General features: G+C 34.5%; 57 protein-coding genes and 1 pseudogene (1 of these 58 running past the window's edge). 22 read left to right on the forward strand and 36 right to left on the reverse strand.

What is annotated here, in order from left to right; all coding sequences use genetic code 11:
* Both ACJMLD_RS03630 and ACJMLD_RS03635 read left to right on the forward strand, forming a co-directional pair.
* Positions 1–336, forward strand: a 336-nt coding sequence (locus tag ACJMLD_RS03630) for an oligopeptide/dipeptide ABC transporter ATP-binding protein (RefSeq protein WP_405268066.1), incomplete at its 5' end; no start/stop codon positions are given.
* Positions 326–940 carry an ABC transporter ATP-binding protein gene (locus ACJMLD_RS03635; protein WP_405268068.1) on the forward strand — a complete coding sequence of 205 codons (615 nt, stop codon included), beginning with the start codon at positions 326–328 and terminating at the stop codon, positions 938–940. The genes ACJMLD_RS03630 and ACJMLD_RS03635, both read left to right, overlap by 11 nt.
* On the opposite strand, the gene ACJMLD_RS03640 is transcribed toward ACJMLD_RS03635, so the two are convergent.
* From ACJMLD_RS03640 to ACJMLD_RS03670, 7 genes are all read right to left on the reverse strand, one after another.
* The gene (locus ACJMLD_RS03640) at positions 937–2,307 is read right to left on the reverse strand and encodes an MATE family efflux transporter (RefSeq protein ID WP_405268070.1); all 1,371 of its coding nucleotides are present in this window, start codon (positions 2,305–2,307) and stop codon (positions 937–939) included. The two genes, ACJMLD_RS03635 and ACJMLD_RS03640, sit on opposite strands and share 4 nt — an antisense overlap.
* Before the next feature lie 135 nt (positions 2,308–2,442).
* Positions 2,443–4,839, reverse strand: coding sequence for a heavy metal translocating P-type ATPase (locus ACJMLD_RS03645; RefSeq protein ID WP_405268072.1), 2,397 nt, complete (start codon positions 4,837–4,839; stop codon positions 2,443–2,445).
* Between the two features lie 18 nt (positions 4,840–4,857).
* Positions 4,858–5,238 (reverse strand): ArsR/SmtB family transcription factor, encoded by a 381-nt coding sequence (locus ACJMLD_RS03650; RefSeq protein WP_405268074.1) that lies wholly within the window; start codon positions 5,236–5,238, stop codon positions 4,858–4,860.
* A gap of 96 nt (positions 5,239–5,334) precedes the next feature.
* Positions 5,335–5,781 carry a hypothetical protein gene (locus tag ACJMLD_RS03655; protein WP_405268076.1) on the reverse strand — a complete coding sequence of 149 codons (447 nt, stop codon included), beginning with the start codon at positions 5,779–5,781 and terminating at the stop codon, positions 5,335–5,337.
* A gap of 20 nt (positions 5,782–5,801) precedes the next feature.
* Positions 5,802–6,266 (reverse strand): DUF2124 family protein, encoded by a 465-nt coding sequence (locus tag ACJMLD_RS03660; protein WP_405268078.1) that lies wholly within the window; start codon positions 6,264–6,266, stop codon positions 5,802–5,804.
* 9 nt (positions 6,267–6,275) lie between these two features.
* The gene (locus ACJMLD_RS03665) at positions 6,276–6,725 is read right to left on the reverse strand and encodes a hypothetical protein (protein WP_405268079.1); all 450 of its coding nucleotides are present in this window, start codon (positions 6,723–6,725) and stop codon (positions 6,276–6,278) included.
* Positions 6,726–6,735: 10 nt separating this feature from the next.
* On the reverse strand, positions 6,736–7,221 hold the full coding sequence (locus tag ACJMLD_RS03670; RefSeq protein ID WP_405268081.1) for a methyltransferase family protein: 486 nt from the start codon (positions 7,219–7,221) through the stop codon (positions 6,736–6,738).
* A 131-nt stretch (positions 7,222–7,352) separates the two neighbouring features.
* On the opposite strand from ACJMLD_RS03670, the gene ACJMLD_RS03675 reads away from it, so the two are divergent.
* Entirely contained in the window at positions 7,353–8,024 is a 672-nt protein-coding gene (locus tag ACJMLD_RS03675) for a methyltransferase family protein (RefSeq protein WP_405268083.1), read from the forward strand.
* 181 nt (positions 8,025–8,205) lie between these two features.
* Positions 8,206–8,508, forward strand: a complete 303-nt coding sequence (locus tag ACJMLD_RS03680; RefSeq protein WP_405268085.1) for a hypothetical protein — start codon at positions 8,206–8,208, stop codon at positions 8,506–8,508.
* A gap of 166 nt (positions 8,509–8,674) precedes the next feature.
* Here ACJMLD_RS03680 and ACJMLD_RS03685 read toward each other — a convergent pair whose 3' ends face one another.
* From ACJMLD_RS03685 to ACJMLD_RS03735, 11 genes are all read right to left on the reverse strand, one after another.
* Positions 8,675–10,933, reverse strand: a complete 2,259-nt coding sequence (locus ACJMLD_RS03685) for an FtsX-like permease family protein (RefSeq protein ID WP_405268087.1) — start codon at positions 10,931–10,933, stop codon at positions 8,675–8,677.
* A 181-nt stretch (positions 10,934–11,114) separates the two neighbouring features.
* A complete protein-coding gene (locus tag ACJMLD_RS03690; RefSeq protein WP_405268089.1) occupies positions 11,115–11,336 on the reverse strand; it encodes a hypothetical protein in 222 nt (73 codons plus the stop codon).
* Between the two features lie 78 nt (positions 11,337–11,414).
* Positions 11,415–13,685, reverse strand: a complete 2,271-nt coding sequence (locus ACJMLD_RS03695) for an ABC transporter permease (RefSeq protein WP_405268091.1) — start codon at positions 13,683–13,685, stop codon at positions 11,415–11,417.
* Positions 13,686–15,956 carry an FtsX-like permease family protein gene (locus tag ACJMLD_RS03700; protein ID WP_405268092.1) on the reverse strand — a complete coding sequence of 757 codons (2,271 nt, stop codon included), beginning with the start codon at positions 15,954–15,956 and terminating at the stop codon, positions 13,686–13,688.
* Between the two features lie 4 nt (positions 15,957–15,960).
* Positions 15,961–16,665: an ABC transporter ATP-binding protein gene (locus ACJMLD_RS03705; protein ID WP_405268094.1), complete on the reverse strand. Its 705-nt coding sequence runs from the start codon at positions 16,663–16,665 to the stop codon at positions 15,961–15,963.
* Positions 16,666–16,755: 90 nt separating this feature from the next.
* Positions 16,756–18,192 (reverse strand): ABC transporter ATP-binding protein, encoded by a 1,437-nt coding sequence (locus tag ACJMLD_RS03710; RefSeq protein WP_405268096.1) that lies wholly within the window; start codon positions 18,190–18,192, stop codon positions 16,756–16,758.
* A gap of 1 nt (position 18,193) precedes the next feature.
* Positions 18,194–18,916, reverse strand: coding sequence for an energy-coupling factor transporter transmembrane component T (locus ACJMLD_RS03715; protein ID WP_405268098.1), 723 nt, complete (start codon positions 18,914–18,916; stop codon positions 18,194–18,196).
* Positions 18,917–18,925: 9 nt separating this feature from the next.
* Complete coding sequence (locus ACJMLD_RS03720; RefSeq protein WP_405268099.1) at positions 18,926–19,507, reverse strand: MptD family putative ECF transporter S component; 582 nt, start codon at positions 19,505–19,507, stop codon at positions 18,926–18,928.
* 48 nt (positions 19,508–19,555) lie between these two features.
* Positions 19,556–21,301, reverse strand: coding sequence for an ABC transporter ATP-binding protein (locus ACJMLD_RS03725; RefSeq protein WP_405268101.1), 1,746 nt, complete (start codon positions 21,299–21,301; stop codon positions 19,556–19,558).
* Entirely contained in the window at positions 21,301–23,091 is a 1,791-nt protein-coding gene (locus ACJMLD_RS03730) for an ABC transporter ATP-binding protein (RefSeq protein ID WP_405268103.1), read from the reverse strand. Before ACJMLD_RS03730 ends, ACJMLD_RS03725 begins: the two co-directional genes overlap by 1 nt.
* A 219-nt stretch (positions 23,092–23,310) precedes the next feature.
* Complete coding sequence (locus ACJMLD_RS03735; RefSeq protein ID WP_405268105.1) at positions 23,311–24,258, reverse strand: helix-turn-helix domain-containing protein; 948 nt, start codon at positions 24,256–24,258, stop codon at positions 23,311–23,313.
* A gap of 83 nt (positions 24,259–24,341) precedes the next feature.
* Here ACJMLD_RS03735 and hisA point away from each other — a divergent pair, with 83 nt between their 5' ends.
* Genes hisA through pyrI form a run of 5 tightly spaced genes read left to right on the forward strand, consistent with a single transcriptional unit; the run spans position 24,342 to position 27,585 of the window.
* The gene (hisA, locus tag ACJMLD_RS03740; protein ID WP_405268107.1) at positions 24,342–25,079 is read left to right on the forward strand and encodes a 1-(5-phosphoribosyl)-5-[(5-phosphoribosylamino)methylideneamino]imidazole-4-carboxamide isomerase; all 738 of its coding nucleotides are present in this window, start codon (positions 24,342–24,344) and stop codon (positions 25,077–25,079) included.
* A gap of 4 nt (positions 25,080–25,083) precedes the next feature.
* Positions 25,084–25,548: an adenylyltransferase/cytidyltransferase family protein gene (locus tag ACJMLD_RS03745; protein ID WP_405268109.1), complete on the forward strand. Its 465-nt coding sequence runs from the start codon at positions 25,084–25,086 to the stop codon at positions 25,546–25,548.
* A gap of 12 nt (positions 25,549–25,560) precedes the next feature.
* Complete coding sequence (gene argC / locus ACJMLD_RS03750; RefSeq protein WP_405268110.1) at positions 25,561–26,583, forward strand: N-acetyl-gamma-glutamyl-phosphate reductase; 1,023 nt, start codon at positions 25,561–25,563, stop codon at positions 26,581–26,583.
* Between the two features lie 21 nt (positions 26,584–26,604).
* Positions 26,605–27,099 carry a flavodoxin family protein gene (locus ACJMLD_RS03755; protein WP_405268112.1) on the forward strand — a complete coding sequence of 165 codons (495 nt, stop codon included), beginning with the start codon at positions 26,605–26,607 and terminating at the stop codon, positions 27,097–27,099.
* Positions 27,100–27,105: 6 nt separating this feature from the next.
* Entirely contained in the window at positions 27,106–27,585 is a 480-nt protein-coding gene (gene pyrI / locus ACJMLD_RS03760; RefSeq protein ID WP_405268114.1) for an aspartate carbamoyltransferase regulatory subunit, read from the forward strand.
* 4 nt (positions 27,586–27,589) lie between these two features.
* Here the strand turns inward: pyrI and ACJMLD_RS03765 are convergent, their stop codons facing one another.
* Positions 27,590–28,798 carry a GMC family oxidoreductase N-terminal domain-containing protein gene (locus tag ACJMLD_RS03765; protein WP_405268115.1) on the reverse strand — a complete coding sequence of 403 codons (1,209 nt, stop codon included), beginning with the start codon at positions 28,796–28,798 and terminating at the stop codon, positions 27,590–27,592.
* Positions 28,799–28,970: 172 nt separating this feature from the next.
* Here ACJMLD_RS03765 and ACJMLD_RS03770 point away from each other — a divergent pair, with 172 nt between their 5' ends.
* The 4 genes from ACJMLD_RS03770 to ACJMLD_RS03785 all read left to right on the forward strand — a co-directional run bounded on the left by ACJMLD_RS03770 (position 28,971) and on the right by ACJMLD_RS03785 (position 34,389).
* Positions 28,971–30,341: a TldD/PmbA family protein gene (locus ACJMLD_RS03770; protein ID WP_405268117.1), complete on the forward strand. Its 1,371-nt coding sequence runs from the start codon at positions 28,971–28,973 to the stop codon at positions 30,339–30,341.
* Positions 30,341–30,898: a TIGR00296 family protein gene (locus ACJMLD_RS03775; RefSeq protein WP_405268119.1), complete on the forward strand. Its 558-nt coding sequence runs from the start codon at positions 30,341–30,343 to the stop codon at positions 30,896–30,898. The genes ACJMLD_RS03770 and ACJMLD_RS03775 overlap by 1 nt, the downstream gene beginning before the upstream one ends.
* 8 nt (positions 30,899–30,906) lie before the next feature.
* Positions 30,907–31,929 carry an NOG1 family protein gene (locus ACJMLD_RS03780; protein WP_405268120.1) on the forward strand — a complete coding sequence of 341 codons (1,023 nt, stop codon included), beginning with the start codon at positions 30,907–30,909 and terminating at the stop codon, positions 31,927–31,929.
* A gap of 432 nt (positions 31,930–32,361) precedes the next feature.
* Complete coding sequence (locus ACJMLD_RS03785; protein ID WP_405268122.1) at positions 32,362–34,389, forward strand: hypothetical protein; 2,028 nt, start codon at positions 32,362–32,364, stop codon at positions 34,387–34,389.
* Between the two features lie 237 nt (positions 34,390–34,626).
* Here the strand turns inward: ACJMLD_RS03785 and ACJMLD_RS03790 are convergent, their stop codons facing one another.
* Positions 34,627–35,430 carry a zinc-ribbon domain-containing protein gene (locus tag ACJMLD_RS03790; protein WP_405268124.1) on the reverse strand — a complete coding sequence of 268 codons (804 nt, stop codon included), beginning with the start codon at positions 35,428–35,430 and terminating at the stop codon, positions 34,627–34,629.
* A gap of 467 nt (positions 35,431–35,897) precedes the next feature.
* Here ACJMLD_RS03790 and ACJMLD_RS03795 point away from each other — a divergent pair, with 467 nt between their 5' ends.
* Entirely contained in the window at positions 35,898–36,491 is a 594-nt protein-coding gene (locus ACJMLD_RS03795) for an Hsp20 family protein (RefSeq protein ID WP_405268126.1), read from the forward strand.
* A gap of 41 nt (positions 36,492–36,532) precedes the next feature.
* Here ACJMLD_RS03795 and ACJMLD_RS03800 read toward each other — a convergent pair whose 3' ends face one another.
* A complete protein-coding gene (locus ACJMLD_RS03800) occupies positions 36,533–37,543 on the reverse strand; it encodes an SIS domain-containing protein (RefSeq protein WP_405268128.1) in 1,011 nt (336 codons plus the stop codon).
* Between the two features lie 91 nt (positions 37,544–37,634).
* On the opposite strand from ACJMLD_RS03800, the gene ACJMLD_RS03805 reads away from it, so the two are divergent.
* On the forward strand, positions 37,635–38,261 hold the full coding sequence (locus ACJMLD_RS03805; protein ID WP_405268130.1) for a DUF447 domain-containing protein: 627 nt from the start codon (positions 37,635–37,637) through the stop codon (positions 38,259–38,261).
* Here ACJMLD_RS03805 and ade read toward each other — a convergent pair.
* The 6 genes from ade to ACJMLD_RS03835 form a co-directional block, all read right to left on the reverse strand.
* Complete coding sequence (gene ade, locus ACJMLD_RS03810; RefSeq protein WP_405268131.1) at positions 38,258–39,973, reverse strand: adenine deaminase; 1,716 nt, start codon at positions 39,971–39,973, stop codon at positions 38,258–38,260. The two genes, ACJMLD_RS03805 and ade, sit on opposite strands and share 4 nt — an antisense overlap.
* A 3-nt stretch (positions 39,974–39,976) precedes the next feature.
* Positions 39,977–41,197, reverse strand: a complete 1,221-nt coding sequence (locus tag ACJMLD_RS03815; RefSeq protein WP_405268133.1) for a TIGR00300 family protein — start codon at positions 41,195–41,197, stop codon at positions 39,977–39,979.
* Between the two features lie 138 nt (positions 41,198–41,335).
* Entirely contained in the window at positions 41,336–42,673 is a 1,338-nt protein-coding gene (locus ACJMLD_RS03820) for an NCS2 family permease (RefSeq protein ID WP_405268135.1), read from the reverse strand.
* A 247-nt stretch (positions 42,674–42,920) separates the two neighbouring features.
* Positions 42,921–43,787 carry an agmatinase gene (gene speB / locus ACJMLD_RS03825; protein ID WP_405268137.1) on the reverse strand — a complete coding sequence of 289 codons (867 nt, stop codon included), beginning with the start codon at positions 43,785–43,787 and terminating at the stop codon, positions 42,921–42,923.
* A gap of 33 nt (positions 43,788–43,820) precedes the next feature.
* Positions 43,821–44,219 (reverse strand): translation initiation factor IF-5A, encoded by a 399-nt coding sequence (locus tag ACJMLD_RS03830; RefSeq protein WP_405268139.1) that lies wholly within the window; start codon positions 44,217–44,219, stop codon positions 43,821–43,823.
* Positions 44,220–44,382: 163 nt separating this feature from the next.
* Positions 44,383–44,736: a hypothetical protein gene (locus ACJMLD_RS03835; RefSeq protein ID WP_405268140.1), complete on the reverse strand. Its 354-nt coding sequence runs from the start codon at positions 44,734–44,736 to the stop codon at positions 44,383–44,385.
* Positions 44,737–44,819: 83 nt separating this feature from the next.
* Here ACJMLD_RS03835 and ACJMLD_RS03840 point away from each other — a divergent pair, with 83 nt between their 5' ends.
* The 6 genes from ACJMLD_RS03840 (at position 44,820) to ACJMLD_RS03865 (ending at position 51,101) form a co-directional block, all read left to right on the forward strand.
* Positions 44,820–45,281: a pyruvoyl-dependent arginine decarboxylase gene (locus ACJMLD_RS03840; protein ID WP_405268142.1), complete on the forward strand. Its 462-nt coding sequence runs from the start codon at positions 44,820–44,822 to the stop codon at positions 45,279–45,281.
* 1 nt (position 45,282) lies between these two features.
* Entirely contained in the window at positions 45,283–47,103 is a 1,821-nt protein-coding gene (locus ACJMLD_RS03845) for a bifunctional NADP phosphatase/NAD kinase (RefSeq protein WP_405268144.1), read from the forward strand.
* An 8-nt stretch (positions 47,104–47,111) separates the two neighbouring features.
* Entirely contained in the window at positions 47,112–48,530 is a 1,419-nt protein-coding gene (gene cfbE / locus ACJMLD_RS03850; protein WP_405268146.1) for a coenzyme F430 synthase, read from the forward strand.
* A 112-nt stretch (positions 48,531–48,642) separates the two neighbouring features.
* Complete coding sequence (gene hemC, locus ACJMLD_RS03855) at positions 48,643–49,512, forward strand: hydroxymethylbilane synthase (RefSeq protein ID WP_405268148.1); 870 nt, start codon at positions 48,643–48,645, stop codon at positions 49,510–49,512.
* Between the two features lie 14 nt (positions 49,513–49,526).
* A complete protein-coding gene (locus ACJMLD_RS03860) occupies positions 49,527–50,480 on the forward strand; it encodes a Gfo/Idh/MocA family oxidoreductase (RefSeq protein ID WP_405268150.1) in 954 nt (317 codons plus the stop codon).
* Positions 50,481–50,492: 12 nt separating this feature from the next.
* Positions 50,493–51,101 carry an orotate phosphoribosyltransferase-like protein gene (locus tag ACJMLD_RS03865; protein ID WP_405268152.1) on the forward strand — a complete coding sequence of 203 codons (609 nt, stop codon included), beginning with the start codon at positions 50,493–50,495 and terminating at the stop codon, positions 51,099–51,101.
* A 27-nt stretch (positions 51,102–51,128) separates the two neighbouring features.
* On the opposite strand, the gene ACJMLD_RS03870 is transcribed toward ACJMLD_RS03865, so the two are convergent.
* From ACJMLD_RS03870 to mtrA, 5 genes and pseudogenes are all read right to left on the reverse strand, one after another.
* On the reverse strand, positions 51,129–52,817 hold the full coding sequence (locus tag ACJMLD_RS03870; RefSeq protein WP_405268153.1) for an N-6 DNA methylase: 1,689 nt from the start codon (positions 52,815–52,817) through the stop codon (positions 51,129–51,131).
* Complete coding sequence (locus tag ACJMLD_RS03875; RefSeq protein ID WP_405268155.1) at positions 52,810–53,379, reverse strand: hypothetical protein; 570 nt, start codon at positions 53,377–53,379, stop codon at positions 52,810–52,812. The genes ACJMLD_RS03870 and ACJMLD_RS03875 overlap by 8 nt, the downstream gene beginning before the upstream one ends.
* A gap of 42 nt (positions 53,380–53,421) precedes the next feature.
* On the reverse strand, positions 53,422–53,817 hold the full coding sequence (locus ACJMLD_RS03880; protein WP_405268157.1) for a hypothetical protein: 396 nt from the start codon (positions 53,815–53,817) through the stop codon (positions 53,422–53,424).
* A gap of 8 nt (positions 53,818–53,825) precedes the next feature.
* Positions 53,826–54,182: a hypothetical protein gene (locus ACJMLD_RS03885; protein WP_405268159.1), complete on the reverse strand. Its 357-nt coding sequence runs from the start codon at positions 54,180–54,182 to the stop codon at positions 53,826–53,828.
* A gap of 333 nt (positions 54,183–54,515) precedes the next feature.
* Positions 54,516–55,085: pseudogene (mtrA, locus tag ACJMLD_RS03890) on the reverse strand (tetrahydromethanopterin S-methyltransferase subunit A); the annotation flags it as partial.
* A 142-nt stretch (positions 55,086–55,227) separates the two neighbouring features.
* Between mtrA and ACJMLD_RS03895 the strand changes: the two are divergent.
* Entirely contained in the window at positions 55,228–55,752 is a 525-nt protein-coding gene (locus ACJMLD_RS03895; protein ID WP_405268160.1) for a phosphatase PAP2 family protein, read from the forward strand.
* On the opposite strand, the gene ACJMLD_RS03900 is transcribed toward ACJMLD_RS03895, so the two are convergent.
* From ACJMLD_RS03900 to ACJMLD_RS03915, 4 genes are all read right to left on the reverse strand, one after another.
* A complete protein-coding gene (locus ACJMLD_RS03900; protein ID WP_405268162.1) occupies positions 55,735–56,025 on the reverse strand; it encodes a hypothetical protein in 291 nt (96 codons plus the stop codon). The two genes, ACJMLD_RS03895 and ACJMLD_RS03900, sit on opposite strands and share 18 nt — an antisense overlap.
* A gap of 81 nt (positions 56,026–56,106) precedes the next feature.
* Positions 56,107–56,499 (reverse strand): hypothetical protein, encoded by a 393-nt coding sequence (locus ACJMLD_RS03905; RefSeq protein WP_405268164.1) that lies wholly within the window; start codon positions 56,497–56,499, stop codon positions 56,107–56,109.
* A gap of 1 nt (position 56,500) precedes the next feature.
* Positions 56,501–57,019, reverse strand: a complete 519-nt coding sequence (locus tag ACJMLD_RS03910; protein ID WP_405268166.1) for a nitroreductase family protein — start codon at positions 57,017–57,019, stop codon at positions 56,501–56,503.
* A gap of 32 nt (positions 57,020–57,051) precedes the next feature.
* On the reverse strand, positions 57,052–57,671 hold the 3' end of the coding sequence (locus ACJMLD_RS03915) for a CDP-glycerol glycerophosphotransferase family protein (RefSeq protein WP_405268168.1). It continues 2,059 nt past the right edge of the window; the window shows 620 of its 2,679 coding nt (coding positions 2,060–2,679); its start codon lies beyond the right edge, outside the window; its stop codon occupies positions 57,052–57,054.

Here is a 57,671-nt window from a genome sequence, read left to right on the forward strand (position 1 = left end):
GACATCCACGCAGCACTCGAAGTGGCAGACAGAATCGGAATCTTCTACTCAGGATACGTAATCGAAATCGCACTCAAAGAAGACTTCTCAGGCGACGGAGAAAACCTCCTACACCCTTACACAAAAGCACTATACAAAGCACTGCCGGCAAACGGATTCGAACTAACCAAAGGACACCAACCACTACACGGAGAAATCCCAACAGGATGCCCATACTATGACAGATGCGACATGCGATTTGACAGATGTAAGGATGAAAGGCCTGAACTTATCGACCTAGGAAAGAAAAAAGTCAGGTGTTTTAAATACGAAGGAGGCATAGAAGATGGAACTTAAAGGAAGCAACATTTCATTTAAATACCCTTCAGCCAAAGAATATATCTTAAAGGATATTGACATACAGCTGGACAACACAAAAATCACTGGTTTAGTCGGAGATAGTGGTAGCGGGAAATCCACATTGTGTAAAATACTTTCAGGATATATACAAAAATTTGAAGGCAACGTCACATTAGATGGAAAAGAATTGCCTTTAAAGGAGTTTTGTCCGGTGCAATTGATTTACCAACACCCCGAAAAGGTAATGAATCCAAAATGGAAGATGTCAACAGTTCTGGAAGAATCCTGGATGCCTGACGATGCCCTTTTAGAAGACTTTGGTATTCAAAAAAGCTGGCTTACCAGATTCCCACAAGAGCTATCCGGAGGGGAACTCCAAAGGTTTTCCGTTCTAAGAGCTCTCAACCCTAAAACACAGTTCATCATTGCTGATGAAATGACCACAATGCTTGACGCAATCACACAAGTGCAAATCCTAACATCAGTCATTGACATCGTGAAAAAAAGGAATATGGGAATGTTAATCGTAAGCCACGACATGCCTCTCGTTGAGACAATCTGTGATGAAGTAATCTATTTAAAAGATATTAATGGTGTCTAACCATTAATATTCATTAATTTTTTTATTTGCCAATCTGCCCAGACCATCGTAATATTGTTTGAAACAACCTCGCCTAAAACGATACCCATCCAAGCACCCCATACGCCATAACCTAAAACAACACTTAAAATAACTGCAAAGAATATTGTAAAGCCAGTTTCCCTCATTATTGTCTGAAACATTGCGGTTATGCCTTTACCTATACCCTGGAAAACATAAGTTGATGATACTCCAACTGCCATTGTCGGATAGTAGATTACAATCCAAGCAAGAAAACTGGTAAGCTCAGGAGCTATTCTTGCACTGCTTCCAGATGATGCAAATATTGAAGCGATATCTCCTGCAAATACATTAGTAAGAACAGCTACAAGGATTGCAATGACTATTGACACTTTCATTGCATACCTATGAGCGATTTGGATGTTCTTATAGCTTTTAGCACCGTAATTAGCTGCAATGACACTGATTAATGCCGTTCCGATAGCCAAAAGAGGAGTTGTTCCAATCACTACAACTCTCCAGCCTGTTGAGTATACTGCAACAGAATCTGTTGACCCGACATAGGCGAGCAATGCTGAGAAAACCGCTGCAAAAAATGCATTGTTCAAAAGCTGAATGCTTGCAGGAATGCCCACTCTAACAATATCCATTGATATATCCCTTTTAAAGTTGAAATTATTCCAAATAGGCCTTAAGTAAGTGTCCTTTTTTATATAAAACCAGTACATCAACATTATAATTACAAATATTGATGATATTATTGTCGCAATTGCCGCCCCTTTGACTCCCAAATTTAAGGTATAGATGAAAATCGGGTCCAGAACCATGTTCAGGATAGATGATGCAACCATGGCATACATTGACCTGGTAGTATCCCCCTCGCCTCTAAAAATGCCAAATAATGCATTGGAGAATATGATAAAAATTGAACCCAAAAGTATTATCACACCATAATCGGTAGCATATCCTATGGTTTGACCGGCACCCATCGCATTTAGAATCGGATTTAGGAATATCAATAGGACAATTGTCAGAATTAATGAAATTATAATATCAAGAATTATGGAATGGACAGATGCGTTTTCCGCCTTTTGTTTGTTGTTTTCGCCAAGATACTTTGACAGCGCAAAAGCGGTGCCTGAACCCAAACCATTTCCAAAACCGACCAGAATCATGAATATGGGCGTGAAAAATCCGACGCCTGCAAGTGCATCAGCACCAAGTCCTGACACCCAAGCAGCATCAATCAGATTGTAAAAGCTAGTTATAAGCAATGAAACAATCAAAGGTATTGACATTTTAATTAATGCTTTTTTGGGATTTTGAAGCATTATGTCTACACTATTTGATGAATCATTTGCTGACATAAGTTAATATTAAAATTTTTTCAAATATAAAAGTAAGTATTTATTAAGTTATTCAGTTGTTCGAATTTTTCAAATAACTCAAAACAAGTATTTTTCAATTTGGAAATAATTCGATTAAAAAAAAAGAAAAAAAGATTAGAATAGTGGATCTTTCACCATTCCAATTCTAAATGCGTTCAATATAACGAATATGGTCAATCCCAAATCACCGAAACCGACAGACATCATCAATGTGATGATTCCCATAATCGCAAGGACTACACACAATAATTTCACTAAAATAGCAATAGTAATGTTCTGTTTGATAATGCTCATTGTCTTATTGCTTAAAGCAAATAGGTATGGTAGTTTGGATATGTCATCCTGCATCAGTGCAACATCTGCTGTTTCAATAGCAACGTCAGAACCCGCAGCACCCATTGCAATACCAATGTTTGAACGTGCCAGAGCCGGCGCATCGTTGATTCCGTCACCGACCATAGCAACATCACCGAATTTGTTTCTGATTGTATCGAGGATGTTAAGCTTGTCTTCAGGCATCAGATTAGAGTATACATAATCGATTCCTATTTTATCAGCAACACTTTTTGCGGCAAGCTTGTTGTCTCCTGTAAGCATAATGGTCTGTACGCCTTGATTTTTCAAATCGGCAATTACTTCAGAAGCGTTGTCTCTGATTTTATCGGATACTGTGATGATACCTAAAACCTTCTCGGCATTTCCGACAAATATAATGGTCTTGCCTTCGCCGGAGTAGCTGTTGATTTCATCTTTTGAAACGTCGAATGCGCTTCCTTCAATTAGAGCCTCATTTGCGGCATAGAACTGCTCGCCGTTAATGTTGGCCACGATTCCTTTACCCGGAACATTCTTAAACTCGTCGATTGTATCGAATATGATGTTATGCTCATCCGCATAGTCAACAATGGCCTTGGCAATCGGGTGAGAGGATTGATTCTCCAAAGATGCTGCAATTTTAACGATATCCTCTTCTGAGTAGCTTTCATCAAAGACTCCGACATCACTCAACACCAGTTTTCCTTCTGTTAAAGTACCAGTCTTGTCAAAGATGACCGCTTTGACATTACGCATTTCCTCAACATAGGTACTTCCCTTGATGATAACACCGTTTCTGGTAGCTGAAGTGATAGCAGACACCATTCCGACAGGTGTTGAAATCAAAAATGCACATGGGCATGAAATTACCAAAAGGGAAAGAGCCTTATAAACCCAATCAACCAGATTCTGACCCCATAACAATGGAGGGATGAATGCAACACATAATGCGCCAATCATCATGACTGGAGTATAATATTTAGCTACCCTTTCAACCAAGGTCTCGGTTTCTGAACGGTTAAGTTGAGACCTTTTAACCAAGGTTACGATTTTTGAGATAACTGAATCCTTAGCGGCTTTAGTTACTTTAATTTCTAAATATCCATCTTCATTAACAGTTCCTGAAAATACATCGTCACCAACTTCTTTTAGGACTGGAACACTTTCACCAGTGATTGAAGCTTGGTTGATTGATGAAGAACCTACAATCACCTCACCATCCAAAGGAACCTTGTCTCCAGGTTTTACAATGACAATGTCGCCAACATCAACTTCATCAACATTCTTAATCTCTTCTTTATCCCCTACCTTAACTCTTGCGGTATCCGGTGCGATTTCAACCAATGATTTGATTGAACGTTTCGCCCTTTCTTCTGCAAGATCCTCTAAGAATTCCGCAATATAGTAAAGGAAGGTTACTGCTGCACCCTCTTCAGGATGCCCAATAATGAAGGAAGCTACACAAGCAATACATACCAACATTGCAGGACCGATGGTATGCCTGTTAACCAATGACTTATAAGCCAAAATAGCTATCTCATAACCTGCAATAATAGCACCTACCATATATGTAACAGTTACAACAGTAGGGCTGAATGACATCCATTCAAAAACATGTCCTAAAACAAATAGTAAACCGCTCGCAAGAATTATTTGCACCGGCCTGTTTGCCCAGAACGGTTTTCCTTCAGCAAATAAATCCCCATCTCCGTGAGCATGGTCATGTCCATGGTCATGTCCATGGTCGTGGTCATCATCCGCACAATCAGGGCAAGCGCAAAGGCTAAATTCGACATCATCATCATGACTATGATTATGTCCATGGTGGTCATGGTCGTGATCATGATGATGCTCATGCTCATGGTCATGATGGTCTTCATGAGAATGCTCATGCTCGTGGCCATGATGATGCTCATGCTCATGATGGTGGTGGTCATGATCATGATCATCTGCACAATCAGGACAAGCACAAAGATTTATATCTACATCTTCATCATAGTCTATTTCTTCTCTATGGTCATATACGCTTAAATCAGTTTTTTCTTGATAATCTCTTAATAATTGTTTATCATAGTGTTCTGGATTTTCACAGTGAGTATCTTCACATTCCGGATCAAAACAGATATAATTGTAATGTTCTGGATTGCGACAGTTATCATCTGCACAATCAGAATCATAACATCTATTTTCAATCATGTTATCACCTGATTAAACTTATTCTAATATATGTTCTAAGCCTACTTTATAAATCATTTCAATATGAAGGTCAGTTAGAGAATATCTAGCCATCTTACCTTCTTTTTGATATTTGACAATATTATTTGCACGTAATATTCTCAATTGATTTGAAACAGTAGTCTGGTTTAAATCAAGAGCCTCACAAATATCGCAAACACATAAATCATCTACAGTAAGTAGAGAGATAATCTTTAATCTTGTTGGATTGCTAAAGATTTTAAAGAATTCTGATAGGTTAAGATATTCTTCCTCTGAAGGCATACGCTCCTTAACACGGTTTACAGCATCTTCATGAGCATCGAATACTTCACACATATCATCATTTTTTCCATCAAGATTACTATCTTTCATTCCCATCACATATATTATTTATAATAAATATTATAATACATTTATGTATTTAAATGTTTTCATATCATGATATTGTGATATGTTATTTTAAAAAAAATAAAATTAACTACCTTGAAGGTCATGAGTTTCTTGGCCAAGGTACTCAACATTTTTAACCAGCAAAACATCTCTAGGATACTTCACATCCCCTATAGAATGATTTTCCAGGACATCACATTCTATAAACTCTTCAATATATGCATCACATACATATACTGAAGGAATTTTTCTTGCATCCCAACTGTTCATCACTACAAACGCATCATCAGCAACGAAGACCTTTTTATTCCCTAAAGATTCCATCCAGGCCAAAGTTTCATTGTCATAGCCTTCATAATAATCTTTGGTTTTAATATCATTTATTAAATCTGATAATGGAAATGGGCCTTCTGAAGATACAGTAATTGGTGTTTTGGTCGAATCATCAGTTCCGGCAAAAGAATAAACCAGAACCAATGATAAAATAGCTAAAAGTAGAATTACCATTGTAATAATACTTTTATTATTCATTTTAAAAACCTCTTTAGATATTATTTTTTAACCACACCAGTTAATGTTCCGTCAATAACACAATCGAAATCTATTTTCTCCAACCAGCCTGCCTTGGCAAACATGTCCATGAAACAAACACCAATTAACTGCCCATCTTCTTTTAGGATATCTGCAACTAAAGCTTTTACTTCTTCAGTATCAACATCATATTTTGGCATTGACAAACCGCCCAACAAGACGACTACATCAGAGCCATTAGGGTTTGAAACTTCATCATTAAGAACCATACCATAAGGTTTGGATTCGAACTGATGACAGTCATCTATATCCAACAATGGGATGAAATGGGTTTCTTTGTCCCTTACTGTATAAGCCAATAACTCAGCAAATGGAGTGCATACTCCTGGAGATCCAACAAAAGTAATCTTTTCTGCATCTCCAACTTCTTTTTTAAATGTTACAAGTTGTCCATTAATTCCTTTCCAATCCAAAACATTTTCCATATAATCACCTTAAACTTGCCAATAATATACGTACTCTCCAATATATTCTACATTATTTACCAGCAGAACATCCTTAGGATGCTCAACATTTCCGAGGGAACGATTTTCCAAAACATTGCATGAAAAAATCTCATAAAAAGAGGCATCACAAACATAAGCGGATGGGATTTTATTTGAATCAGATACATCGTCCATGATTACAATTTCGCCATTGGAAAGCCATACCTGCTTATTTCCTAAAGACTCCATCCACTGCAATGTTTCATTATCATAACCTTTGTAATATTCATGAGTTCTAATCTCATCAGTTAACACAGAAAGGTTTACAGGTCCTTCAGAGGACACATTTAAGGTTACGTTATTTACATTCACTGAAGAATCTTCGCTGGCGTATACTAAAAAAATTCCTAAAATGGCAACAATCGCGATTGCAATTGCAAGTATTATTTTTCTGTCCATTCCAATCACCTTAAACATTTGGCATGAATCTGTTGACTCTTTTCATATAATCTTCATATTGTTTTCCAAAATCCATTTTCAGACGTTGCTCTTCCTTTTTAACTTGAACATTCATTATTAAAACTTCAATTATGAAAACCAATAAAGCGCCAAAGGATAAAAGAGCAATCAAAACACCAATATGGTAAATAAATACTCCTAAAAGCATAGGGTTGCGACAAATCCCATAAGGTCCATCAGTCATCAAAGAGCTGGTTCTGGGTGCAACCTCATGATTGAATGCATCAAAAGGATTGCCCTTCCCCACATTTTTCATATAAACTATTGACCAGATGCTTAATCCAATTCCGATAATGGCTAATAAAATCAATAAAAACCATTGGATTAAACTGATTTGTACTAAATCAGGACTTCCTGAAGCCAAATACATTACAAAAGGAATTCCTATTATAAAAATAACCAATCCAAGTACATATCCGATGATATCCCTTATCATGTTATCACCTTCTATGAAGTTAATTTAAAATAAGTTATATAAAAAGTAGTATGATAAGTGTTTAAAACAACAGCTGTTAGGAACAGAATAATATTTTAAAGAATTTGAATAAATAAAATTTTAGTGATTTGATGGATATAAAATTATTTTCTCAAGCCTTAACCAAATTCATTTTAGGATTAATAATCATCAGCCTGCTGCTGTTTATACCTGCAGGGACTTTAAATTATTCTAACGGTTGGCTGTTCATAGCATTATTGTTTATTCCAATGTTTGTTGCCGGCATTATTATGTTTATTACATCCCCTGATCTTTTAAAAAGAAGATTGAATGCCAAAGAGGAGGAAAACGAGCAGAAAATCGTGATTTTAATTAGCGGAATAATGTTCTTTTTAGCATTTATTATAGCCGGGCTGAATTTTAGATTTGAATGGTTTAAGCTTCCACAAATAGTGATTATACTGGCTTCCATAATCTTTCTGTTAAGCTATGTCATGTATGCCGAAGTATTAAGGGAAAATGCATATCTTTCACGAACGGTCGAAGTAAGTGAAAATCAGAAAGTAGTTGACAGTGGCCTGTATGGGCTTGTCAGACATCCAATGTATACCTCTACAATCTTTTTATTCTTATCGATGCCTTTAATCCTGGATTCCCTTTTTTCATTTATCATCATGCTAATTTATCCGATAATTATTTTCTTTAGAATAAAAAATGAAGAAAAAGTTTTGGAAAACGAATTGGAAGGTTATAGGGAATATAAAGAAAAAGTAAAATATAAGATTATTCCTTACATATGGTGATTTTCAGTCTTTAAAACAAACACTACTTAGACAGGAGCCAATATATTTTTAAAATGTATGCGGGAAATTGACCAAAAAAACTGATGTGCTATAATTAAGGCAACATATCCAAAAATTTAGAAAATAATTTAAATTAATACGAGAATATAATTAAACAAGAATCATTATTGGAGGCTAAATTATGCCAAAAATGGAAATCGAATTTACACCTGAACAAATGGAAAAAATCAAAATTTTGGAATCTAAGGATATCAGTGTTGGTCAAGCCATTGAACTTCTTTTTGAAGTCCAAGAAGAAGCTTTAAATCAAATTGTAGAGCAAAAACAAGATGACGGTTTCATAGAAAAAATTAAAAGCACAAGTATGGACTATGAAATTAAAGAAACATTATTGAAAAGTCAATACGAAGAAAAAGAAACCTATGACCAAGCCGTTTTTAAAGCTAAAACTAAAATAAACTGGTCCAATATATTTAAATTCTGAAATTTTAACTTAAACTAAAAGTGATTTACAATATCACTTTTTTTCTTTTAATTTAGAAAATCATCTCAAGCATTACAAAGATTTTAAATACTCCCAGCAACTAATTTTGCTTAACACAAATTAGGAACATTTCTGTGGAACATCAAATTAAAATTTAAAAAAAGCCTTATTCAACATCTTTAAGTGCTTCAACCATATTCAAATCACTAATTTTATCTGAAAACAATAAATTAACGCCAATTGATATTGTAAATGTTATAAAAGCGGTCAACAGGATATTTCCCCAAGTTAAGGATGGAACATAATAAAGGGAATCCCCCGCAGCATTCATCATCAATGTCATGAAGTAAAATCCTAGCGGAATTCCTAAAATAAATCCAATAGCTGTGAAAATTACATTCTGTGTCAATAGCAATTTTCTTAAAAGATTTGTTTCAAATCCCAAAACCTTTAAAGTTGCAATTTCCCGCTCCATTTCTGTAAATGATAGAATTCCAAGATTATATAAAACTAAAATAGCAAGTGCAACTGCAACAACTGTAACTACATAAACCATCATCATAACTGCCTGGGTTACTGTATCCCAGCTTTTTTTCATTTTATCTAGGCTTGTAACGGATTTGATTGAATCAAAGTTTTCGCCGAATTTTTCTTTAGTTAATATATTGGTCGGTGTGAAATTCAAACCCTGATTCTCTAAGGTATCTGGAGACATTATCAAACCTTGTGAAACCGGTTCAGCATGAATCTGACCTATCTTTGAAGTTACCCACTCGTCGCTTCCAACTATATGCCATCTTATCTTATCGCCGATGCTTAAATTAAATGTTTCGGCAAGTTTAGTGGAGATTGAAACATCACCTTCATCAATATCCAGTGGGTCCTTATTGCTGTCTGTATACGATATCAAATCTGTGTTGTTTGAAACCAATAGCAGCACCGTGTCCTCCATATCATTTGCCTTAATCTCAATCGACTGCTGCATGATAAAACTACCATTAGTTTCGTTTAAAATGTAATATAATTCCATCGGATTAGCTTCACTTGAAAGCAGCAATTTAGATTCATAATGGCTAATATTGTCATATTCCCATGTTTTCAACTCTTTCATACTGTCATTCATACCAAATGCAGCAATCAACAACGCGACACAAGCCATAACTCCCACTATTGCCATGAATGCCCTAAATTTATTTCTTCTTGCATCCCTCCAGTTCCAACGGAGATTGAAGCTCAAATGATTCCAAATCCTTGATTTTTCAATCAAACTTTTTGAAGAAAGATTTGGAGCTTTTGGCCTTAAAGTGTTTGCAGGATTCTCCTTTGAAATTCTTCTACAGGAGATATAAGTAACAATGACAGATGAAACCACCAGCAATACAGCAATATATACAAAACTCATATCAAAACCGGGATGCCAGCTTGGCATACTATAACTTCTAGCCATTGTCGGATAAAACATCTGAGGAATTATCATAGGTCCTGTAATCAAACCTAAAACGGCACCAGCCAAAACAGGCCAAAATGCATATGACAGATAATGCAGGATGATTGTATTGTCCTTAAAACCGACTGCCTTTAAAATCCCAATTTGAGTGCGTTGATGTGCAACAATCCTTGTCATTGTTGTCAGAAGTGTTAGAAAAGTAACTAAAATGAATACAACCGGGAAAACATCACCCATCATCTTGTGCTGCGCCATTTCGTCTGCAAATTTGGCAACGCTGAGCTGATCCTCTTTTTTGGTGAATGACAGATAGTCAATTGACTTGTCCAATTTCTCTTTAAAATCACTGTCGGATTGGTTATATTTAACTAGCAACCGATTATATTCCAAATCATCAGGATATGCCTTGCTTGAAAGGTGAGCGAATCCAATCTGTGAAAAATCCGGAGTTAATGAAGATGGAGATGATTCATAGATGTATTCTGGTGAATATCCTATGCCTTTGATTGTTTTAGTGATTTTATGACCATCAAATTCAAACGTGATCTTATCTCCAATACTGAAATCCCTTGCATCCGCAAATCTTTTGTCTAACCAAACTCCAGAATCATCTTTAGGATTAAAATCCTTACCTTCAGTTGTATAAAACTTGGAAATCGTTCCCTTTTCAACAAAGTGCAGCGTAATATCTGGTTTGTTTTCAATGTCCGCTACTGACTGAACAACTGATTGCCTATCTGACTGGTCTGCATATTCATTTATTTTGTCAACCGAAGTGTCATCAAAATCAGTATTGTAAATCCATCCATCGGCCAAATTAGTATCAGTGTAAAATTCATTTGACGTTTGTTCAAGCCCGTAATATTCACCATATATTCCACAGTAAGCGAAAATGCCTAAAAATGCCATTAGAAATATTGCAATGAACTGTGTCTTATTGACTTTTATATCTCTCAGCATTTTTTTAGATAATGGCATGATAATATATTAGAAAAATGGAATATAAAAAACCTATTTAAATTGATGAAATGGATAACCAAATTAGGTTAAAACAATTTTAATTAAAAATATTTAACCATCATTTACATTAACATTATGCTTTGAGTTGATGCAACCCAATTTAAGATTATGGTATACATCAATTGGTAAAAAAATAAGATTAATATGAGTTAATTAACTCACTAAACAAAGAAACCGTTTCTTCAACACTCATCTCAGCTTTTTTGCTAACTTCAGCCAGACTAGCTTCCCATAGGGAAATTTTGCCCATAGGAGTAACTAAAAATTCAAATTTCCAGTTTTTTCTGACCAAATCTCTTTTAAGCAAAGGATAAGTATTCAAAAGATCCATGTATTTTGACTCAGAGGTAACTTCAACCATAATATCACCTTCAATTATAAGTTGAAACTATATGCTTTTAAAGATTTTGTCACCAAAAAAGTGTGAATAGGTGTAAACCTATTCCAAATCCTTTAAAGATTCAACCATGTCAAGTTTCTTAAGTTTTCCTGAAAACATCAGATTAACCAAAACGGAAACGACATAAGTTATTAGAAATGTTGCAACTAATGTTTTAGGAGAAAGATTGACCGGCATATAGAATGAATCGCCCATAGTTCCAAACATGTACTGCAAGATTTCACGACCCAATGGAACGCCGATGACAAATCCAATTGTTGTAAACCATAAATTTTGGGTTAACAGCAATCTTCTCAACTTTCTTGTTTTGAAACCTAAAACCTTTAAGGTAGCCAATTCCCGTTTGATTTCAGTATATGACAATAATCCTAAGTTATATAGCACAATGACTGAAAGCAATGATGCAAATATGACCAAAAGATAAACGATAGTCATTGACAATTCCATAATCTCATCCCAGCTTTCGGTTAGCGAATCGATTGAAAGGATTGTTTTGACACCAGTATAATTCTCGTCAACATTTTGGGAAGATATGATGCTTGTCGGATTATAATCCAAATCAAAGTCTTCGAATTTGTCTTTAGACATTATCATTCCCTGAGATGTAGGGTCTGCATAAATCTTATCGATTTTGGAACTTATCCATTTGTCCGAACCCATTGTATGCCATTTGATGGTGTCTCCGACTTCAACACCCAATAAGTCAGCCATCTTTTGGGAAATCAATATCTCATCATCACCGATTACAACAGGATCCTTATTATCATCTGTCGGAGTGTACAGCTTATTGTCATCAGTGACAGTTAAAATGCCCGATTTCTTAACATCACATGCCTTAATTTCAATCGAATCCTCCATTATTCTCTCGCCAGCCACTTCATCAACTATATAGTTGATTTGTGAGGTTTCGGTATCATTATCCAATACTAGTTTTGAGGAATAATGATTAATGTCCTCATAGGTCCACTCCTTCATCTCATCAAAGCTGTCCATGGCGCCAAATGATGAGATGATAATAATTGTACATCCTAAAACACCGACTATGCTCATCAGTGCCCTGAATTTATTCCTTTTTGCATCACGATAATTCCAACGTGTATTGAAAGACAGTTTATCCCATATCCTGGAGTTTTCAAATAAACCATTTCTTGAAAATTTTGGGATTTTTGGCTTAATGGCTTGAGAAGGACTCTCTTTTGCAATGCTTCTGCAAGCAAAATAAGATACGAGAAGAGCCAAAGCAATTATTCCTATAGTTGCAATTACAAAGCTAATATCGAATCCTGAATACCATTTTGGAATGCTATACAACATTCCGAAGTCCTCAAACATGAATGGGGGTATCGTCAAAGGCCCTAAAATAAAGCCCAGAACGCTTCCGGCCAAAACCATCCAGAATCCATATGAGATATAATGAAACATTATTGTACGGTCCTTAAAACCCAATGCCTTCAGGATACCAATCTGTGTTCTTTGATTAGAGATTATCCTTGTCATTGTTGTTAATAATGTCAACATTGCAATGATTATGAAGATTAATGGAATTGTGTCTGTCATCATCTTATGCTGATTGGTTTCGCTTTGGAATTCTGAAAAGCTCGGATGCATTGTACGATCAACAAATGAAGAGTAATCACCATCCAATTCATCATCTAATAAATTCCCATAACTGGTTGCATTTCCATCAAATTTGACCAACAAAACATTGTATGGAACATTATCCAATGGGAATGCCTTATATGACATGTAGGCAAAGCCCATTTTACTATAATCAGGAACCATTGAAGTGTCGGATGTCTCATAGACATATTCCGGAGAATATCCTATCCCTTTAATCTCCTTTTTCAAGGAAATTCCATTGAATTTGAAGGTAATATTTTCTCCAATATCTAACCCTTTGGCATCCGCAAATCTTTTGTCCAACCATACCCCATCTTCATCGCTTAAATTGAAGTTTTCACCTTTGCTTAAATAAAATTTTGAAATGTCATCATCATTCAGGAAATGCAGAGTGATATCGGGGTCATTCTTAAAATCTGCAATCGAGTTTAATACCAATTGCTTTTCCGAATCCTTTGTTGGACTCAGATTATTGACCTTATCAATAAAATCATCATCAATGTTATCTGCATAAATCCAACCGTCAGCCAAATTATTTTCAGTGTAGTAAACATCTGCAGTTTTTTCAAGGCCAAATGATTCAGCCCCAAATCCCACAAATACATAAACACCTAAAAAGGCCATTAGGAATATGGATATGAATTGAATTTTATGATTTTTAATGTCTCTAATCATCTTTTTAGCTAACATTTACTCACCACTTTTAAGAGATTCGACCATGTCTAACTTTTTAATCTTTCGTGAAAACATCAGGTTTACAAGAATTGATAATGTGAATGTTATTACTGCAGTCAAGAGGAAGTTTGAAAGAGATATTGAAGGCAAAATGTAAAATGAATCTCCAGAAGATTCCCACATTATTTTCAATATCAGATAACCTACGGGAAGACCTAACAGGAACCCTATAGCTGTAAACCATAAGTTCTGTGTTAGCAATAGCTTTCTCAATGCACTGGTCTTAAATCCTAAAACCTTTAATGTCGCAATTTCACGTTCTATTTCGGTAAATGAGAGCAAACCTAGATTATACAACACTACAACCGCTAAAAGTGATGCAAAGAATATCAGTATGTATATCAATAGCCACATCGCTTCGGTAAGCTCATCCCAACTGGAAGTCATGTCCTTTATAGAGCTGGTAGATTTGATAGCTGAATAATTCTTATCCACATGCTCTGTTGTTACAATGCTTGTTGGAGTGTAATTTAAATCCAGGTCTTCTAGTTTATCTGCAGACATTATAAATCCTTGGGAAGTAGGATCAGCATGAATCTTGTCAATTTTTGTTTTGACCCATTTGTCTGAGCCCATTATATGCCATTTGACAGTATCCCCAACATCAACACCCAACATGTCCGCCATCTTTTGTGAAATTGAAACCTCATCATCATCAATTTTGATCTTATTCCAGTCATAGTCTGTCGGGGTAACCAAATCCGTGTGATTCAAGACCAACAGCGAACCTGATTTTTTCACCGAACCCGCCTCAATCTCAATGGCTGATTCCATCAATTTGTCACCGTTGACATCATCTGCAACATCATCTATCTCAGAGACTGTCGCTTCATCATCAACGACCAGTTTGGAATCATAATGATTTATCTGATTAAACTCCCATTCCTTTAAATCGTTCATACCATCATACATTCCAAATGCACAGATTAAAAGTGCACTGCATCCGATTACACCTATAATTGTCATTAATGCCCTGAACTTATTCCTTTTGGCATCACGCCAGTTCCAACGGACATTGAATGATAAACGTTTCCAGATGCTCAATTTTTCAACAAACCCAGATGATGAAACCTTAGGCACTTTTGGCCTTATTGTATCTGCAGGCTTTTCATTGGAAATGCTTTTTACAGCATAATATGAGACCAAAACGGACAGCATAACCATCAAAGCGGCAACATAAACAAAGTTCATGCTCCATGCCGGCTGCCATGAAGGCATTTTATATGTAGCGCTCATGGATGGGTAAAACAATTGGGGCAATGTCATCGGCCCTAAAATCAAGCCCAAAATAGAGCCGATTAGAACTAGCCAGAACCCATATGATACATAGTGGAAGATTATTGACCTGTCCTTAAATCCGCTGGCCTTTAAGATACCGATTTGTGTTCTTTGATGTGTGATAATCCTTGTCATTGTAGTCAAAAGAATCAACATTGAAATTAAGATAAATACAACCGGGAAAATATCGGCCATCATTTTGTGTTGGTCCATCTCTTCGGAAAATTGGCTAACGCTCGTATGCTCTGACCTTTCAACAAACGAATTATAATAACCGTCTAACCTATATGACAATAAGTCATTGTAGTTTTCAGGAGTGCCGTCAAATTTTACGTTTAAAACATTATATGGAACAACATCATTCGGAAATGCCTTATATGACATATAGGCAAAACCAATTTTGCTGAAATCAGGAATTACGGAGGAAGTGGACGCATGATAGACATACTCCGGCGAATATCCTAATCCTTTGATTTCCTTTTCGATTTCAAATCCTTCAAATTCGAAAGTGATATTATCTCCAACTTTAAGCCCTTTTGCATCGGCAAAACTTTTGTCCAGCCATACTCCATCTTCATCTTTAATATCCAATTCTTCTCCTTCAAGTGGATAGAATTTTGATATCGTGTTATTCTCAACAAAATGGAGTGTGATTTCAGGGTCATTCGAAAAGTCCGCAACCGAATCCACCACCAGCTGCCTTTCCATTTGAGTGGTTGCACCTAGACAATCCACCTGATATAGAAAAAGATCATTCAAGTTTGCTGAATAAATCCAACCATCGGCCAAGTTAGTATCATTGTAAAAATCATTTATATTTGCTTCAAGGCCTACTGATTCTCCGCCAACACCAGAAAATACGAAAACACCTAAAAATGCCATTAAAAAAATAGATAGAAATTGTGTTTTATGCTTTCTGATGTCTCTCAACATCTTTTTGAAAAGCATATGCTCACCATTCTAAATCAGTGACCTTCTTTGGATTATCATTTATAGCAATACTTTCTATCTGGCCGTTTTTAATCCTAATTACCTTATCGGCCGCTTCAGCCAAAATTGCGTTGTGTGTAACAATAACAACGGTTGTATTCTTGTTATTGCTCATATCCTGAAGCAAATTTAAGATTAAGACACCGGTTTTTGAGTCTAGAGCTCCTGTTGGCTCATCACATAAAAGCATTGTAGGCTGCTTGGCTACTGCCCTTGCAATGGATACCCTTTGCTGTTCCCCACCAGACAATTGTGCCGGAAACTGGCTGGCATGGTCTTTTAGTCCGACCGAGTCAAGAACATCCAATCCATTGATATTCACATCTACAATGTCTTTCATTAGCTCAACATTTTCAAGAGCTGTCAAGTTTGGAATTAAGTTATAAAACTGGAAAATGAATCCTACATTCTTTGCCCTGTAGCTTGTAAGCTGATTATCTGAGAACTTTTCAACATGATTGCCTTTTACAATAATTTCACCGGAGGTAACTGTATCAAGACCTCCCAGAAGGTTTAGAAGTGTTGATTTGCCTGCACCGGACGGCCCGAGGATTACAACAAACTCTCCTTCATCTATTGTAAAATTGACATTATCCATAGCTTTTAAAATGTGATCTCCAGATTTATAAACCTTGTCAACATTTTTAAATTCGATTATTGTACTCATTAATATTGCCTTCTTATAAATTATATTATCTTTTTAATGATATATTAATTCAAGTATTTAAAATTTAGGTATGCCTAAAAAATAAAAAAATTATTTATTTAAAAAAAACCTTTTCAGTTTTTCTTCATCAATCTTATAGTTATCAATTAATTTCCCATCATCAAAATGCAAAACATGGGAGCATACTTCCATAATTAGTTCAAAATCATGAGTTATTATAAAGGAAGTGATGCCTAAGCTTTGAAGATATCTCAAGTTTTCACTTACCTTCATCATATTTTTCAAATCAAGCCCGCTTGTCGGTTCATCAAAAATCAAAATTTCTTTTTTGGAAGCAATGGCTGATGCAATAGCCACCCTTTGTTTTTCGCCACCTGATAACGCCATTGGATGAGTATCTTTTAGATGAATTAAATTTAAATTGTCCAATATTGATTCGGCAAGTTCCATATTCTCCTCATCCATGCTCAATAAAACCTCATCAAGAACACTTTCAGTGAATAGCTGATGATTTACATCTTGCATAACCATATATGATTTCTTCAATCTGTCTTTTCTTTTCAGAGGGATGCCCTCAAAAATAAGTTCACCTTTAAATGACCTTTTAAGACCGCATAGACAATTGGCAAAAGTTGATTTTCCAGCACCGTTGTTCCCAATAATTGCAATTATCTCATTTTTAGGCACTTTAAAATCATCCATATCCAATACAGGTGTCTTTTTATATTTGAATTTGAAATTTTTAAATTCTAAAAATTCATCGCAATTAGAATAATAATCTTTATGCTTTGCAGTTAGATTATCCAAATTTAATTGCCGCAACCCTAAATTTCTATGATTTATATTTTTAAAATCCTCAATTGCCCATTCATTGGCGATTTTGCCATCTTCTATAAAAATTACTCTATCAGCGACTTCACTTAAAAAGAATAGCTTATGCTCTGCAATGATAACTGTCTTTCCTTGTGATTTCCATTTTTTAATTATTTCCTCCAGACGCCAGGTTGACTGTGAATCCAGATTAGAGGACGGTTCATCCAAAATCAATATCTCCGGATAAACTGCAGAAACAGATGCGCAGGCTATTTTTTGCTTTTCACCGCCTGACAACTTAAATATGCTTTTATCCAATAGATTATCTAAATCAAAATCATCTACTACTGTCTCTAATCTTTTTTCAATTTCGCTTCTTTCAATTCCCAAATTTTCACATCCGAAAACCAATTCGGATGTAGTATCAACATTGAAAAACTGTGTTTTAGGATTCTGAAAAACAGAACCCATATGTTCGGATATTTCATATATTGGCATTTCACTAATCGGATCATTATTCAAGTAGACTTTTCCTTGTCTTTTTCCATCGAAAAAATTCGGAATAAGGCCATTAAAAAAGCGGGTTAAAGTAGTTTTCCCACAGCCTGACTGTCCGCAAAGTAAAATAACTTCACCATCTTTAATGTTTAAATTAATATCTTCCAAATTAACATCATCTTTATATGAAAATGAAACATTATCAACCTTTAACATATTAATGACCTCCTATAAAATAACATGCAAATATTATAAATCCAATAATTGCAATTGCAATCAATAAATAGTCTATCGTGGAGAATTGAACTGAAACTAAATGAGTTCTTTTTTTAGGATTGCTGAGTCCTCTTGTAAGGGAAGCCGCCGACAGTTCGTCTGCAGTTTTAACAGCGCTGATTAGAATGGGAATCATATAAAATTCAATAAGTTTTAAAGGATTTCTGAAGGATTTTACAGTAAAACCAAAACCTCTCATTTTCATTGCATCTGTTATCAACCTTATTTCTTCATAAACAGAGGGGATATATCTAAAAATTACGGATAGAGGTATAATAATTTCTTTTGGAACACTACTTTTCTCCATTGAAGCTATAAATTCGCTGACTTTTGTTGTAGATACTGTGTAATATCCCATCATAAGAATTGGCAGCATTCTGGTTGAGGTATAGCTGAAAGTTATCAGCAGAATAGCTGAGATGCCTGTAGATGTTGGAAGCAAATAGATTTGAATATAAATCGATATCAAATATAAGATTAGATAAACCAATGCTGCTTTCTTATAATCTGAAAAAAATAAACAAAAAAATGGAATTAAAACTAAAATGCCAGTGATATACAAGGGAGCTTCGTTAAAAACCATGAAACTTATAATCACAAGGAGAATGATTTTTGTTCTTGGGTCTACATTTAACCCAGAGTTATTATTTAGTTTTAATTCCACAAGATCACCTTAAGCAATTCCTGCCTTTTCAAAGTGTTTTCTCAATACGATTTTGCCAATATATGCACTTGCTATTCCAACTAGGAATGTCAAAATGAACAATACAATTAAAACTTCATAGTTGAGGAACGGTGCAATGATATTCACATAATCGTTTCCCATTGATGCCCTCATAGCTTCCATAAAATAATCTTTCAAAATGAAAAACGGCAACATATTACCCATAATACCTAAAATGAAAACACCATGACTGATAATTGAATTTTTAATGGAGGAATAATTGCCCATTTTTAATATGCAATCTGCAATGAATGCAAATAAGGTAAATACCACTATAGGAACCCAAGTGTGGCCACTTAAAAACATCACTATGCCCAGAATCAAACCCATTAATGTGACCATTCCGAATTTAGTAACTCTGGTCAAGAACAACATATATGGAATTCCGCATATCAAAGCTGCAATAATTGGAAGTGCCAACATCAATATTGGGATATAGCCCAACATTCCAAAGGCAAACACCAATATAATTATAATCACTGAGAAAATACCTACAGTAATCAAATCTTTTACGTTTAATCTTTCACTCATAATTTTTTCTCCTAATTTTCTATTTGATAAAAATAAATATGGGAAAAATTAGATTTCCCATGCTCCACTTAAATTTTGCAAATCGACCATTTTCTTAAATAGTCCATTTTGAGCCAACAATTCGTCAGGTGAACCTTGCTCAACAATTCTACCTTCATCCAAAACAACGATCTTATCCACATTTGCGATTGTACGCATTCTGTGAGCGATAATTATCACGGTTTTGTTTTTAATCAATGTTGAAATGGCCTTTTGGATTTTAGATTCGTTTTCAACATCCAAAAATGAAGTAGCCTCATCCAGAAGAATAACATTAGCGTCCTTAAGCAGGGCTCTTGCGATTGAAATCCTCTGTCTTTGACCACCAGACAACATCTCACCATTTTCACCAATGACTGTATTGTATCCGTCCGGCAGCTTCTGAACGAATTCTTCACATTCTGCAAGACGTGCCGCTTCCATTACCTCTTCATCACTTGCACCTTTCTTTCCAACACGGATATTCTCCATGATTGTGTCATTGAACAAAATCACATCCTGGAATACGATTGAAAAGTTTTCAAGAAGCTTTTCTGAATCCAATTCTGCTAAGTTCTGGCCTCCAAGTGAAACTTCACCTGAAACAGGATCCCAAAATCTTGCCGCAAGCTTTGAAACTGTAGATTTTCCTCCTCCGGAAGGTCCGACAAGTGCGGTTACCTCGCCCTGTTTTGCGGTGAAATTGATATCAGACAAGACATCTTTCAAATCGTCGTAGTTGAAGCTGACATTATTGAATTCGATATCATAACCCTCAAGTGAATATTCCTTAAGCCCGCCCTCGATGACAAGCTTTTCAATCTCTTTTGTTCTTTCGATTTTAATGTCCATCATCAATATCTCGGCCAAGAAGGTTAAACCGTTTTCAACTGGTGCATAAACGGTTGCAGAAGCAATCAGGAATATTAAAAGAGTATAGATTGATACTTGATTATTGATGATTAAATTTGAACCGATAACTATTACGGAAACTATTCCCAGATTTAGGACCACCCTCCCTGTAATCACACCGGCTGATGCCATCAATTCAGATTTGATTCTTGATTTTTCTATTCTGCTGGTAATGCCAGTCAATTTAGATAAGTAGTCGTTTTCATAATTATATGATTTCAAATCACGGATTGAATCTAAACATTCCTGCATTGAGTCTCCGCATTCAAGCAAATCTGCTGTTACGATTTCACTACCTCTATAAATCATCTTTTTTGAAATGTACAAAATAATGAATGCCACCGGAACAACCCATAACAATGCTATTGCCAGTCTCCAGTCAAACATCAACAGACCGATTGCCACTAAAATTAGTGACAAAATTGAACCGAGCAATTGCGGAACGGCATGTGAAAACACATGTTCCAAATCAGTGCAATCATTCATTATTGTCGCTGTCAAATCGGCCAAATCCCTTCTTTCAAAAAATGAAAGAGGCAATTTCCTTAAATTTTCGCCTAAGTTTATTCTTCTGTTTTCGCTTTCAACATAGGTTGTGTTAAAAACAAAATGGTACTGCTTCCATGAGAATGCGAATATTATTCCAAGCACTATCAAAATTCCGACAATGAACATCCCCAAATTGGGCTCGACTATTTTTCCACCCATTAATGGACCGACCCAGATATAAAGCAATAATGCATATAATCCAACAGGAAGCATGAATGAAATGTTTTGAAGTGCAGTGTAGAGAATTCCTTTAATCAAATTATCGGAACCTTCCTTTGTTAAGCCAAATCTTTCAGTAAAGAACTCTGATAACATTATATCACCTCACTTTTAACTTTCCATTGAATGGACTGGTTAAATTCATCCCACATCTTTGAATAAAGACCGTTGCTTTCAACTAGAGTATCGTGATTTCCCTCTTCAACGATTCTTCCGTTGTCAACAACATAGATTTTATCTACATTTTTGACCGTAGATAACCTGTGAGCAATCATAATAACTGTTTTATCTTTTGTAATCTCGGAGATTGCCTTTTGAATCATATATTCATTTTCAGGATCTGCCAATGCTGTTGCCTCATCCAAAATGATAATTGGAGCATCCTTTAAAATTGCCCTTGCAAGAGCAATTCTCTGTTGCTGGCCTCCTGAAAGGTAAGTTCCTTCTGTTCCAATCACTGTATCAATTCCATCCGGCAACTCATCAATGATATCATCACATTGGGCAAGGCTTAATGCATTTAATACATCCTGTCTTGAAGCACCCCTTTTACCAATAGCCACATTATTATAGATAGAATCCTTAAACAATCTTGTATTTTGGAATACAAAGGAAATGTTCTCCATCAAGTCAGTAGTTGATATGTCCCTTACATCCACTTCACCAACCTTGATTGAACCTCTATCCACATCCCAGAATCTTGGAATCAAAGATGCTATTGTGGTTTTTCCTCCACCGGATGGTCCAACCAACGCAACAGAATCGTTCTCATTAATTTTAAGATTAACATCATTGAGTATGTGTTCTTCTGAATCTGTCTTTTCATAATCAAAGAATACTCCTTCAAACTCGATTGAATGGTTTTTAGGCTTTTGAGGATTTGTCGCCTCAACTAACGGCTTTTCATTTAAGATGGCCTCAATACCATCCAATGCATAGCTTGCAAGCATCCAATCCTGTGAAACAGTCATGATCTTATTCATCATTACGGCACATACCGGTGTGAAAATGACATAGAACATGAAGTTGGCTAAAAATTTAGCGTCAACAAGAGCTCCTGCAAGCAGTATGCCCGCCGGAATCAGCAATGCAAAAAATCCGTTAATGGACACTACAAATGCAGTCATCGGAAGTTGTGTTGACAAAGAGTAGTTAGCAGAGAATTTTCCATAGTTCTTGATTGCATCAATGAAGTTTTTAAAGGAATATACAGTTTGCTGGAATGCTTTTGTAACCGGAATTCCTCTCACATATTCGACAGCTTCCCCATTCATCTTTTCCAAATACATCTGATACTGTTCCATAATGTTTTGTGAATCTTTAGAAAACATCGGATACATGAATATGAAGCACAATATAATTGGGATAAGGCATACCAATCCAAGCCTCCAATCAAAACTGAACAATAGTATTAAAAATGCAATTGGTGTGACTATTGCCCCTACCAAATCAAACAGATTATGGGCTAAAAAGCCTTCGGTTTTAGAGGTACTGAAATCAATTACTTTCCTTAAGCCTCCGCTGGTGTGGGTTGAAAAATAACCGAGAGGCAATGTCAGCAAATGATTCAAAGCTGCATCTTTCATATTCTTCTCATTTTTAAAAGCTGATAAGTGAGTGCCCATCAAACCAAAAAAGTTTAAAGCAATTCCCAATACTGCAAAAGCAAAAGCGTTGAATGCATAAGTATCCAGGTTCTGTGCCTTTGCAAAGTCCGGGGCAACGGCCAGAAGGGCATTGACGACATCCCAGATATAAATAAATGGAATCAATAAGCAAATCGCACTTAAAGCTGATAAAATCATTCCTAATATTGTTAAATATTTGTAATTACCAGAATAATTGAGTAATCTTATAAATTTGTTCTTACTTTGAGTATTTGACATGATAAACTCCTTATAATTTAATTTAGGTTTACCTAAAAATTTAAAATAGTCTAAAAAGACAAAACACTAAAAATATTCTAAAAAACAAATAAAGAACTAATTTAAAGTATTTTTAAAAAAATTAATTAAATAAACCATTTTTCATTATAAACTATGATTAAAATTAGTATATAAATATAATTGAACTAAAAAGACAAAAAATATACCAAAAAGACAAAATTATTTTTTGTACTCTGAAGGAGAACAGCCAACATACTCCTTAAAAGCCTGACTAAATTTGGATGGTGATGAATAGCCCATCATTTTTGAAATTTCGCTGATGGAATGTTCATCTTTTTTGATTAACCTGCAAGCGCAATCAAGTTTGTATTCTTTTCTCCACTTGAAAATTGGTTTTCCATAAACCTCTTTAAAGCAGTTCTTCAATGTTGTTTTGCTTACACCGTATTTGTCTGCAAGTTGGTCAATGGTAATTCTGCTATCCAAATCTTTAATCAAATCCTTTTTGACATTCTCAATCATTTCAACTTGCTTTTTAGAAAGAGAAACAGATTCATCCCTTGAAAAATTAGTAATTGAGAAAAACAATATCAACTCTAGGCATTTCAATTTGCAATAAGACTCCCTAATCCTTTCATCAACACTATACAGCTCGCCGATTACATGGTCGATTCTTTCATTAGCCCGCACCAATACAAAACCCTTATCTTTCTCTAAAGTTTCATAAAATTCGATTAAATCAAAGTCAATATAATTCTTGATATAGTCATTAGCCACATCAACATCAATGAAAATCTCCAATCCTTCATAATAACCTAAAGGAAACTCGGATAATGTTTTTGTCAAATCATAGATGCTTATGCATAAATCCCCATGTCCAAAATAAATTATCTTGTCATTGCCTACAGTATAAGCATATCTGCCTCGGGAACTGTGGTTGATTTCAAGTAGCCTAGAATCGATCTTTTCCTCAATGAAGACTTCATCCATGTTTTCAATATCCATATTCATATAAGCAAGGACGATTCCAGGAAATAATGAGTAAGTTTCCATTCTGCCATATTCTGAGTTTTCACCTAACTCGATTATTGTTTTATTATCCTGCTGTTTGATTGAAAAATCAGATTGCAAAATTACATCAAATAATCCGTAGAGTTCTTCATTCATAATTATCATTATACAATCAATACATATAAAACATTTCAAAACAAAAGTTATATTATAATAAAATATTACAGGAAAAAATCCAAATGTCATTTAAAAAAGATGAAATGTTAATAATGCCTGCAGTTGACATCAAGAACGGAAAATGCGTTCAGCTTGTTCAAGGCGAACCTGGAAGTGAAATGGTTGAAATAGAAAATCCAGAACTTGTTGCAAAGCATTGGGAAGATTTAGGGGCCAAAAATATCCATGTCATTGATTTGGATGGAACTATAAATGGTGTTGCTAGCTTTGATATTATCAAAAAGATATTAAACGAAGTAAGCGTCCCAATTCAACTTGGTGGCGGAATAAGAAGTGTTGAATATGCTAAAGAACTTCTTGATTTGGACATTGAAAGGTTAATAATCGGAACAATGGGAATTCAACATCCTGAGACAATTACACAACTTTCCGATGAATATGGTTCTGAGAGAATAATGATTTCACTTGACAGCAAAGACAACAAAGTAGTCATCAAGGGATGGCAGGAAAAAATTGACAAAAGCCCTACTGAAATCTCACAAGAGTTTAAAGAGCATGGTGCAGGAAGCATCCTATTTACAAATGTTGATGTGGAAGGGCTTTTAGGCGGATTTTACACAGAACCTGTAGAAGAGCTAAAAAAATCTGTTGATTTGCCTATTGTTTATTCAGGCGGAATTACAACAATGGATGACATTAAAAAATTAAATGAAAGCGGTGTGGAAGGAATTGTAATAGGTTCTGCACTTTATAAAGATAAAATTGATTTGACTGAAGCTTTAAAATACCAAAAGAGGTAATTGAATGAAAAAAGTAATGGCGAGTGGAACTTTTGATTTGCTCCATCCCGGACATGGAGTGTACTTGGAAGAAGCAAAAAATCTTGGAGGATACAATTCTAAGCTTTATGTAGTGGTAGCAAGAGACTCAACTGTAGAGAAAAGAAAAAGAGTCCCGATTGTTGGAGAAAATCAACGTTTAGAATTGATTAAGATGTTAAAACCCGTTGATGAAGCTTATCTTGGTAATGAAGAAGGGGATATTTTCAAAATAGTGGAAGAAATCGACCCCGACATTATAGCTATTGGACCTGATCAGACCCATAATGTCGAAAAACTGCAAAAGGCAGTTGATGAAAGAGGTTTGAAGGCACGGGTTCAGCGTGTTAAAGTTTATCACAAAGATGAACTTGACAGCAGCTGTAAGATTATTAAGAAAATCAAAAATACTGACTTTGAAGGTAAGATATTGGATAACTGTGAAGATTAAGGAGATTATAAAATGTTTAAAGTAGCTATTATAGGAGCAAGTGGATATACTGGTGGAGAGCTTTTAAGAATGCTCTTAAACCATCCAGAAGTGGAAATAACCGACATTACCTCAAGACAATTTGATGGTACACCAGCACATAAGATACATCCACACATAAGAGATTCAGGGCTTGTATTCAAAAACAAAAGTCCTTCAGAATTAGATGCAGATGTAGTGTTTACCGCAACACCTCACGGCGCATCAATGAAGATTGTGCCTGAGATTTTAGATACTGGTGCAAAAGTAGTTGACTTGAGTGGAGATTACAGATACAGAGACACTGCAGTTTATGAAAAATGGTATGGAATGGAACACACCGACAGTGAAAACAAAGGTGTTTTCGGACTTCCTGAGCTATACAGAGACGAAATCAAAAAGGCAAATCTTGTAGCAAATCCAGGATGCTTCCCAACTGGAGCAATCTTGTCCTCATACCCATTAGTTAAGAATGATTTGGTTGATAGAATCATTATCGATTCAAAGACTGGAGTAAGCGGAGCCGGCGTTAATCCGTCAGCAACTACACATTACCCTAATATTGCCGATAATGTAAATCCATATAAAATTTCATCACACAGACACATGTCTGAAATCCAACAGGAACTGCATGGATTTGATGATGTCAAAGTATCATTTACACCGCACCTAGTTCCAGTTAACAGAGGAATTCAAACTACCAGCCATAGCTTTTTAAAAGAAGAGAACATAGATATTACTCCTGATGAAATCAGAGCATTATACGAAAAAGAGTATGGTGATGAATACTTTATCAAACTTATGGATGAAGGAGAAATTCCACATTTAAGTGCAGTCAGAGGATCCAACTTCGTCCACATTGGAGGATTTGAAATAGATACTACTGGAAGATTAGTGATGCTTTCAGCTATTGATAACCTTGTTAAAGGTGCATCCGGCCAAGCTATTCAAAATATGAACCTTATCCTAGGCATTGATGAGCGTGCCGGACTAACACATTTCGGTCTTCATCCTTAACCAGAAATCGAAGGGATTAAAATGGCTACATTAATTATCTATTATTCACAGGGAGGAACTACAGAAACTGTAGCTAAAACCTTAGCAAAAAATCTAAGAGCGGATACTGTAAGAATTCATGATTTAAAAAATCGTGATGGCTTAAAAAACAAAATATTTGCATCAATTAATGCTTTTAGAGAAAGTAAAACTGACATTGTTCCTGCAAGAGTTGATATAACCGATTATGACACAATCATTTTCGGAACACCAACCTGGGCGGGAAATCCCACTCCTGCAATCTTAACAATTATCGATAGATGCAACTTAACTGGAAAGGACGTGATGTTGTTTGCAACCATGGATAATAACCGTGGAGATACGAATATCGAAAGGCTCGAAGAGAAAATTAAAATGCGTGGAGGCAGAGTTATTGAGACTTTCACTATCACAACAAAAGGCAAAAGTCCTGAAAAACTAGCTAAGGATACTGAAGCGATTATCGAAGCAAAAGTTTTAAAAATGTATACAAGGTAGATTAAATTGACTGAAAACAAAAAATCTGAATTAAAAATAAAAGCAATTGAAAACGGTACAGTAATCGACCACATTACTGCAAATAAGGCATTGCATATCTTAAAGATTTTAGAACTTCCGGATGCCGATACCAAAAATGTCACAATAGCCATGAACGTGTCTTCCAAAGAAATCGGCAGGAAAGACATCTTGAAAATTGAAAATCGGGAATTGGACCATCAAGAACTTAATCAGATAGCCTTAATTGCTCCAAAAGCTACAATCAATATTATCAGGGATTTTCAACCGGTTAAAAAGGATAAAATTGGTCTGCCTGAAAAGATTACATCAATAATCAAATGTACAAATCCAAAGTGCATAACCAACAACAAAAACGAGCCGATAACTCCAATGTTCAATGTTGTTAATGAATATCCTCCAGTTGTCAGATGCCATTATTGTGAAAAATTAATAAAAACAGAAGATATCGATAAGCAATTCGAATAATCTTCTATTCTTTTTTTATATAATCTGCCAGTCTTTTAGACAGTGCAAGTATTGTTAATATCGGTGGTTTTCCTGGTGATATCGGCAATACGCTTGCATCACAAACAAAGAAATTTTTTATTTCTGTTTCCAGATTGCTGTCCACGATTTCGCCAATCTTTGCAGTTCCTCCAGGATGCGCACCCCTATAAACTGTTGAACCGATTGTTTTTGGGTCAACACCTGCCTTTTCTAGAACGAAACCTGCGGTAGCCGCGCCTTCTGCCAGATATCTTATGTCAGTTATGGTATTTATTTTTACTACATCACCCTCATCAGTCACATAGCCCTTGCATTCATCTGCAGTTTTTACCATTATGCTTAAAATGTCATTATCTGTTACATCGTCATCGGGGATATTTGCACGGATGAATGATGAGAAATGAGGTGACAGGACAAAGTTTTCGCCTATTATCAAACCTGCCATCTGAACTTCTGTATTGAAATTGATGTCCTTTATGTATCCCCCAACACTTACGAACGGATCAAAGAATATTTCACGGCCCGCTTCATCAAATCCAGATTTTCTCAAAATTAAAGTTGATCCTATAGCTCCTGCAGACAATATTACTTTTTCTGCTTCGATTAATTGTTCCACACCATCTTTAACGTATTTGACAGCTGAAACCTCACCATTTTCATTCAATACTTCAGTTACTTCAGCTTCTGTGATTAATGTTGCGCCGGCTTCAACCGCTTCATCAACGAAGTCCTTTCCAGACCATTTTGCATCGGCAGGACATCCGAATGCACACATTCCACACTGGACACAATCTTTTTCCCTTATTGCTTTAGGCATCTTTAAAGTATTGAGACCGAGTTCCCGGCCCGCATCCAAAAATGCCTGTGTGCCTTTTCCAATATGGGAGTCATCTAACTGATGTACGCCCACTAAATCTTCAACATACTCATAAGCATCTGTCAAATCAATATCATAGTCAAGCAACTCTTCATCCAGAGCCCTTACCATATTTGACATGGATACGATTGTTGCTCCACCGATACATGTGGTTGTTAGCAAATCAACATCTTGAGAATACTTATCATAATAATTAAACGCGTCTTTTGATTTTATATAAGGACCTTTTTCTAGAATTGTAACCGGCTTTCCATCCAATGCAAGTTCACGGGCCAAAATCCCTCCGCCTGCACCGGTACCTACAATAACAATCATTCAATCACCTAAAATATTAACATGTGTTATATTATATTTCATATTATAAAAATCTACTACTATTTTTCACAAAACTTACAAATAAAATTAGTTGAATTTATAAATTAAAAAACTTTTATTAAACATGTAAACCAAATATATAATATTATATTAACTCTTATCGAGGGATAAAATGGAAGAATACATTAATTTATTCGAAAACATTATTGCAGAAACCAGCCAAAAAGTAGATTACATCGACATTAGAGCAGGAATTGGTGAAAATACTGCTTTATTAATGAAAGATGGAGATGTCGATGAAATTAACACTGGAATGAGCTTAGCGGCAAGAGTAAGAGTGTTGAATAATGGGGCATGGGGTTTTGCATATACAACAGACTTATCTAAAATAAATGAAATTACAGATACTGCCATCAAATTCTCAAATTCACTTAAGGGAGATGTCACATTAAGTGAAACGGACATTATAAAAGATAAAATCGCGGTTGACGTTAAAATACCATTTAAGGATATTTCAATTGAAGAAAAGAAAGACATTATGAAACAGGCAAATGATGCTGCAACAATTGAAAAAGTCAACAGCACAACAGTAAGCTATGGCGATAGCGAAATAAACGAATTATTCATGAGCAGTGAAGGCAGCGAAATTCAAGTAAAAACAAGCAGAGTAAGAATGGCTCTAAATGCATCAGCAACAAATGGCGAAATCATCCAATTTGGACATGGAAGTCTTGGAGGAGTAAAAGGATTTGAAGTAATAGCCGATGCAGATATTGAAAAATTCGGAAGAGAAATTGGTGAAAAAGCCGTTAGATTACTTGATGCACAAAGTGCACCTTCTGGAAACTTTCCAGTAATAGCTGACCCTGAATTAACCGGTGTTTTAATTCATGAAGCATTGGGACATGCTGTTGAAGCTGATTTAATCTTACAAAATGATTCCATCCTAAAAGATAGAATGGGATGCCAGATTGCATCCGATATTGTAAACATATTCGATGATGCAAGCCTTAAGGAAGGTTTCGGATACTATCCTTACGATGTTGAAGGTGTTAAGACAAAACCTAATCAATTAGTGAAAGATGGAAAATTAGTTTCCCTTTTAAATTCAAGAGAAACAGCATCAAAATTAAATATGAAATCTTCTGGAAATGCAAGATCTTTGATTGCCGACCAGCCAATTGTAAGAATGAGCAATACATTCTTGCAGCCTGGAGACAATAGCTTTGAAGAATTGATTGAGGATATTCCTGACGGAATTTATCTTAAAGGTTCCAGAGGAGGCCAAGTCGATACCGGCAAAGGAATTTTCCAGTTTAATGCGGCAGAGGGTTATCTAATTGAAAAAGGCGAAATTTCAACACCGCTTAGGGATGTTTCCCTATCTGGAAATATTTTGGAAACCTTGAAAAACATTGATGCTATAGGAAGCGATTTTAAATTAAGTGTTGGTTTTTGTGGAAAAGATGGTCAGACAGCACCTGTTGGTGATGGCGGACCTCATACTAGAATTTTAAAAGCATTAGTTGGAGGAATGGGATAATGATAAGTGACAGAGCTGGAAAATATTTGGTTGAAGTAGCTAAAGATTCAATTAAACACTATTTAGAAACAGGCGAGAAATTGGATAAAGGAGAAGGTTATCCGCTTGAATTAGATGAAAAATTAGGTGTTTTTGTAACATTAAATAAAAGAAACAATCTGCGAGGATGCATTGGATATGCCGAACCCATAATGCCTGCAATTGAAGCAACAATAGACGTTGCAATTGCCGCAGCAGTCAACGATCCAAGATTTCCGCAAGTAACCCTGGATGAATTAAATGATCTTGATTTGGAAGTTACAGTATTGACCAAACCTGAAATGATTATAGTAGCACATCCAGACCAATACTTTGAGGAAATTGAAATCGGTCGTGACGGTTTAATTGTCCAGAAAGGATATTCAAGAGGATTGCTGCTTCCTCAAGTTGCTACAGAAAACAAGTTTGATACTGAAATGTTTTTAGAACACACATGCATGAAAGCTGGAATTAGTGCAGACAGCTGGATGGATGAAAGCTGCGATGTATACAAATTCCAAGGACAGATTTTTGAATAGTGATTGAAATGATGATTCCGACAATACCTACACCACAAGAATTGCTTGACAAAGGATTCAGCAGAGGCAAAAAGCAAGCTGACTTGGTTAGAAGTCAAAAAATACCTAAACACTTAAAAGGTAAAAGGATTGAAGAGAGAAGAGTCGTTACATCCTGTCAAGTTATTAAAGATAAGTTAAAATCAATTATTGATGCGGTTCCAGAAATCGAAAGCCTACATCCGTTTTATCAGGACTACATTGACATTACTGTTGGTGTGGATGACATGAAACAGGCATTGGGTGCTCTCAATTGGGCTTATGGGATCATAACTCAGCTTGAAAAGGAATATGGTGCAAAAATCAGGAAAAATCCATCTGAAAAAGCGACTGCCATTCAAAAACAAGCTTATGGAAGAATAGCTTCCGTTGTAAACAAGATTAAAAAGGATTTGGACTTTTTGGATTTTGCAAAGCAGAGCTTAAGGAATATGCCGACAATTGACTTTGATGCAACAACTATCGTTATTGCAGGTTTTCCGAATGTGGGCAAATCAACATTACTCAGACAGCTCAGCAGTGCGGAACCTCAAGTCGCCAACTATCCATTTACCACCAAAGGGATACAGATTGGTCACACCGAAATGCACTGGAAGCATATTCAGATTATCGATACCCCTGGGCTTTTGGATAGGCCCGTTTTAGAGATGAATGATATTGAAATGAATGCGATTGTGGCCCTTGAGCATTTGGCGGATGCAATCCTGTTCATATTCGATGCATCGGAAACCTGCGGTTTTCACCTCGACAATCAATACAACCTTCTAAAGCAGATTGAAAAGATTTTCTCAGAAGTGCCGGTCATCTATTTATTCAATAAGATGGACCTGGTGGAAGATAAGGAGTACCTTAACAAGTATATTGATGATGAAGAAAACTCCATTTTCATTTCAGCCATTGAAGGTGAAGGTGTAGATGAAATAAATAAAAAAATTGATAAAATCAAGAAAATAGACCGCAATACTGAAGAAGAAGATGATGATTATTACTGAAGCTAACTCTTTAGTAAATTTAATAGTGTGCGTTTGAATAATAACTGATTCCGACACATTTAAAATGTAAACTGTATTAAAACCTTAAAAATGAAAATTGCAGTTCCGGGCAAAATATCTCTCCTTGCCCCCAATAACCCTTAGCGGGTTATTGACTGGACTTCAAACCATCATACAACTTCCATATCATCACCTATAATGCAGTTTCAAGTGAGAATAACCTCTAAAACAGCATTATTAACCTAATGACTGCCCAACATAGAAAGATTGTATTACAAATTAAATGCAATTGACCATCACTCAGACTTAAAGAAACCGGCGACTTCTTGCACAATGAATCTAAAATTATTGAACTTATTAATTAGATATCTTTATTAATTTTATTTTACTAAAATATTATCGATAAGAACATTTTTATATATGGGGGAAAAAATGAAAAGACAATATAAAATAATAGCGTTACTTTTAGTAATTCTATCGATAATAATAACAATGAATTGTGTTAGTGCAATAGACGATAATAATACCAATATTACTAGTTCTGATTCATTTGAAGCCTATATTTCACCTAACGGTGATGATTATTTAGGAGATGGAAATCAAGAAAATCCTTATAATATCTTACGAAATGCTATAGATTATGCTTCGAATGACTCTACAATATATCTGAATGAAGGCAATTATGCGGGTGAAAATAGCAGAAACATTTCATTGAACAAATCCATTACACTTGTTGGAAAATCAAAGGAGAATACAATAATTGACTGTGAGTCCTCTGGAAGATTATTTACAATGAATTCTAACAGCAAATTAACTTTAATTAATCTTACCTTAAAAAACGGCAATTCAACTGACAACGGCGGACTTATTTATAATGAAGGCGGACAAATTACAATTAAGAATTGTATTTTAAGCAATTCTCAAGGATATAAAAACGGAGGAGCCATATTCAATAATTTCGGAACTTTGAATATTGAAGACACATCTTTTATAAACAATAGCGCATTTCAATATGCTGGAGTTATTTATACAATTGGAGAAACAAACATTAAAAATTCCAATTTTACTCAAAACTATTTGACTGGAAAAGAAAGTGTGGGTGGTTGTATTGCATCTAATGGAAAAATAAACTTAGATGGATGTATTTTCTCAAAGAATTTTGTAGTTTACTCAGCAGCCGCTTTGTTGAACCTTGGAAATGCAACAATCAACAACTGCAGATTCGAATACTTAACTACAAACTATACTGCAGGAGCCATAAGCAATCATAATTATGCAATAATAAATAATAGTTATTTTGGATATAATGAGGTTAAATATTATGCCGCTGCACTTTTAGCACCGCCAAGCGGCCAACATGTTATAACAAAAGTTTACAATACCATTTTTGAACAAAATCATGCAGGATACCATGGAGTGGTAACTAACAATTTCAAAGATACCGAGCTTTACATGGAAAACTGCGCAATCGTTGGAAACTACATTAGAAAGGATCGGGAATATGGAGACATTTCATTAGACGACAATGCAACTGTACAATACTGCTGGTGGGGCCAGAATAACATAAGTACTTATTATTACGACCCCCATGACGGCGACCACCGTCCTGAAAAAATTAATGCTTCCAGATGGTTAATTATGAAATTTTCATCAAACAATGGCATTGTTTATAAAAATAAAAATAACGTTTTAACTGTTAATCTAAACTATTACTTTGACAATGAAACAAAAGAGATCCATAAATTAAACGGAAATGTTAATCTTCCTTTAGAAGTTACAGTCTACACCAAATCAAAAACCATTACAAAAAAACTAGTGAATGGTGTTGCAACTTTTAATATTAAACCTGGAACCAAAGATAATGTAGTTTATGCAAAAATCGACAATCAAACATTGAAATTGAATGTGAACTCAAAATATTCAACCTTGATTGTAAAGGATTTTACAAAATATTATAAAAGCAGCAAAAAATTATCCGTGAAATTGGTAAACTGTTATAACAAGGGAATTAAGGGTGAAAAGGTATCTATTAAAATTGGAAGTAAAACTTATACTGCTTCAACTAACAAAAATGGAATTGCTAGTTTCAAAATTAAGAATACCCCTAAAACTTTCAATGTAAAAGTTATCTACAAAGGAAATAAGTATTATACCGGAACTACCAAATCCATAAAAGTAAAGGTTGTCAAACCAATTATCAAAGCTTCCCAAACCAAAATTCATAAAAAAGGAAAATTTGTTGTTACTTTTAAAAATGCAAATAAAAAAGCAATAAAACATGTTAAAGTTAAATTTAAAATCAACGGCAAAACATATTTCAAAACAACAAATGCAAAAGGACAAGCAAAAATTACCATTAACCTAAAAGCAAACAAGAAGTATACCGTTAAAGTAGGTTTCAAGTCAACCAAAACTTATGGAACTACTACATTAACTAAAAAAATTAAAGTAATTAAATAATCAATTATCATATGATAATTGATTTATCTTTTTTTGAATTCGATGCAAATATATGCATATATGCCGAAAATTGTTTGAACTAATCTATTCGGTTGGAACATTCAAAACTTATTTAATTGTTTAAAAATTAATTATTTTTTAAATTTTAATCCTTCTAGAGGATTCGGAAGGATATAGATTATTATTTATCTTTAAATAGACTCATAAACACTCACTTCAAACATAAGTATCCAAACATCATTCTTCATAATATTCACAAAACCCACCAACAGAATATCCTAACTTACAATAATAATCAACCCCCGCTCCTCCAGAATCAAAATCACCAACAACTCCTCCATTTTCATCAAGAAATTCTTCGTAGAAATATCTGCATCCAAAGTCGCAATACCTTCCAGATTCATTCTCTTCCATTTTTCTTCTATGCATTTCTCTATTTACAAGCCTATAATTTCTCTGCAAGCTAGCCATTTCCTGTTTATCTTTCGCCTTTTCTAATTCACTTCTTATGAAATATCTGATTTCATCTTCACTCATATTTTCTTTCTTATTAATAATCTTATCTTTTAACTTATTTTTAATAGAGATTTCCAGTCTTATGTCCTTTCTTATCATTTCCGATTTGATTTCTTCTGATTCAAATATTTCATCAATCATTCTTGATTTTTTCCTTTTTTCTTCCTTTTCTTTTTCCATTTTGGTTTTGTATTCAACTATTAATTGATTAACCCTAAATTCTACTCCTCCACTTTTGATTTGACCGGATTCTATTTCTTTTTCCACCTGTTGTTTGATAGCTTTTCCGGTGCGAAAAATATCTAAACCATTATGAGATAATGCGTTTCTAAAAGTTTTATTGTAGAATACACTTCCGCCAACTATTCTTTTAAGTTCTCTTTTTGCCATCTCTTTTTCCATACTATCCGGCATTGATTTTAATGAAGGATTATCCTGTTTTATATCTACCTTAGTTCCACAGTTAGTGCAGAAAGTATCATCTTTTCCTAATCTATTTCCACAGTTAGTGCAAAAATTGGCCATAACCTAACCTCTTTAATCATCTTCTTAAATAAGTTTAAGTCAAAATAATTATAAATATATGCCGAAATTGGTATAAACTATTCAAAACACACTTGAGAACAGATGACAATTTAAATTTCAAATCATTTAGTAAAAACATAGTTACCAATTAATATTCAAAAAATTATATAGTCCCCATATTTTAAAACAATTAACCGAAAATATGAAAAACCTCATTTATTACCCAACATCAACCAACAATTAAAATAAGTATAATCTAATTTTAAAGAATAAACAACCATTATTTACAACATCAATAGAATAATTTAGGAATTCAAAAAAATAAAGCATCATAAATATGAAAAATAAAAGATTAATAGAATTGACTTTTTAGTAACTTTCAGTAAATTTAATAGAAAAGTTTATATACTAACAAAAAGTAAATAAAATATACTTACTGATATTCATCAAGTAGGAGTGTGAAAAATATGGTAGACGAAGAAACTATTGATACCGAATTCACAGAAAAAGAAGAAACATTCGAAGAAAATACCGATGAAGAAAAATCAAAATTTGGTGAAAAAAGAGACGAAACCAAAGAAAAAATCGATGAAACCAAAGAAAAAACTAAAAATATTGCAGATAATGTAATCAATGATTTCTACAAAAGCATCGATGAATTCAAAGAAAGCATTAAAAATATGCAAAAATCAGCAGATCAAAAATATGCTGACTACAAAAAAACAACAGTACAAACTATTGACATTGATTTAGTGGAAACAAAAGAAACTTACTACATCAAAGCTGCAGTTCCGGGTGTTGAAAAAGAAGACGTTTCAATCGAAGCGGGCGACAATGACATCACTATCGAAACTTGTTTCAAACCATACATCGAAGAGTTTGAAGAAGAAGACGAAGCTGAAGCAATTGTATGCGCTATCAAATCAGGAAAATGTGTTAAAACTGTAAGATTTGAAAACAGTATCGATCTTCAAAACATTTCTGCAAAATTCTCAAACGGAATCGTTATCGTAACCATTCCAAAATTAATTATACCAAAACATAAAGTAAATGTAGAATAGATTTTCTACATTTCTATCTCTTTTTTATTATTTTAAAAAAATTAGTACCTTACTTTTCCAATGTGCCTTGTTGCACCAGGATCTTCACCATTAAAGTGTGCCAGATAATATACAAACCATTCAAGTGGAATCACCAATATGAATGGGGATAACAGTTTATCAACACTAGCATAGTCCTTAAGGTCATAAATTATTGATTTTAACTCTAAATTTTTAGAAAATTCGATTGCTTTATCAGTAATCTCATCTGATTCAAAGTCTGATTTTAAAATTATAATTGGAACATCTTTTTCAACACGTTCTATTAAACCATGCCTAAATTCAGCAGAATACTCAGGACATGCATGCTTAATTGCACCTTCCATAAGCATTGTCATTGCTAATTTATATGCAAGACCGAAATTAGGACCACTGCCTATACAATAGAAAATATCTTCATCTTTAAATTCCTCAGCCAATTGCTTATTTTCGTCTTCGGTTGTAATCAACATTTTTTCCAACATTTTAGGCATTTCGGTTAATTGAGCCAACAATTCCGTTTTATTTTCATAATCACTAGCTTCAAACAATATCTTATAAAGACAAGCCAGTTGAGTAATATAAGTTTTAGTGCCTAAAATAGCTGTTTCAGTTTCACATTGAGTTATAATCTGAGTTTTAGCCTCTTTAATCATGGAACTTTCAGGTTCGTTTGAAATAGCAACCGTATGAATATTGAACTCATTAGCTCTTCTAAGTGATGCCAAAGTATCAGCAGTTTCACCGGATTGAGAAGTAAAAATGGCAATGGAATTTTCACCTTCAACCAATTTCTTATTATAATAAAATTCATAGCCTGTATAAACTTCAATATCGATATTAGTACTGGACATCCTAATTGCATCACGTACACTATAACAAGTTGAAATTGAACTGCCGCAACCAATTAAATATATTTTGTCGGCTTCTAAAACTAGATTTGAAACTTCATCTAATGTAGCAAATTCTGATTCAAAAGTCTTTCTAAGCGCCTCTGGTTGCTCCATCATTTCATCATACATTTTATAGTTCATGGCTAAAACTCCTTTAAAATTAAATAATATTAATTATATATTGTTAATTAACATATAAAAGGTTTATTTAAAAAATATTTAAAATGAGATTATGAATGTAGATTTATCATTAATTGGAATGGAAAAGGGAAGGCAATACGAAACAATTATCACGACAAGAAATGATGAGAATTTGAAAAATGCAGCTCCCATTGGCGTGATTTGTTCCGGTCCAGATACAATATTAAATCGAATTTTTAAAGGAAGTCATACTTTAGACAATATCATCTCACAGAGGGAGTTTGTTGTAAATATAGCACAGGACCCTGAATTGTTTACAATGTCGACTCTTGGAAATCTTCCGCAAGACTATTTCAATGAGGATACAACATTAAAATGCACTGATGCCTATTTCAAATGCAAAGTTACAAGCCTGACCGAAGCGGTGAAACAGAGCGACCCCATTAAAAAGAAAGACGAAGCCATCGTAATCAAGTCAAAAGTAACTGAACTGGTAATAAATAAAAATACTAAAGCCATGAATAGGGGATTTGCCTATGTAATCGAATCTTTATCTAATTTTAGTCGATTCGACATTGTTGGCGAAGAAAAAAAACAGGAATATCTGAGAAGATTTAGGGAAGCAAATCGCGTTGTTAAAAAAGTAGGCTATAAAGAAGACATTAAAGCGATGGAAAAGATAAAAGAAGAATTAATAAAAAAAGGCTATGAGCCTTAGTTTATTATAACATCTATAAATTCAAATGCATCCCCGTCAAATAATCCTAAATCAGAAATCTTAAGTGAAGGGATAACCAATAGTGCCATAAATGCCATTGTCATGAATGGAGCTTCCAGCTGACATCCTAATGCTGAAGTCATATTATGCAGAATAGCCAATTTGTCAGAAACGACATGCGCATCTTCATTAGACATTAGCCCTGCAATAGGAAGAGGCAGTGAATCAGCAAAATCGTCGCTAACAACGGAAATACCGCCTTGATTATCAATAACCTTATTTACAGCATCAGCCATCTCCTGAGAGTCATAACCAACGACAATTATATTATGTGAGTCATGAGCGACTGACGAAGCGATAGCTCCTTTTTTAAGGCCGAATCCTTTAATGAATGCATTAGCAATGTTGCCTTTGCCATAACGTTCGACAACGGCTATTTTCAAAACGTCCTGATAGATATCCGGTTGTACTATTCCCCCTTTAGTTATCAATTTTGCAGTTGTCTTTTTAGTCAATAAATCTCCGTCAGTGCATTCGATAACATTGACTTCACATTCATCACCATCATAATGAATATCAAAATCACTTGCGGTTTTTTTAGATGCATCAATTGTGTTTCTAGATTCAACTTCAGGAGCATCAAATAAAACATTTTCACCATCGAAAACACACTCTCCGCCTATATATGTTTCTAAGACATTAAAATCATATAGGCTGTCAATGATTACATAATCTGCCTTTGCACCAGGCACAATAGCTCCACAATTCAGATTATAATGATATGCCGGATTGATTGTTACCATGCTAATTGCTTTTAAAATATCGATTCCAAGGTCAACTGCCTTCTTAATAGATTTATTTAAATGACCTTTAATCAAATCGTTAGGGTGCTTATCATCACTGACTATAAAATCAAACATTGGGGAATAAATTTTCTTTTCGAATATATCCCTATAGATAAGTCCAAGACTTTCCGGATTTTCAATGAGTGAAGGACCTTCGCCTATATTAAAAAGACCTTCCATATCCATAGCAGATGAACCGTCACGCACCATAATTTTCATACCTTTCATCTTTTTTTCGAATGCTTCTAAAATATTACTGCATTCGTGGTCAGTTGATATGCCCTGTGCAAGGTATTTATCCAACTCTTCGCGAGAAAGTAACGGAGCATGACCATCAATAGGTTTTCCATATTGTCTTGCCAATGCCAATTTCTTTAGAACTTCCTCATCACCATTTATCACACCCGGAAAATTCATCATTTCACCCAAGGCAACAATTTCATCTTTTTTGAGCAAATATTCAATTTCGGATGAATTTAAAATCGCTCCGGAAGTTTCAAAACCTGTAGCGGGCACACAAGAAGGTGCTGAAAAATAAAAATTGAAAGGCACTTGTTTTGCATTTTCAATCATTGCTTCAATACCTTCAATTCCTAAAACATTAGCGATTTCATGAGGATCGCAAACAACACCAGTAGTCCCATGCCTTACTGCAATTTTAGCAAATTGTGCGGGTGTAATCATACTGCTCTCAATATGAATATGAGCATCAATAAATCCCGGAATCATTAATCCTCGAACATCCAGTTTTGTTGTTTCACTAACTAGAATAGGAGTGACCTCTGTAAATAGACCATTTTCCACAGTGATTCTTGCAGGATAAATACTATCGGAGATTACATCAAGAATATATGCTGTAAATGACATGGTTTATTCCTCCATTAAAGCCTGATAAAGAAGCGGCAAGAATGAACCTATATCTGTAACAATACCAACAACCTGTGCACTTCCCCTATCTGACAATTTGGTAACGGTGGATGGGTTGATATCTACACAGATTGTCTTTACACGGGAAGGAAGCATATTACCAGTAGCGATTGAATGCAACATTGTAGCAATCATAATTACCATGTCCAAGTTTTGAGCATATTTTCTCATTTCCTTTTGAGACTCTACAGTATCTGTTATGACATCCGGAAGCGGGCCGTCATCACGAATGGAGCCTGCAAGAACATAGGGAACATCATTTTTGATACATTCGTACATGATTCCTCCAGTCAATGTTCCATCCTCTACAGCCTGCCTTATGGAACCTGAACGGTTAATCTTATTGATTGTCCTCATGTGGTGGGTATGGCCGTGAGCTACGATTTTGCCGGTTTCCACTTCAATACCTAGAGAAGTACCGTAGATGTTTGATTCCATATCATGGGTAGCCAAAGCATTTCCGGCCATGATTACATCAATATAACCTTCACGAACCAAAGCCGCCAGATATTTTCCGGATCCTGTGTGGACAATAGCCGGTCCTCCGACAATACCAATCTTTCCGCCCTTAGCTTTAATTTCCTTCATTTCCTGAGCAATACCCTCAATAATATTCATAAGTGGTTTTTCAGAGGACACATCACTGTTCATGAATTCGAATACCTGTTGTTCATCTCTTGATCTGTTAGGTGGTGTGACTTTAACGCCGTCAAGGCCTACAACTATCTTATCACCTGCCTTAACATCGGCAATCGGCTTTACATAAGCCCTTTTATTTTCCTCATCAACGACAACCAAACAGTCCATTTCGATATCCTCCACAGGAATCCAATCCCCGTCATAATAAATGTGAGTAACATGATTGGATGATGAATAAAAACCTTCAGGAGCAACTTTATCCTTTTCGGATGCAACGAGATTGACTTCCTTGATTTCATCTATTGATGCACCAAGCACAGATAATTCATCTAAGATGGAATCTAATAATTCGGGAGATTCTGCTGAAACTTCAATTTTCGCATGACTAGTGTCTGACTTTTTTCGTCCAACCTCGATTTCCAATATATTAAATTCTCCTCCCTTGTCCATAATTATGCCCATTGTTTTGGTTAAAATCAATGAATCAATAATATGTCCAGAAAGGTCAATATTTCTTTTTTCCATAACAATATGCTCCATTTTTAGTTAATATTATAATTTTGGTTTTGGTGATATTTAATGATATTGTTAAAAAAAAGAGGGAATCTAAACTAAGTAAAAAATTAAAAAAAAAGAAAAAAAGTTAAACTCACGAAAGTGAGTTTAAAGTCCGAAGAATAGGTATATTACAAATACGATAACCATTAACCAGATACCTAAACCTAACTCTTTTGCTTTTCCACTAGCTAGGCTTGCAATTGCGTAAATAACGAATCCCCAAGCGATACCGAGTGAAATGGAGTAGGTTAAAATCATCATGATAATGGTCATGAATACTGAAGCTGCAACAATTAAGTTATCCCATTCAACCTCTTTCAATTGTGCAATCATTAATATACCTACTATTACAAGTGCTGCACAAGTAACAGGAGAAGTAAATAATGATAATACTAATGGAGCGAAGAATATTGAAAGGATGAATAAGATACCAGTAACAATTGCGGTCAAACCGGTTTTACCACCGAGACCGATACCAGTTGCACTTTCTACGTATGCTGTAACGGTACTTGTACCGAATATTGCACCAACAATACCACCAACAGCGTCAGCTAAAAATGCGTTTTGAATTCCAACAGCTTGACCTTCTTCATCGATAAATCCACATTGTCTACCTAATGCCATCAAAGTTCCGGTTGTATCAAAGAATGTAACGAATACAAGTGAGAACAACATCATTATTAAGTTTGGAATGTTTGAGAATAATTGTCCGAATCCTCTAACGAATCCTGCAAACAAGGATAAATCAAAATCAGCTGAAATGAATTGTGCTGGAATAGCAGGCATTAAGAGGTCTCCTGCACCAAATCCGCATAAGGTGAATATTACCCCAATGATAGCAGTTACAACTAATCCGATAAATACTGCGGCAGGTATTTTTTTTACATATAGAATTAAAGTAATGACAATACCAATCAATGCAAGAAGTGCTGGAGCAGACAAGAGTGATCCCATAGTAACAAAAGTAGAAGGATCAGCTACGATAATTCCTGCACCCTTAAGTCCTAAGAATGCCAGGAAGAATCCGATTGCAGCACCAATACCTAATTTCAAGTCAAGAGGGATAGCATTCAAAATAGCTTCCCTTAGACCGGAAATAGTAATAAGTAAAAAGATAATACTTGAAATGAATACTGCTGCAAGTGCAGTTTCCCAAGTGTTTCCCATTCCTAAAATGATTGTATATGTAAATAATGCATTAAGTCCCATACCTGGAGCTAATCCGACTGGGTATTTAGCAACTAGCCCCATAATTATACTAGCGACACCGGAAGCAATAGCAGTAGCGAAAAATACTCCGGTAGCAGGCATTCCACCATCAGACAATATTACTGGGTTTACACCTAAAATGTAAGCCATAGCAAGAAATGTGGTGATACCTGCAAGAATTTCTGTTTTAAAATCAGTTCCATTTTCCTTAAATTTGAAAAAATTGTCTAACATATAACACCTCATCAGAAAAACATATATATTCCGATATTAGTATTTTTTAAAAAACATAGTAATAAATATTACTTATCTAATTTTATTATGAAAATAATTTGAAAACTAATCTATATTTAAGTTCATATCTTTATTTGAATAGAATAAAGCACAATTATTCTTAAAACAAGCTAAATAGACAAAATAATCCTTTTAAAATCTCTTTGATATGAATTAACTTTCATATCATGAAAAGAAATTGAATAAATTATTCTATCAGTGTTAAAAAATCGTAAATTAGTTTGGCTGCAACAACTGCAGTATTGTCACCTAACCTGTCACTTGCGGTTTCCACAACATCAAAACCCACAACATTCTTTCTGCATAATGTTTCAAGTATGGTTTCAAGTTCTGAGATAAATAAACCGCCGGGGGTGGGATTTCCTACATTAGGTGCAAAAGCCGGGTCCACAACATCCATATCAATTGAAATATAGATTGGCCCATCAATGTTTACTAAGAAATATTCAATTGCATCCATGTGCCTGTGAACATCCTTATTTCTAAATGTTTGAATGTTATAAGTTGATTTTACAAATTCCTCTTCATCTCTAGAGGCGGATCTTATTCCTATCTGAACAAGATTGACGCCAAATTCATGAACCCTTCTCATTACAGTCGCATGAGAATATTTCTCGCCAATAAATTCGAATGCCAAGTCCCTGTGAGCATCCAGATGAATTACTGTTAATTTTTCATATTTTTCAGCCAGAGTCTTAATAGCTCCAATAGATGCAGAATGCTCTCCACCGATTATAATAGGTTTCAAGTTTAAATCAATGAGTTCGCGAACTGTCTCTTCGACGATTCCACAAGTTTCCTTACAATTGCCTGGAATGACATTGATGTCTCCAAAATCATAAAAGGTAGTTGTTATTTCTTTGTTAAAAACAGTATTATATTTTTCAAAACCGAATGATGCTTCTCTTACAACAATTGGTCCTAAACGTGCACCGGAGTGATAAGAAGTAGTGCTATCAAAGGGAACTCCGATTATCCCAAATGAATTTTCTTTTATTTCATCATTTTCATGAGAAAATGCAAATTTCCATGGTTCATATGTATTCAAAAGCATAATGAATCGTAAAAGGAAAATAAATAAGAGAACTTAAGCAGATCCTCTAGTTCTCATTATTTTCATATTTCCTAAAGCAACAATGTATTCGACTTCGATTCCTTCAACGATTACATCTTTTAAATCGTCAGGCATAGGTAAGTCGATGGTGTCATAGTTTTCCATATCCATAATTTGAACATTGTCACCTTGGATAGATATAACTTGTCCTAATCTTTTATCAATAATAGGGGTATCTACTTTGGTATCTACAGGTTTTACAAGACTTCTTTTTTGGTTGTCGAAAACACCTACAGCTTCAATTCTTGCTTTTGCTGCTCCGTGTTTACCTGGAGATGAAGTAGTGTAACTGATAATCTTACAAGCTTCTCCGCCTAATACAATATATTTTCCAACTTTTAATGTTTTAATTTCTACAACTTTTGTTGACATTAATTTTCCTCCATATTTATAAAAACCGGTTTTTAATCTGATAATAAGGAATATTATAGATTAATTTAAAATATCTTTTCCATTTTATTTAAAGTATTCGGCGAATATAGATATTTTTTGATGTTTTCTTGCAATATCTAAAAAAAGAGTAAAAAATTAGTGGCTAGATTAGCCCATTATTAAAGGAGTATAACCACAATGAGAGAGCCGCAAGAATCAAAAGAACAATTACCCATACAATAATGAATAATTTCTTGCCATCCCTATCACCTTTGACAATATAGCTTTCTCCAGGTTTATCTGAAGAATGCTGCTTTGTGTTTTTGTAAAGCTCATCATTTCTCAAGTAATTGTAGAACATGCGAGTGATGAAATAGAAAATAACAACAAAAACCAATCCTATATATGGAATAGATCCTCCATTAAAGAACAAAACAGTAATTGAAGATATTATAAGCATCAACAACATGAAAAAACATGCGGAGATAATTATCGATAAAGATTTATTCAAAATCATTAGGTACACCTAAATTTATTTTATATTTTATCATTTAAATAATTTATTTAACTTATAAAAAACAAAACTAAACTTGTGATAAAATGAAAATAGCTATTGTATCCGGAAAAGATGAAGGACCAACAAAATTAAATGCATTTGACAATGCCCTTGCCGATGCGGGAATAGGTGACGTGAACCTGATAAAAGTATCCAGCATGCTTTCAGGCAATTGTAAAATAGAAGAATTACCTAAACTAAAGCCAGGTGCCATGGTAAATTGTGTTTTATCTGAAATTACCTCAGATAATCCGGGAGATGAAATTACGGCAGTTATCGCAATAGCTATTGGAGATGAATTGGGCTGCGTTGTTGAAACAACTGGAATTAACAAAGACAAAAATGACTTGATTAATGAAGCAAAAATGATGGTTGAATACATGATGGGGAAACGGGGAGTCGAAATAAAAGATTTAATAGTTGACTCATCCACAACAACTGTTGAAAAAATTGCATCAGTTGTCGCATCAGTTATATACCTAAATGACGATATTATCGAGGGATAAAATGGACGCTAAAGACAAACAAATTGCAACAGACTTAGCTTATGAGATTATCCGTGAAGTTAACAGAGCCATAAGGCCTTATGTTGGAAAACCAGAATCCGCAGAAAAAGTAAAAATGGGTGCCGATGGGACACCAACATCATTAATTGACATAATAGCTGAAGATAAATTAATTAATATCCTAAAAAATGCCCCGGTACTCTCCTACATTATCAGTGAAGAAATCGGAGAGTTAAAATTAGGTCGCGGCACAAAAAGAAGCATCACACTCACCCACGAGCTTAGACGCGAAGATCTAAACGAGGATGAGATTCCAAAATTTATTTTCCTAATTGACCCGCTTGATGGAACAAACAATGCAATCAAAGAAATCCCCGCTTACGGCATTTCAATAGCTATTGCAGACGTGAATCAAGGTCGTCTTGCAACTTTAGATGATGTTGAATTAGGTTTTGTAAGCAATTTCGCTAACGGTAACTTTTTTGAAGCTGAAAAAGGAAAGGGCTGTTGGTTGAATAATGAAAAAGTCAAACCAAGCGATAACATTAACATCAGCAAAATGACCCTTGGAGGATTTACAAAAAGTGGAACTTCACAAGCTTCCAAACTAGTCGATAATGCCCGACGTATGAGAGTATTGGGTAGTGTAGTGCTAGAACTATCTTATGTTGCAAGCGGAAGATATGATGCATTTTTAGACCTTAGGGGAAGTAGAATTATCGATATTGCTGCTTCCAAATTGATTCTTGAAGAAGCCGGATGTATCATAACAAACAAATACGGTCAAAGACTTGACAATAAATTGAGCATTTATGAAAAGGCTGTAGTAGTGGCTGCAAATAACAAGATACTCCACAAACAGATGATTGACATCTTAAACAATAATGAAACTGACTTTATTGGAAAGATAGGAGTTATAGCAAGAATTGATCAGGACCGACCGATAATATTTGCCGCACAAGTCATTGATTATCTTTTAACAAATGGGCGTGAAGTAATTATTGAAAGACGCTTAGCTCACGAAATCACAAAATTAAAAGAAAATCCTGATTTGGACAATATTATTGAAAAAGTAAAAGAGGAATATCCTGAAATAGCTCACCTTCTCGATGACATTAACTTCAATATTGAATTTAACCAACTTGCAGAAGACATCTTTAACTTTGACTGTGATATGGCAGTTATTCTCGGAGGGGATGGAACATTACTTAGGGCTCAAGGAAAAATGAATCCCAACATTCCAATATTTGGAATCAACATGGGCACAGTTGGATTCCTAACGGAAATTGAAGCACCAAATACATTTAATGCTTTGAATGATATCCTAAAAGGAGATTACTACAGAGAAAAAAGGTCCCGTCTTGTCGTTTCACACGAAAATCACCAATACAGCGCAATGAATGAAGTAGTAATAATGACCGATAAAACAGCAAAAATGCTTCATTTTGAAATACAGGTAGATGGAGAAATTATTGAAGACGTAAGGGCTGACGGGTTAATTGTTTCAACACCGAGCGGTTCAACTGCCTATGCGATGTCTGCTGGAGGGCCGATAGTTGACCCTAAGGTTGAAGGATTTATTATCATACCTATTTGTCCTTATAAGCTTGGAGTAAGACCATTCGTTGTATCTGACAATAGTGAAATAACTGTAAAATTACTTAAAAAAGGTAAAAGCGCAGTATTCGTAATGGATGGGCAGATTAATGAAGAAGCCGAATACGAAGAGGAAATCAAATTCAAGAAATCCGACAAAGATGCAATATTCATTAGAACTTCTTCAAAATATTTCTACGAAAAAGTAAAAGATAAACTAAGCTAGTGGAGAAAATGAACAATCTAGTCATTGATTTAACTCATGGAGGAGTTAAAATTGCGGTTAGCCTTGCTAAAAAAGGAAAAAATGTCCTTGCCTATGACATCTACGGTACCTTAAAAAGCATTGATGAAAAGATGCTTTCCATTTATAATGTCGATTTGATTCAGTTAGAGGATTTGTCATATTTTAAGGGAGATATGAATGTTATTTATCCAATTCACCTGCCCCTAACCCGCGAGGAGATTATTTCATATAATCCTAATTTAAATTATTCCTTTCAGACACATCATGAAATAATTGGCGAACTTCTAAAAGATTGGGCCTGCGATATTCCAAAAGTAGAGATTACAGGTGTTAAAGGAAAAACATCCTCTGTTTTTATGCTTAAAGAGATTCTGATAGATAAAAATCCGCTGATCTTATCTAGCCTCGGTAGCCTGCTTTATGAAAATGAAAAGGAAATTGTTTTAAAACGCAACATCTCAATTACACCAGCAAACATTAAAGAGACAATCGACCTTGCATATAAAATTGCCAATCCCGTTTGTCAAATTGCCGAAGGTGTCGTTAAAAGTGAAAACTTAAGAAAATATAATTCGGCTATTTTTGAGTCTTCATTGGGAGTTAGCGGTATTGGAGATGTGGGCGTTCTATTAAATATTGCCGAAGACTATCCTATAGCCAAAGGCAGAAGTAGCGCTTCTGAAGCAAAAAAGCAGGTATTTAGGTGCAAGACAGTCGTGTGCGAAAAAGAGGCGCTTGACATGTACTACCAAAATGTCAATCATGAAAGAACCAATACCTTTTCACTTACAGACCCCAGTGCGAATCTTTATTTGGCAGATGTGAAGTACTCTTTAGATGAAACTGAAATTAATATATCATATAATGACGTTAAAACAATAAATAACAATGTAATTTCTGGCAAAATCAATTTAAAAGCATTTGCACCTGGGAAACATAATGTAAGCAATGTCATTGGAGTCATTTTGACTGCACTTGCTTTGGAAATTCCACATGAAAATATTATCAGGGGAATTGAAAACTACAAAGGAATCCCCGGCAGAACCAATAAAAAACAAAACGGAAACACCGTAATTATTGAAGAGATCAATCCTGGAATAAACACTAAAGCCATTGAAGAATCAATTAATATGATTGGCAATCTAGACGATTATTATGTAGCCATCGGTGGGGATTATGGAATAACCTGCGAGGAAATTGATGAAGATAAAGTAAGCGATTTTATAGATACTCTCAATTGTAAAATAATATTGACAGGCGATGTAGGCAAATCAATTTCAAAAAAAACATCTGAAAAATACACTGTGATTGAAAACTATAACGATGTTTATGATATGGCCATAAGAGATAATAAGAACCTTCTTTTTATTTACCGCTCTGATTATAGAAAACTTTCTCAAAGGTAATTTTCTTAAGAATGGTAAACATTTAATAAATATTAATTGTAAAAGTTAATAATGTAACAAAAACTTATAAGTAAAAACTTATATTGTTTATTTTAAAACTTGGAGATAACATATGATTGTTGGAACACGAGGAAGTCAACTAGCTTTAGCCCAAACAAAACAAGTTTGTGCAGATTTATCTAAAATAACTGGTGAATCTATTGATATAGAAATTATTAAGACAAAAGGCGATAAGATTACTACTTCTCAGCTTTACAATATGGACTCAAAAGGTCTTTTTACTAAAGAGCTCGATATTGCACTTTTGGAAGAAGAGGTTGATTTTACTGTCCACAGTTTTAAGGACCTTCCTACCGAACTAGATGAAGATTTAGAAATCGTAGCAGTTCCAAAGCGTGAAACTCCAAATGAAGTTCTTATTTCCTCTAAATCTTGGGCCGAACTTGGACCTGGATCCAAACTTGGAACAAGTAGCCTTAGACGTGAAGCATTTTGCAATCATTACGAAAAGGATTTCGAATTAAAACCAATTAGAGGAAATATTGAAACTAGAATTGACAAAGCACTCAATAGTGATTTAGATGCTACAATTATGGCTCAAGCAGGACTTAAAAGATTAAATCTCACAAAATACATTAAAGAAGTATTTCCAATAGATTATATCACACCTCCCGCAGGCCAAGGAGCACTAGCCATAATTACTAGAAAAGATTCAGATACAAAAAAATCAATACAAAAATTAAATGATTATGTGTCCATGCAGGAAGTGCTTGCAGAGAAAATGGTTCTTGAAGAGCTTGGCATAGGTTGCCAATGGCCAATCGGAGCTATAGCTCGCATGAATGACAAAGAATTTAATATTTATTCAATCTTACTGACTAAAGAAGGAGAAATCCTTAGCGAAAAAACAGAGAAAGGTTCTATAAGAAATGCTGTTGAATTCGGCAGGCGTATTGGGGAACATTTCCAAAATTATGTTTAAACGGAGGAATTAAATTGAAAACTGTTAACGTAGGAGTTATTGGGGTAGGTGCGATGGGTGAAAACCATGTTCGTGTTTATCACAAAATGGAAGAAGCAAATTTGGTTGCTGTTAGTGATGTGAGTGAAAGAGCGCTTAAAAAAATAGAGAAAAAATATGGTGCTAAAGGTTTTACAGAATATAGCGAACTACTAGAAAATCCTGAAATTGAAGCTGTAAGCGTATGTGTTCCAACCACATTCCATCATGCAGTAGTAATGGAAGCAATTGCACATAAAAAACATGTTTTAGTTGAAAAGCCAATTGCATTCACAGTTGAAGAAGCTGAAGAAATGATTGCTGCCGCTAAAGAAGCAGGGGTGTTGCTTGCAACTGGACATGTCGAAAGATTTAATCCTGCTGTTCAAAAAGCTAAAGAACTTATTGATGATGGGGTAATTGGAGATGTTGTATCTGCATTTGCAAAAAGGGTAGGGCCTCTTCCACCAAGAATCAAGGACGTTGGTGTTTCAATAGACTTGGCTATTCACGATTTAGACATTATGAATTATTTATTTGATGATGAAGTCACTAGAGTTTATGGTTCAATGAACTGCAGTTTCGACGATAGTGAATTTGAAGACCACGCTGAAATAATGGTTAACTTTGATAACGAAACAACCGGAATAATTGAAGTAAATTGGTTAACTCCTTACAAACGCAGAGAATTGGAACTTACCGGTACTGCAGGAATCATATCTGTAGATTATATTAAGCAAAGTATTGAAGTTTATGGAAAATTCGCACAAGACATCCAAATTAAACATGAAGAACCTTTAAAAGGCGAATTAAAATCATTTTTAAATGCCGTAATGACTGATACCGAACCAGAAATAACCGGTGAAGATGGACTTAAAGCTCTTAAGATGGTTATTGCTGCAAACAGATCTTCAAATGAACACAAACCAATTAGTTTTGATGAACTCTAAAAAGGTGATAAAGTGAAAGAAAAATTAATCGCAGAAGCACAAGAATTAAGACAACATGGATTTACAACTGGTGAAATTGCTGATGAACTTAATGTAAGTATGGATACTGCCAGATGGTTAATTCTTCAAAAAACTGAAGAAGAAAAAGTTGAAGCTCCAGTTGACTTTGCAATTAATTGGAAAAGCATTGGAGGCAATTCTACTCGTTTAAGTTATGTTTCAGGTGCTCTAAGTGATATGGCTTTATCCCATGGAGAGGCAGATACCGTTGTTGGTGTTGCAGTTAGTGGTGTTCCATTTGCAACTGTAATGGCAGATTATATGGAAGATATGACTGGAGAAGACACATCCATTGCTATTTTCCACCCAAATAAACACAGAAAAGATACTGATATTGATGATGACGGAACAATCAGTACTAACTTCGGAAGCGTTGAAGGCAAGAAAGTAGTGATTGTAGATGATGTTATTACTAGTGGAAAAACCGCTAAAGAAGTTATTCATACAGTGAAAGATTTAGGTGGCGAACCAACCTGCGTTACCGTGTTGATTGATAAAGCAGGATTATCTGAAATAGAAGGAGTTCCCGTTGAATCTTTGATTAAAGTAAGTAGATTATAATCTACTTTATTTCTTATTTTTTGATAGTTAAAGTTCAATATTTAACTCATCCATCATTTTGTCTATTTTTTTGTTAAGTTCTTTTATTTTTGAGGTAATCTCTTCTTTTTCATTTGCTAATTCGCTTAATTGTATAAATTCCCCTTCAAAAGTATCAACATATCTTGAAACAGATAAATTAAATTCATTAGCTGCAATTTCTGAAATGCTCACTATATTTGAGTATTTATCAATGATTTGCCTTTTTGTATAAGTATTGATGAGTTTTTTTATGCTTTTATCATCCAATTGAGCATATTTACGTGCATTCCTCCTATTGGAAAGCGGAACTTTTTTAATAGTGTAATCTTTAGACAAATCAATGAATAGAACATCATCGGAAGTTCTATTTTTCTTGAATACACAAATTATTTGTGGCCTCATATATCTTCCGAGCTCCCCTGGAATGCTTATAACACAGTCAAGACAGTTATTTTCATAAGTCAAGTATTTGCGCAATGTTTCAAGGGAATTTTTAAATAAAAAGCTTTGAGCAATAGATACAACCATAACACCATCATCATTAAGGGAATCGAATAAGTTAATTAAAAATAAATATTCGCTGCCCCTAAGTGATTCATACTCTTCACTGAATTTAGTATTGGATTTATTGAAGTCTATTTCATCAAGTATGCTTTCAAGAGCACTGCTTAATTTATTATCTTCACTGAAGGAATCCTCATTTACATTAAATTTTTCACTTAACATGTTTTGAAGTTGGCGGCGCCTATTCCTTTTTAAAATTTCATATTCCTGAGTTGTATTTATGGATTTAGAACTCCAGCCTCCAATTGATGGAAGATTTGAGACGATGACATCAAATGATTTTCCATAGAAATCTGTTGAATCAAGTGCATTTTCAAATTCCAGATATACGTTATCCAAATCAAAGTAACCGATCAAGAGTTTAACAATACTACAACAGAATGTTATTGCATCATAACCTTTAGCAAATGATTTTCCATATCCGAAATCAGTTTTTAAAGACAATGCAATCAATGAAGATGCATCATTTAAAAATGGATTGTAGACATCTATTGGTGTTGATTTAGCTGAAAATACAATTTCGGCTAAAAGATTATTCACATAATCTGGATCTTTGTCTGCTAAAATAGGTCTGAATTCACATATTCCATCAAAAACATCCCCATATGTGAATTCCTGTTCATAAATATCAAGTTTTGAAATTGAGTATAAGATGTCCTTGATTATGAAATTGATTTTTGGATCATATTCTATTCTTTCTAGCTTACATTGACTTTCAATACATTTAAATATGAAATTAAAGTATTTTTCATAGTTTGAGCCTTTAACAAATGAAACATTATCTCTAAAAGTGGTGTAGAGACGAGGTATAAACCATTTATCCTGAAATGTGGTGTTTATGACCTCATCAATAAATGCTGTTGGTTTTTTGATATAATATCCGAACATATGTAATGCGTCATCTTCAAATTCCATTTCAAGCCGACCATCACTAAAAGCTTCATCCAATGTGATTTCTTTATCTTCAATTGATAATAAAAAGTGGTCTTTTAGGGAATCTGAGCAATATTTATAAAGAAAAGTAAAAACTAAAAGATAAGATAAATCCCTAGACATTTTAGATTGCCTTAATTTAGATTTGATGTTTCTGTAAATGGTGTAGTTATTTGAATATTTAGATTTCTCAATCATCACACTCACCCCAAATTTTGTTTAAGATTCCTTCTTTGAGGCGTCGGTCATATTCAACAACTTTTTGGTCTTGGAGGATCTTTTCATTTATGGTGTCTAAAAGCTCACCATATTGAATTTGTGTTTCAATACTTGGAATATTTAGTTCAAGCTCTTTTATTTCCCTAATGGATACGTGGGAAATCCTTTCCGTACTCCCGATTTCATGGAGTTGTTTTTTTACATGGGCGTTGGTTAAAAGGTGTGCAATAAATGATGGGTCATAATAGCCTTTAATCAGTCTTATAATTGCTATTCTATCACTGATTACAAGACCTGGTGTTTTAACTTGAACCACATCAAACGGGTAAGGCATTTTCATCAATACATCACCGGGTTTTGAAAAAAACCTATCTTTAATATTATCTTTAAGTTTTAATTCTTCAAAATCAGATAGCTGGCCATCCGCTTTAATTGATCTTTGAACAATAACATTACATTTGAGTCCATTTTCATCAAGGTAACGCCTATATGACAAGCCAGAATATACATCTGCAATATCTCCTAGTTTTACTTTTTGCATTTCCCTCACTAGTTATAGTTTGATTTATTAAAATATAAAAGATTAGGTTCCAAAGCACCTGCCCGGAACCAAGGTTGAGCCTATATATTTGGCCCACATTGCTATATGGTGTGGAACATGGTGGTATTCTTCAAGGTAAATAAAACAGGTGAATCTTTTCCACATCATATATACTGATTTAAATAAGGTGAGTTGGCTGAAATAAGCATGTTTGCGTCTGTATGACTTTTGCCATACTTGATACTCTTGAAGTCTAAGCAAATGCTTAATTTCCCTCCTTAGCGCATCCATTTCATGGTACTCGGATGCGATAGGAGGATTTGAAAGATTATAGTACTTGTTTTTAAACTGCCTAATCTTTCTGTTAATTAGCTTCTCCCTTTCGAAATATTCATTGTTGTTTTTCCTATTTGACCTATAAGTCCTATACCTAGACATTGCTCCTCCTACTGGTACAATGCACTTACATCATCAATCATTGGATTCTCATCTGGAATTTCAGACGGATCTAGCTTTTCAGCAGAAACTCCTCCGATAACACCAACGCTTTGAATGTTATTTTTAAGAACCGCAGTGGAAGTAATTCCAGGTCCCTGTGGAGATAAGACAAATAAATCAAGGAATGTTTCGTCTTCCCCTACTATGAATGCTGGTTCAATGGCTTCGGCTGATTTGGTTTGAACTCTAATTAGGATGTGTCTAGCTTCGTTATCTCCTTCGAGTCCAATTTCACGTCTGATATTTTCATCTAAATCTTTGACTTTTTCACTCCAGTTGATGGAGTTTGATGGATAATTGTTCACATTATCACCTCTATTTTTTTATCCCTTTTTTGGGAACTGCATTCAACATTATTTTTACAAAATATAATTACAAATAAAATGCATTTTTAAAATAAAAATACAGATTTGTAATCATAATTTGTATACAATAGTATATAAACTTAACTATTTTTAACACCTTTTTATGAAAAATACATAATATGGGTGCTTGAGTAAGTATATATTTCTTTTAGTATATAAAGTTTTTGCATTTTGTTAAAAAATACAAAAAAACAGAAATGTGATTTTGTGCTAAAACATGAAACAGGCGGGTGTGGTGTGGTGAAAAAAATAGTAATAAGAAAGCCGAAACTATTCTTCAGCTTCCTCTTTTTTCTCTTTTTTCTCTTTTTTATCAACGATTACTAATTTTTGATTTTCTTCGTCGACTGCCATAACGATAGGGTCTTCTTCTAAAGCTCCAGGATCTTTCTCGACACATTCATTGATTTTGGATTGGATTGCACCAATATCTTCAGTGTCGATTAAATCAACAATTTCTAATTGTTGCTGGAACCTTTCAATACCATCTAATGGAACATTTTCAACAAAAGGAATAGCGCCGGTTGCTCCGATGATTTTCTTTTTATCTGGATCTGCACCGTTTTCGTATAATGCCTGAATACTTTGACCTGTGATGTGGCCTTGTACTTCAGCACCAGCCAATATTAAGAAACGAATATTTGGGTTTGAAATAATATTTGCAACTACTTTTTCTATTCCAAGGTTTTCAGTTTTACATGGTCCTGCGATTGCTGCTCCGGATAGTTCAGCTTCAATGTGAGATGCAAGTGTTGTAACTGCCACTGGACTTTCAGGGTCTCCAACAATGTAATCTCCACTGATTACAGGCCAGCCATCTGCAGGAGCTTTTTTATCAGCCACGATGAATTCCTCCTAAATTGTGTGATTTAAAGTATATTTTATAAATATTTAAATATTTTGTAACTTAAATAAGCAATTGCTTTTTAAGTATATGAAAGGCTAATCAAGAAATATATTAGATATCAAAACCAAAATACTACTGATGAATTTGAATACTGAAATTTTTTATTTGATTAACAATGATTTATCAAATCCGATTTTTGATTTGATAATGCCTCCATTTACAAATCTTGGAGGTTTTGTTGGGTTATTAATCCTTTGCATTATGGCAATTTTAATTTGCAAGCATTACAACAAAGAGGATTATCTAAAAATTTCAAAGTTGTGTCTGTATGCTCTTTTACTTTCTGCAGGAATTGCACTTTGTTTAAAATTATGCATCATTGAAAACCGCCCATTCACAACATTATCCCATGTTCACCAGCTTGTAGTCCCAAGCGAACCAAATTCATTCCCATCTGGCCACACTTCCTCAACATTTAGTGTAGTGACCATTTTAGTTCATGAATTTAGACAAAAAAAGCTTTTAGTTAGCATATTAATAATATTCAGTATATTGCTTGCTTTTTCAAGAGTTTACTGCGGTGTCCATTATCCGTTAGATGTGGTTGTGGGAGCGATTGTTGGAATTGTAAGCGGAATTCTTGTACTAAAAGTAAAGATCTGATGGGTTTCCGATATATTCAAAATCATCTTTGTTATTAAGGTATTTAACGCCGATGACTTTGCCGTCTGAAAATTTTGTTACAACACTCATTCCATCATTTACATCAATGACAATAACTTTTGTGTCTTTTTCACCTTCTGTTTTGATTTTAACAATCTCATCATTTTGAATTAACACAGCATCCTCAAAATCATTGCTGATATCTGTTGAATACCAATGTTGAGGTAATTTAAGCCTTAAGTCCAAATCATCCAATAAATCTTTTACATGCATTTGAAATTCTCCTATAGAATATTTAAATCTAATGATACTCTTTAAAGAGATATATTTAAATATTTTGTAACTTTTGAAGGGTTAGAAGTAGTCAAATTCACCAAAAAATGCTTCTTTTATTGAATTGATCATTATCCTAAAATCATTATCCAGCTCGGATTCGACCCCTTTGACCATACATTGAAACTGAGGATATTCCTTTAAAAAATCAAGTGCATATTGAAGTTGAAATTCTTCAGCTTGTTTGAATTTGCCTTCTTTTAACAATTGAGAAGTGATTTCAATTTCCTTTTTATCTAACTCCTCAAATTCAGGATGACTCCTATAAATTTCCATCCTTTTAAGCTCCACCTTATCATCAATTTCATCTAAAATATTGACTAGTAGAATGGGAAGGCCTGAAGGTATTCGAACAAATTCCTCAATGAATTTATCATCAATCGATTCGGTATTTTTAACTAAATTCTTTGACATGCTATACTAAAAAGTGAATCTTGTTTTTATCAATTTCATCTAATGTGTGAGGTTCGGGAATATCATCTGAATGACCTAATGCCAGAATACCTGCAACTCTGTAATGGGAATCTATTTTTAAGATTTCGCGTACTACTTCCTCAGCCCAAACACCATCTTTTTTTCTTAAGTGAACCTGCACCCAACAACTTCCCAAACCAAGTTCAGTTGCCATGAGATGCATATAAGTTAGTGCAATAGAAGAGTCTTCACACCATGTATCTGCAATCATAGTATCCGCAATAACAACAATGGCCTTGTCACATCCGGCAATCAATTCGGCACCATGGTCTTTGCATTTTGAGAGTTCTTCAAGAGTTTCCTTTCTTTCAACAACCATAAAATTGCATGGCTTTCTATTCATACTGGTTGGAGCCAAAAGCGCTGCTTGCAAGATTTTGTCAAGTTCATCTTTAGAGATTTTTTGGTCATTGAACTTGCGGGTACTCCTTCTTTTAAGCATAATTTCAGTTAATGTCATGATTAAAAATTAGATTTTAGAATATAAAAATATTAATAATAGAAATTCTTGTCAAACTCTAAAATTGCATCAATTACCCTTTCCGAGTTATTTTTATCAATATACTTGAAAAAGTCATCTACACGCTTTTCATATATTTCATCCATTGGACATTTATTTTCCACCAATTCAAAAATCTTTTGTTTTAATTCATCGTGCGTGTCAATTACGGGACCAAAGCCCATAGAGTCATATTTAAAATAAGCGCTATCTATATCAAAGTGATAATCTTTATCAGGTTGATAATAAATAACAGGCTTTTTAAGATAAGCAAAATCAAAAGCAACAGAAGAATAATCTGTGATGATTAAAGAAGAGTGATTAAAAATATCATTATAGGATATGTCAGTACCCAATTGAACATTTGATGGAATGTTAAAAAGGTTTATGAATTTTAAAACGTTTCTATGAGGTTTGAATATTAATCTATAACCCTTTAATTTTAAAAATTCAATCAAATCATTATCATTTAACAGATTATTGATGGCCTTATAATAATTGGTTTGAATAAATTCCTCTTTTCTAAGTTGGTTGTATTGTCTTCTCCAAGAAGGCATGAAAACAATTTCACGCTTATCTTCAAGTTTTTCTAAAAAGTCGAATCTTGGAAAAC

The sequence above is a fragment of the Methanobrevibacter sp. genome (genome assembly GCF_045112895.1).
In the GTDB taxonomy this organism is placed as follows: domain Archaea; phylum Methanobacteriota; class Methanobacteria; order Methanobacteriales; family Methanobacteriaceae; genus Methanocatella.

What these genes read in the sequence shown, in the direction of transcription:
- ACJMLD_RS03635 (WP_405268068.1), top strand. Translation starts at nt 326, where the DNA reads ATGGAACTTAAAGGAAGCAACATTTCATTTAAATACCCTTCAGCCAAA.
- ACJMLD_RS03640 (WP_405268070.1), bottom strand. Translation starts at nt 2,307, where the DNA reads ATGTCAGCAAATGATTCATCAAATAGTGTAGACATAATGCTTCAAAAT.
- ACJMLD_RS03645 (WP_405268072.1), bottom strand. Translation starts at nt 4,839, where the DNA reads ATGATTGAAAATAGATGTTATGATTCTGATTGTGCAGATGATAACTGT.
- ACJMLD_RS03650 (WP_405268074.1), bottom strand. Translation starts at nt 5,238, where the DNA reads ATGGGAATGAAAGATAGTAATCTTGATGGAAAAAATGATGATATGTGT.
- ACJMLD_RS03655 (WP_405268076.1), bottom strand. Translation starts at nt 5,781, where the DNA reads ATGAATAATAAAAGTATTATTACAATGGTAATTCTACTTTTAGCTATT.
- ACJMLD_RS03660 (WP_405268078.1), bottom strand. Translation starts at nt 6,266, where the DNA reads ATGGAAAATGTTTTGGATTGGAAAGGAATTAATGGACAACTTGTAACA.
- ACJMLD_RS03665 (WP_405268079.1), bottom strand. Translation starts at nt 6,725, where the DNA reads ATGGACAGAAAAATAATACTTGCAATTGCAATCGCGATTGTTGCCATT.
- ACJMLD_RS03670 (WP_405268081.1), bottom strand. Translation starts at nt 7,221, where the DNA reads ATGATAAGGGATATCATCGGATATGTACTTGGATTGGTTATTTTTATA.
- ACJMLD_RS03675 (WP_405268083.1), top strand. Translation starts at nt 7,353, where the DNA reads ATGGATATAAAATTATTTTCTCAAGCCTTAACCAAATTCATTTTAGGA.
- ACJMLD_RS03680 (WP_405268085.1), top strand. Translation starts at nt 8,206, where the DNA reads ATGCCAAAAATGGAAATCGAATTTACACCTGAACAAATGGAAAAAATC.
- ACJMLD_RS03685 (WP_405268087.1), bottom strand. Translation starts at nt 10,933, where the DNA reads ATGCCATTATCTAAAAAAATGCTGAGAGATATAAAAGTCAATAAGACA.
- ACJMLD_RS03690 (WP_405268089.1), bottom strand. Translation starts at nt 11,336, where the DNA reads ATGGTTGAAGTTACCTCTGAGTCAAAATACATGGATCTTTTGAATACT.
- ACJMLD_RS03695 (WP_405268091.1), bottom strand. Translation starts at nt 13,685, where the DNA reads ATGTTAGCTAAAAAGATGATTAGAGACATTAAAAATCATAAAATTCAA.
- ACJMLD_RS03700 (WP_405268092.1), bottom strand. Translation starts at nt 15,956, where the DNA reads ATGCTTTTCAAAAAGATGTTGAGAGACATCAGAAAGCATAAAACACAA.
- ACJMLD_RS03705 (WP_405268094.1), bottom strand. Translation starts at nt 16,665, where the DNA reads ATGAGTACAATAATCGAATTTAAAAATGTTGACAAGGTTTATAAATCT.
- ACJMLD_RS03710 (WP_405268096.1), bottom strand. Translation starts at nt 18,192, where the DNA reads ATGTTAAAGGTTGATAATGTTTCATTTTCATATAAAGATGATGTTAAT.
- ACJMLD_RS03720 (WP_405268099.1), bottom strand. Translation starts at nt 19,507, where the DNA reads ATGAGTGAAAGATTAAACGTAAAAGATTTGATTACTGTAGGTATTTTC.
- ACJMLD_RS03725 (WP_405268101.1), bottom strand. Translation starts at nt 21,301, where the DNA reads ATGTTATCAGAGTTCTTTACTGAAAGATTTGGCTTAACAAAGGAAGGT.
- ACJMLD_RS03730 (WP_405268103.1), bottom strand. Translation starts at nt 23,091, where the DNA reads ATGTCAAATACTCAAAGTAAGAACAAATTTATAAGATTACTCAATTAT.
- ACJMLD_RS03735 (WP_405268105.1), bottom strand. Translation starts at nt 24,258, where the DNA reads ATGAATGAAGAACTCTACGGATTATTTGATGTAATTTTGCAATCTGAT.
- hisA (WP_405268107.1), top strand. Translation starts at nt 24,342, where the DNA reads ATGTCATTTAAAAAAGATGAAATGTTAATAATGCCTGCAGTTGACATC.
- ACJMLD_RS03745 (WP_405268109.1), top strand. Translation starts at nt 25,084, where the DNA reads ATGAAAAAAGTAATGGCGAGTGGAACTTTTGATTTGCTCCATCCCGGA.
- argC (WP_405268110.1), top strand. Translation starts at nt 25,561, where the DNA reads ATGTTTAAAGTAGCTATTATAGGAGCAAGTGGATATACTGGTGGAGAG.
- ACJMLD_RS03755 (WP_405268112.1), top strand. Translation starts at nt 26,605, where the DNA reads ATGGCTACATTAATTATCTATTATTCACAGGGAGGAACTACAGAAACT.
- ACJMLD_RS03765 (WP_405268115.1), bottom strand. Translation starts at nt 28,798, where the DNA reads ATGATTGTTATTGTAGGTACCGGTGCAGGCGGAGGGATTTTGGCCCGT.
- ACJMLD_RS03770 (WP_405268117.1), top strand. Translation starts at nt 28,971, where the DNA reads ATGGAAGAATACATTAATTTATTCGAAAACATTATTGCAGAAACCAGC.
- ACJMLD_RS03775 (WP_405268119.1), top strand. Translation starts at nt 30,341, where the DNA reads ATGATAAGTGACAGAGCTGGAAAATATTTGGTTGAAGTAGCTAAAGAT.
- ACJMLD_RS03780 (WP_405268120.1), top strand. Translation starts at nt 30,907, where the DNA reads ATGATGATTCCGACAATACCTACACCACAAGAATTGCTTGACAAAGGA.
- ACJMLD_RS03785 (WP_405268122.1), top strand. Translation starts at nt 32,362, where the DNA reads ATGAAAAGACAATATAAAATAATAGCGTTACTTTTAGTAATTCTATCG.
- ACJMLD_RS03790 (WP_405268124.1), bottom strand. Translation starts at nt 35,430, where the DNA reads ATGGCCAATTTTTGCACTAACTGTGGAAATAGATTAGGAAAAGATGAT.
- ACJMLD_RS03795 (WP_405268126.1), top strand. Translation starts at nt 35,898, where the DNA reads ATGGTAGACGAAGAAACTATTGATACCGAATTCACAGAAAAAGAAGAA.
- ACJMLD_RS03800 (WP_405268128.1), bottom strand. Translation starts at nt 37,543, where the DNA reads ATGAACTATAAAATGTATGATGAAATGATGGAGCAACCAGAGGCGCTT.
- ACJMLD_RS03805 (WP_405268130.1), top strand. Translation starts at nt 37,635, where the DNA reads ATGAATGTAGATTTATCATTAATTGGAATGGAAAAGGGAAGGCAATAC.
- ade (WP_405268131.1), bottom strand. Translation starts at nt 39,973, where the DNA reads ATGTCATTTACAGCATATATTCTTGATGTAATCTCCGATAGTATTTAT.
- ACJMLD_RS03815 (WP_405268133.1), bottom strand. Translation starts at nt 41,197, where the DNA reads ATGGAAAAAAGAAATATTGACCTTTCTGGACATATTATTGATTCATTG.
- ACJMLD_RS03820 (WP_405268135.1), bottom strand. Translation starts at nt 42,673, where the DNA reads ATGTTAGACAATTTTTTCAAATTTAAGGAAAATGGAACTGATTTTAAA.
- speB (WP_405268137.1), bottom strand. Translation starts at nt 43,787, where the DNA reads ATGCTTTTGAATACATATGAACCATGGAAATTTGCATTTTCTCATGAA.
- ACJMLD_RS03830 (WP_405268139.1), bottom strand. Translation starts at nt 44,219, where the DNA reads ATGTCAACAAAAGTTGTAGAAATTAAAACATTAAAAGTTGGAAAATAT.
- ACJMLD_RS03835 (WP_405268140.1), bottom strand. Translation starts at nt 44,736, where the DNA reads ATGATTTTGAATAAATCTTTATCGATAATTATCTCCGCATGTTTTTTC.
- ACJMLD_RS03840 (WP_405268142.1), top strand. Translation starts at nt 44,820, where the DNA reads ATGAAAATAGCTATTGTATCCGGAAAAGATGAAGGACCAACAAAATTA.
- ACJMLD_RS03845 (WP_405268144.1), top strand. Translation starts at nt 45,283, where the DNA reads ATGGACGCTAAAGACAAACAAATTGCAACAGACTTAGCTTATGAGATT.
- cfbE (WP_405268146.1), top strand. Translation starts at nt 47,112, where the DNA reads ATGAACAATCTAGTCATTGATTTAACTCATGGAGGAGTTAAAATTGCG.
- hemC (WP_405268148.1), top strand. Translation starts at nt 48,643, where the DNA reads ATGATTGTTGGAACACGAGGAAGTCAACTAGCTTTAGCCCAAACAAAA.
- ACJMLD_RS03870 (WP_405268153.1), bottom strand. Translation starts at nt 52,817, where the DNA reads ATGATTGAGAAATCTAAATATTCAAATAACTACACCATTTACAGAAAC.
- ACJMLD_RS03875 (WP_405268155.1), bottom strand. Translation starts at nt 53,379, where the DNA reads ATGCAAAAAGTAAAACTAGGAGATATTGCAGATGTATATTCTGGCTTG.
- ACJMLD_RS03880 (WP_405268157.1), bottom strand. Translation starts at nt 53,817, where the DNA reads ATGTCTAGGTATAGGACTTATAGGTCAAATAGGAAAAACAACAATGAA.
- ACJMLD_RS03895 (WP_405268160.1), top strand. Translation starts at nt 55,228, where the DNA reads ATGAATTTGAATACTGAAATTTTTTATTTGATTAACAATGATTTATCA.
- ACJMLD_RS03900 (WP_405268162.1), bottom strand. Translation starts at nt 56,025, where the DNA reads ATGCATGTAAAAGATTTATTGGATGATTTGGACTTAAGGCTTAAATTA.
- ACJMLD_RS03905 (WP_405268164.1), bottom strand. Translation starts at nt 56,499, where the DNA reads ATGTCAAAGAATTTAGTTAAAAATACCGAATCGATTGATGATAAATTC.
- ACJMLD_RS03910 (WP_405268166.1), bottom strand. Translation starts at nt 57,019, where the DNA reads ATGACATTAACTGAAATTATGCTTAAAAGAAGGAGTACCCGCAAGTTC.